Annotated in this window: 49 protein-coding genes and 1 tRNA gene (1 of these 50 only partly in view); 34 read left to right on the top strand and 16 right to left on the bottom strand. The window is 44.4% G+C overall.

Features of this window, described 5'->3' with window-relative positions:
* Positions 1–79: 79 nt before the first annotated feature.
* The 8 genes from rlmN to der all read left to right on the top strand — a co-directional run bounded on the left by rlmN (position 80) and on the right by der (position 8,959).
* On the top strand, positions 80–1,216 hold the full coding sequence (rlmN, locus tag KFK88_RS07100) for a 23S rRNA (adenine(2503)-C(2))-methyltransferase RlmN (protein ID WP_223578127.1): 1,137 nt from the start codon (positions 80–82) through the stop codon (positions 1,214–1,216).
* 41 nt (positions 1,217–1,257) lie between these two features.
* Positions 1,258–2,049 (top strand): type IV pilus biogenesis/stability protein PilW, encoded by a 792-nt coding sequence (pilW, locus tag KFK88_RS07095; protein WP_223578125.1) that lies wholly within the window; start codon positions 1,258–1,260, stop codon positions 2,047–2,049.
* 3 nt (positions 2,050–2,052) lie between these two features.
* Positions 2,053–3,048 carry a RodZ domain-containing protein gene (locus KFK88_RS07090; protein WP_223578123.1) on the top strand — a complete coding sequence of 332 codons (996 nt, stop codon included), beginning with the start codon at positions 2,053–2,055 and terminating at the stop codon, positions 3,046–3,048.
* A gap of 81 nt (positions 3,049–3,129) precedes the next feature.
* Complete coding sequence (ispG, locus tag KFK88_RS07085; RefSeq protein ID WP_223578121.1) at positions 3,130–4,272, top strand: flavodoxin-dependent (E)-4-hydroxy-3-methylbut-2-enyl-diphosphate synthase; 1,143 nt, start codon at positions 3,130–3,132, stop codon at positions 4,270–4,272.
* 129 nt (positions 4,273–4,401) lie between these two features.
* Positions 4,402–5,670: a histidine--tRNA ligase gene (hisS, locus tag KFK88_RS07080; RefSeq protein ID WP_223578120.1), complete on the top strand. Its 1,269-nt coding sequence runs from the start codon at positions 4,402–4,404 to the stop codon at positions 5,668–5,670.
* 24 nt (positions 5,671–5,694) lie between these two features.
* A complete protein-coding gene (locus KFK88_RS07075; protein ID WP_223578119.1) occupies positions 5,695–6,327 on the top strand; it encodes a YfgM family protein in 633 nt (210 codons plus the stop codon).
* Between the two features lie 47 nt (positions 6,328–6,374).
* On the top strand, positions 6,375–7,538 hold the full coding sequence (gene bamB / locus KFK88_RS07070; protein WP_223578118.1) for an outer membrane protein assembly factor BamB: 1,164 nt from the start codon (positions 6,375–6,377) through the stop codon (positions 7,536–7,538).
* Positions 7,539–7,543: 5 nt separating this feature from the next.
* Positions 7,544–8,959 carry a ribosome biogenesis GTPase Der gene (der, locus tag KFK88_RS07065; RefSeq protein ID WP_223578117.1) on the top strand — a complete coding sequence of 472 codons (1,416 nt, stop codon included), beginning with the start codon at positions 7,544–7,546 and terminating at the stop codon, positions 8,957–8,959.
* 25 nt (positions 8,960–8,984) lie between these two features.
* Here der and xseA read toward each other — a convergent pair whose 3' ends face one another.
* Entirely contained in the window at positions 8,985–10,334 is a 1,350-nt protein-coding gene (gene xseA / locus KFK88_RS07060) for an exodeoxyribonuclease VII large subunit (protein ID WP_223578116.1), read from the bottom strand.
* A 114-nt stretch (positions 10,335–10,448) separates the two neighbouring features.
* On the opposite strand from xseA, the gene guaB reads away from it, so the two are divergent.
* From guaB to KFK88_RS07040, 4 genes are all read left to right on the top strand, one after another.
* On the top strand, positions 10,449–11,909 hold the full coding sequence (gene guaB / locus KFK88_RS07055) for an IMP dehydrogenase (RefSeq protein ID WP_223578115.1): 1,461 nt from the start codon (positions 10,449–10,451) through the stop codon (positions 11,907–11,909).
* Between the two features lie 248 nt (positions 11,910–12,157).
* Positions 12,158–13,735: a glutamine-hydrolyzing GMP synthase gene (gene guaA, locus KFK88_RS07050; protein ID WP_223578114.1), complete on the top strand. Its 1,578-nt coding sequence runs from the start codon at positions 12,158–12,160 to the stop codon at positions 13,733–13,735.
* A gap of 242 nt (positions 13,736–13,977) precedes the next feature.
* The gene (tadA, locus tag KFK88_RS07045; RefSeq protein ID WP_223578112.1) at positions 13,978–14,457 is read left to right on the top strand and encodes a tRNA adenosine(34) deaminase TadA; all 480 of its coding nucleotides are present in this window, start codon (positions 13,978–13,980) and stop codon (positions 14,455–14,457) included.
* Between the two features lie 229 nt (positions 14,458–14,686).
* Positions 14,687–17,245 (top strand): bifunctional aspartate kinase/diaminopimelate decarboxylase, encoded by a 2,559-nt coding sequence (locus KFK88_RS07040; RefSeq protein WP_223578111.1) that lies wholly within the window; start codon positions 14,687–14,689, stop codon positions 17,243–17,245.
* 49 nt (positions 17,246–17,294) lie between these two features.
* Here the strand turns inward: KFK88_RS07040 and KFK88_RS07035 are convergent, their stop codons facing one another.
* From KFK88_RS07035 to KFK88_RS07010, 6 genes are all read right to left on the bottom strand, one after another.
* The gene (locus KFK88_RS07035) at positions 17,295–17,660 is read right to left on the bottom strand and encodes a hypothetical protein (protein ID WP_223578110.1); all 366 of its coding nucleotides are present in this window, start codon (positions 17,658–17,660) and stop codon (positions 17,295–17,297) included.
* Between the two features lie 39 nt (positions 17,661–17,699).
* Positions 17,700–20,483, bottom strand: coding sequence for a valine--tRNA ligase (locus tag KFK88_RS07030; protein WP_223578109.1), 2,784 nt, complete (start codon positions 20,481–20,483; stop codon positions 17,700–17,702).
* Between the two features lie 182 nt (positions 20,484–20,665).
* On the bottom strand, positions 20,666–21,217 hold the full coding sequence (locus tag KFK88_RS07025; RefSeq protein ID WP_223578108.1) for a class I SAM-dependent methyltransferase: 552 nt from the start codon (positions 21,215–21,217) through the stop codon (positions 20,666–20,668).
* A gap of 91 nt (positions 21,218–21,308) precedes the next feature.
* On the bottom strand, positions 21,309–22,199 hold the full coding sequence (locus tag KFK88_RS07020; protein ID WP_223578107.1) for a DUF6498-containing protein: 891 nt from the start codon (positions 22,197–22,199) through the stop codon (positions 21,309–21,311).
* A gap of 17 nt (positions 22,200–22,216) precedes the next feature.
* Positions 22,217–22,657 carry a DNA polymerase III subunit chi gene (locus KFK88_RS07015; protein WP_223578106.1) on the bottom strand — a complete coding sequence of 147 codons (441 nt, stop codon included), beginning with the start codon at positions 22,655–22,657 and terminating at the stop codon, positions 22,217–22,219.
* A 9-nt stretch (positions 22,658–22,666) separates the two neighbouring features.
* Positions 22,667–24,157: a leucyl aminopeptidase gene (locus KFK88_RS07010; protein ID WP_223578104.1), complete on the bottom strand. Its 1,491-nt coding sequence runs from the start codon at positions 24,155–24,157 to the stop codon at positions 22,667–22,669.
* A gap of 122 nt (positions 24,158–24,279) precedes the next feature.
* Between KFK88_RS07010 and lptF the strand changes: the two genes are divergently transcribed.
* Together lptF and lptG are read left to right on the top strand one after the other, a co-directional pair.
* The gene (gene lptF / locus KFK88_RS07005; RefSeq protein WP_223578102.1) at positions 24,280–25,389 is read left to right on the top strand and encodes an LPS export ABC transporter permease LptF; all 1,110 of its coding nucleotides are present in this window, start codon (positions 24,280–24,282) and stop codon (positions 25,387–25,389) included.
* The gene (lptG, locus tag KFK88_RS07000; RefSeq protein ID WP_223578100.1) at positions 25,386–26,507 is read left to right on the top strand and encodes an LPS export ABC transporter permease LptG; all 1,122 of its coding nucleotides are present in this window, start codon (positions 25,386–25,388) and stop codon (positions 26,505–26,507) included. The genes lptF and lptG overlap by 4 nt, the downstream gene beginning before the upstream one ends.
* 71 nt (positions 26,508–26,578) lie before the next feature.
* On the opposite strand, the gene KFK88_RS06995 is transcribed toward lptG, so the two are convergent.
* A complete protein-coding gene (locus tag KFK88_RS06995; RefSeq protein ID WP_223578098.1) occupies positions 26,579–27,052 on the bottom strand; it encodes an RDD family protein in 474 nt (157 codons plus the stop codon).
* A gap of 156 nt (positions 27,053–27,208) precedes the next feature.
* Here KFK88_RS06995 and KFK88_RS06990 point away from each other — a divergent pair, with 156 nt between their 5' ends.
* The 8 genes from KFK88_RS06990 (at position 27,209) to KFK88_RS06955 (ending at position 36,242) form a co-directional block, all read left to right on the top strand.
* A complete protein-coding gene (locus KFK88_RS06990; RefSeq protein ID WP_223578096.1) occupies positions 27,209–28,990 on the top strand; it encodes a DUF885 domain-containing protein in 1,782 nt (593 codons plus the stop codon).
* Between the two features lie 195 nt (positions 28,991–29,185).
* Positions 29,186–29,653 (top strand): hypothetical protein, encoded by a 468-nt coding sequence (locus KFK88_RS06985; protein ID WP_223578094.1) that lies wholly within the window; start codon positions 29,186–29,188, stop codon positions 29,651–29,653.
* A gap of 4 nt (positions 29,654–29,657) precedes the next feature.
* Complete coding sequence (locus KFK88_RS06980; protein ID WP_223578092.1) at positions 29,658–29,882, top strand: helix-turn-helix transcriptional regulator; 225 nt, start codon at positions 29,658–29,660, stop codon at positions 29,880–29,882.
* Positions 29,883–30,101: 219 nt separating this feature from the next.
* A tRNA-Leu gene (locus tag KFK88_RS06975) sits at positions 30,102–30,188 on the top strand.
* 439 nt (positions 30,189–30,627) lie between these two features.
* Positions 30,628–31,482 carry a lipase family protein gene (locus tag KFK88_RS06970; protein WP_223578090.1) on the top strand — a complete coding sequence of 285 codons (855 nt, stop codon included), beginning with the start codon at positions 30,628–30,630 and terminating at the stop codon, positions 31,480–31,482.
* Positions 31,483–31,491: 9 nt separating this feature from the next.
* Positions 31,492–32,694 carry a DUF4785 domain-containing protein gene (locus KFK88_RS06965; protein ID WP_223578088.1) on the top strand — a complete coding sequence of 401 codons (1,203 nt, stop codon included), beginning with the start codon at positions 31,492–31,494 and terminating at the stop codon, positions 32,692–32,694.
* A 264-nt stretch (positions 32,695–32,958) separates the two neighbouring features.
* Positions 32,959–33,240, top strand: coding sequence for a hypothetical protein (locus KFK88_RS06960; RefSeq protein ID WP_223578086.1), 282 nt, complete (start codon positions 32,959–32,961; stop codon positions 33,238–33,240).
* The gene (locus KFK88_RS06955; RefSeq protein WP_223578084.1) at positions 33,237–36,242 is read left to right on the top strand and encodes an immune inhibitor A domain-containing protein; all 3,006 of its coding nucleotides are present in this window, start codon (positions 33,237–33,239) and stop codon (positions 36,240–36,242) included. The genes KFK88_RS06960 and KFK88_RS06955 overlap by 4 nt, the downstream gene beginning before the upstream one ends.
* A 66-nt stretch (positions 36,243–36,308) precedes the next feature.
* Here KFK88_RS06955 and KFK88_RS06950 read toward each other — a convergent pair whose 3' ends face one another.
* Genes KFK88_RS06950 through ccsA form a run of 3 tightly spaced genes read right to left on the bottom strand, consistent with a single transcriptional unit; the run spans position 36,309 to position 40,902 of the window.
* The gene (locus tag KFK88_RS06950) at positions 36,309–38,795 is read right to left on the bottom strand and encodes an efflux RND transporter permease subunit (RefSeq protein ID WP_223578082.1); all 2,487 of its coding nucleotides are present in this window, start codon (positions 38,793–38,795) and stop codon (positions 36,309–36,311) included.
* 8 nt (positions 38,796–38,803) lie between these two features.
* Entirely contained in the window at positions 38,804–40,087 is a 1,284-nt protein-coding gene (locus tag KFK88_RS06945; RefSeq protein WP_223578080.1) for an HlyC/CorC family transporter, read from the bottom strand.
* 20 nt (positions 40,088–40,107) lie between these two features.
* Positions 40,108–40,902: a cytochrome c biogenesis protein CcsA gene (ccsA, locus tag KFK88_RS06940; protein ID WP_223578078.1), complete on the bottom strand. Its 795-nt coding sequence runs from the start codon at positions 40,900–40,902 to the stop codon at positions 40,108–40,110.
* Between the two features lie 283 nt (positions 40,903–41,185).
* Here ccsA and ffh point away from each other — a divergent pair, with 283 nt between their 5' ends.
* Both ffh and KFK88_RS06930 read left to right on the top strand, forming a co-directional pair.
* Positions 41,186–42,586, top strand: a complete 1,401-nt coding sequence (gene ffh / locus KFK88_RS06935; protein WP_223578076.1) for a signal recognition particle protein — start codon at positions 41,186–41,188, stop codon at positions 42,584–42,586.
* A 65-nt stretch (positions 42,587–42,651) separates the two neighbouring features.
* Positions 42,652–43,050 carry a hypothetical protein gene (locus tag KFK88_RS06930; RefSeq protein ID WP_223578074.1) on the top strand — a complete coding sequence of 133 codons (399 nt, stop codon included), beginning with the start codon at positions 42,652–42,654 and terminating at the stop codon, positions 43,048–43,050.
* Between the two features lie 68 nt (positions 43,051–43,118).
* Here the strand turns inward: KFK88_RS06930 and KFK88_RS06925 are convergent, their stop codons facing one another.
* Positions 43,119–43,790 (bottom strand): SEL1-like repeat protein, encoded by a 672-nt coding sequence (locus KFK88_RS06925; RefSeq protein ID WP_223578072.1) that lies wholly within the window; start codon positions 43,788–43,790, stop codon positions 43,119–43,121.
* Between the two features lie 344 nt (positions 43,791–44,134).
* On the opposite strand from KFK88_RS06925, the gene rpsP reads away from it, so the two are divergent.
* The 6 genes from rpsP (at position 44,135) to KFK88_RS06895 (ending at position 48,379) form a co-directional block, all read left to right on the top strand.
* Positions 44,135–44,380 (top strand): 30S ribosomal protein S16, encoded by a 246-nt coding sequence (gene rpsP / locus KFK88_RS06920; protein ID WP_223578071.1) that lies wholly within the window; start codon positions 44,135–44,137, stop codon positions 44,378–44,380.
* A 28-nt stretch (positions 44,381–44,408) separates the two neighbouring features.
* Positions 44,409–44,924, top strand: coding sequence for a ribosome maturation factor RimM (rimM, locus tag KFK88_RS06915; protein WP_223578070.1), 516 nt, complete (start codon positions 44,409–44,411; stop codon positions 44,922–44,924).
* Positions 44,925–44,943: 19 nt separating this feature from the next.
* Positions 44,944–45,720 carry a tRNA (guanosine(37)-N1)-methyltransferase TrmD gene (gene trmD, locus KFK88_RS06910; RefSeq protein WP_223578809.1) on the top strand — a complete coding sequence of 259 codons (777 nt, stop codon included), beginning with the start codon at positions 44,944–44,946 and terminating at the stop codon, positions 45,718–45,720.
* A gap of 55 nt (positions 45,721–45,775) precedes the next feature.
* Positions 45,776–46,132, top strand: coding sequence for a 50S ribosomal protein L19 (gene rplS, locus KFK88_RS06905; RefSeq protein WP_223578069.1), 357 nt, complete (start codon positions 45,776–45,778; stop codon positions 46,130–46,132).
* Positions 46,133–46,318: 186 nt separating this feature from the next.
* Positions 46,319–47,200 (top strand): site-specific tyrosine recombinase XerD, encoded by an 882-nt coding sequence (gene xerD / locus KFK88_RS06900; protein WP_317851550.1) that lies wholly within the window; start codon positions 46,319–46,321, stop codon positions 47,198–47,200.
* A gap of 129 nt (positions 47,201–47,329) precedes the next feature.
* A complete protein-coding gene (locus tag KFK88_RS06895) occupies positions 47,330–48,379 on the top strand; it encodes a thioredoxin fold domain-containing protein (RefSeq protein WP_223578067.1) in 1,050 nt (349 codons plus the stop codon).
* Between the two features lie 25 nt (positions 48,380–48,404).
* On the opposite strand, the gene KFK88_RS06890 is transcribed toward KFK88_RS06895, so the two are convergent.
* Positions 48,405–48,773 (bottom strand): Mth938-like domain-containing protein, encoded by a 369-nt coding sequence (locus KFK88_RS06890; RefSeq protein WP_223578066.1) that lies wholly within the window; start codon positions 48,771–48,773, stop codon positions 48,405–48,407.
* Positions 48,774–48,850: 77 nt separating this feature from the next.
* Between KFK88_RS06890 and recJ the strand changes: the two genes are divergently transcribed.
* The gene (gene recJ / locus KFK88_RS06885; protein ID WP_223578065.1) at positions 48,851–50,563 is read left to right on the top strand and encodes a single-stranded-DNA-specific exonuclease RecJ; all 1,713 of its coding nucleotides are present in this window, start codon (positions 48,851–48,853) and stop codon (positions 50,561–50,563) included.
* A 21-nt stretch (positions 50,564–50,584) separates the two neighbouring features.
* Here the strand turns inward: recJ and KFK88_RS06880 are convergent, their stop codons facing one another.
* Positions 50,585–51,004 carry a hypothetical protein gene (locus tag KFK88_RS06880; RefSeq protein ID WP_223578063.1) on the bottom strand — a complete coding sequence of 140 codons (420 nt, stop codon included), beginning with the start codon at positions 51,002–51,004 and terminating at the stop codon, positions 50,585–50,587.
* A gap of 288 nt (positions 51,005–51,292) precedes the next feature.
* Here KFK88_RS06880 and KFK88_RS06875 point away from each other — a divergent pair, with 288 nt between their 5' ends.
* Positions 51,293–52,087 carry a mechanosensitive ion channel family protein gene (locus KFK88_RS06875; RefSeq protein WP_345252438.1) on the top strand — a complete coding sequence of 265 codons (795 nt, stop codon included), beginning with the start codon at positions 51,293–51,295 and terminating at the stop codon, positions 52,085–52,087.
* A gap of 202 nt (positions 52,088–52,289) precedes the next feature.
* Entirely contained in the window at positions 52,290–53,639 is a 1,350-nt protein-coding gene (gene mtaB, locus KFK88_RS06870) for a tRNA (N(6)-L-threonylcarbamoyladenosine(37)-C(2))-methylthiotransferase MtaB (RefSeq protein WP_223578059.1), read from the top strand.
* Here mtaB and barA read toward each other — a convergent pair whose 3' ends face one another.
* The gene (gene barA / locus KFK88_RS06865) at positions 53,640–56,483 is read right to left on the bottom strand and encodes a two-component sensor histidine kinase BarA (RefSeq protein ID WP_223578057.1); all 2,844 of its coding nucleotides are present in this window, start codon (positions 56,481–56,483) and stop codon (positions 53,640–53,642) included. It abuts the gene before it with no gap.
* On the bottom strand, positions 56,480–57,493 hold the full coding sequence (locus tag KFK88_RS06860; RefSeq protein ID WP_223578055.1) for an ABC transporter substrate-binding protein: 1,014 nt from the start codon (positions 57,491–57,493) through the stop codon (positions 56,480–56,482). Before KFK88_RS06860 ends, barA begins: the two co-directional genes overlap by 4 nt.
* Before the next feature lie 167 nt (positions 57,494–57,660).
* Here KFK88_RS06860 and KFK88_RS06855 point away from each other — a divergent pair, with 167 nt between their 5' ends.
* Positions 57,661–57,671: the start of a 3'-5' exonuclease gene (locus KFK88_RS06855; protein ID WP_223578054.1), read on the top strand. The gene runs 763 nt beyond the window's last position; 11 of the gene's 774 nt are visible here — the first part of the coding sequence; its start codon is at positions 57,661–57,663; its stop codon lies beyond the right edge, outside the window.

Raw genomic sequence — 57,671 nt, 5'->3', positions numbered from 1 at the left:
AGGTAGTTGAGTACTTTGAACACTTTTTTAACACAGTTATAGCGAAACAGGTGATTTTAATCGCAAAAAGGTAATCATAATGAGTAATCCTCAACCGGTTAACGAAAAAACCAACCTACTCAACCTGACGCGCGATGAAATGGTCGAGTTCTTTGTGGAACTTGGTGAAAAGCCATTTCGTGCTCAACAGGTCATGAAGTGGATTCATCAGTTTGGCGTCGATAATTTCGATGAGATGACCAATATCAGTAAGGCGTGTCGCCAGAAGTTAGATGACGTAGCTGTGATTGAAGGCCCTGAGGTGCTAAGCGTTCAAGAGTCGAGCGACGGCACCATCAAGTGGGCGCTTAAGATTCCAGGCGGGCAAGCCATCGAAACCGTGTTTATTCCCGAGCGTCACCGCGGGACTTTGTGTGTATCTTCGCAGGTTGGCTGTGCGCTTGAGTGCAGTTTCTGTTCGACAGGATACCAAGGGTTTAACCGTAATTTGACCACGGCAGAAATTATTGGTCAGGTTTGGCATGCGGCGCGTTATCTGAATGGTAAACACAAAAGCGATGATCGCGCTGTCACGAATGTGGTAATGATGGGCATGGGTGAACCATTGGCCAATTACCAACCTGTGATTAATGCCATGGGCTTAATGCTGGATGATTTTGCTTATGGGCTATCAAAGCGTCGTGTGACTTTGAGTACCTCGGGTATGGTGCCGCAATTGGATCGCATGGGCGATGATATTGATGTGGCGCTGGCGATTTCGTTACACGCACCTAACGATGAATTGCGTGATGTTTTGGTGCCAATCAATAAGAAATATCCGATTAAAGAATTTATGGCGAGCGTGCACCGTTACATGGAAAAGTCCAACGCCGCGCGTAAGGTGACGGTAGAGTATGTCATGCTGAAAGATGTTAACGACAGCATAGAACATGCGAAACAGTTAGCTAAGCTATTGAAAAATACGCCCTGTAAGATTAATCTAATTCCGTTCAACCCATTTCCACAGACGCATTACGAAACGTCTACACCGAAAGCGATTGATGCTTTTAGTGATTATTTACATAGAAATGGTTTTGTCGTGGTGGTCAGACGTACACGTGGTGATGACATTGATGCAGCGTGTGGGCAGTTAGCGGGTAAGATTAATGATAAAACTAAACGTCAGCAAAGACGTACTCAGTTTTCTGGAGATATTGACGTCAGAGCGCTGGTGTAAGAGGCTGATATTATAACGATTATTAAAACAGGTAGGTATTCATGAAGTATATGTACTGGATTGTGCTCGGAGCGGCTGTATTGGTTTCAGGTTGTCAAACCACGACTCGAACGACGACAAAAGCTGCGACGAATGATCGCATTGAGGTATCAGACGGAAAATATGATGCGACTAAAGCCGCACAATCTAGGCTAGCGCTTGGGCTTAAATACATCGAAGCTGGCTACATGGAGCGGGCAAAGCAAAATCTCGTCAAAGCTTATGAGCATAAACCTGACTTGCCTGACGTTTTGTACGGGTTAGGTTATTATTATCAAGCCGTTTATGAGTTCGACAAAGCGGACAGATACTACAAAATGGCGCTTGATGAAGCGCCAAATAATCCAGACTACCTCAATGCTTATGGCGCATTTTTATGTGACTCAAAAAAAGAGCATGCAAAGGGTGTTGATTACTTTTTAAAAGCCATCTCTAAACCTGATTATACTTCTGTTGGAGAAACTTACGAAAACGCGGGCTTTTGCAGTTTAGATGCGAAGCAGGTCACACAAGCAGAAGAATATTTTGAAAAAGCACTCACTCTTAATCCAAATTTAACCAAGTCATTGTATGGTTTAGCTGGCGTACATTATCAAAAAAGTAATTTCAGACGTGCCGCAGACTATTTATACCGTTTTGAAGGGCGTACCAAGCCAACAGCAGACTCGTTGCTATTAGGGTATAAGGTTGCTAGCGCAACAGGGCATAAGGGCAATATGCAAAGCTATGGTGAAAAACTGATGCAGTTATACCCAAACTCTAGGCAGGCGACTGAATACCTAAATATTCGATAACTTATGACTGAAAAAACTGAGCAGCAGCCACAGGAACATGACTTTGGCCCTGGGGCGTTATTAAAACAAAAGCGCGAACAGCAAGGCCTTTCACTGGAAGAGGTTTCTACACGTTTAAAACTGACCATTCCTGTGTTGAAAAAGATTGAGGCTGATGATTATGAAGGTGATCTACCGGTAACGTTTTACCGCGGTTACCTAAAAAATTACGCCGAGCTGCTCGAGCTGGATGATGTTGATATTGGTGCGAATTTCCGAGACTTTTGCGGAAGAAATAACTTATTCAGTTCCCCGCCACCAAGGCTACAAGGCTTAGAGCTAGATAAACCCATGGGCTCTAATAATTGGCTGTTTAAAGCTGTAACAACGTTAATTATATTAATACTGCTTTTCGCAATTTATTACGTCGTAGTAGAAAAAGAGCTTTGGAAAAAGTTTGTGTCTGATAGTTCTGAAGAGCAAGTTCAAAATATCGATGGTCTACCTATCGCTGAGCAAAACAGCAGTCAGATAGAGATTGGTAGCTCAGAGGCGGGTAGCTCATCACAAGAGACTACATCGGATGAAGGTTCTTCAGAAGACGAGCCGAGCGAGTTACTGTTAAATGATGCTTCTAACAGCGGTGATGCCGATGACTCATTGGAACCATCTGCCACAAGCGGTGAAATTAACCTAGGTGAGAGCGACTCTTCAGAGTCTGAAAGTGTTAGTATTGAGCAGTCTAACAATAGTCCTCAACCGCAAGTGACATCTGGTGGCAGCATCTCACTTAGTTTTACTGGTGACTGCTGGGTTCGAGTCCAAGATGCTAGTGGAAAAGTATTGGCGCTCGGTATCAAGTCTGCAGGAACCAACTTGCAACTTTCAGGGCAAGCCCCATATAACTTGACGTTAGGTAAGGCTTCAGCGGTACAATTAACCTATAATGGTAGCGCGATAGATTTATCAGGGTATTCGGACGAGCGTGCGGCCAAATTGACCCTTGGTGATAATTCTTAAGCGCGATAGACCACCTTAACCTATTTGCTTATAAATAAATGCTTTAAGCCATTTTGGTATGGCAAGTGAGAATTCTGTAGTATGAACAACCCTTCTTGGATTAAGCGACGTAAATCCCGTCAAATTATGGTTGGTAATGTACCTGTCGGTGGCGATGCGCCGATCGCGGTTCAAAGCATGACCAATACCGATACCTGTGATGTCGAAGCCACCGTGCAACAAATACAAGCGCTAGCGAATACTGGCGCAGATATCGTCAGGGTTTCGGTGCCAACGATGAAGGCCGCGGAAGCTTTCAAAGAGAGCAAAAAACAATCGCCAGTACCTCTTGTAGCGGATATTCACTTTGATTATCGAATTGCCCTAAAGGTCGCAGAGTACGGCGTGGATTGCTTGCGTATTAACCCAGGTAATATTGGCGCTGAAGAGCGTGTCAAAGCGGTTGTCGATGCGGCAAAAGCGCGCAATATCCCAATTCGTATTGGTGTGAATGCAGGCTCTCTTGAGAAAGACTTGCAGGAAAAGTACGGTGAGCCAACACCAGAAGCGTTGGTTGAATCGGCTTATCGCCACATTGATATTCTGGAACGTCATAATTTTAAAGATTACAAGATCAGCTTAAAAGCGTCAGATGTTTACATGACGGTTGCGGCTTATCGAATCTTAGCTAAAGAAATTGACAACCCGTTGCATTTGGGAATTACTGAAGCTGGTAGCTTCCGCTCAGGTACGGTTAAATCTTCCGTAGGGCTGGGGATGCTCCTTGCTGAAGGTATTGGCGATACCATTCGTATTTCGTTGGCCGCAGACCCTGTTGAAGAAGTTAAGGTCGGTTACGATATCCTAAAAAGTTTAGGGTTGCGTCAGCGTGGCATTAACTTGATTGCTTGTCCGTCTTGCTCACGCCAACAGTTTGACGTGATTAAAACGGTTAATGAGCTTGAGGAGCGTTTAGAAGACATCAATGAGCACCTTGATGTGGCGGTGATTGGCTGTGTGGTCAATGGCCCAGGAGAGGCAAAAGAAGTCTCTGTGGGGCTAACAGGCGGATTCAAGAAAAGCATGCTGTATGAAGGTGGTGAAAAGAGCCATAAAGTGCCTAACGAGGACTTGGTCGACGAGCTTGAGGCTCGTATTCGAGCTCAGATTGCCGCTAACTTAGCGCAGAAAAATGAAAAAGCAAAGGGCGCTGAGCAGTTACCTATCGAAGAAGTTAAGTCCTGATTCAGTACAAGAGCGGGCATTAACCTTATAATTTCTGAAAATTAGGCGAAAAAACTACTGTTTTTCGCCAAATTCGCTATAATTTCGCACTTTCACAAAAAATTTCACTTGAACGAATCGGGATTGATTTTGGCGCAAAAAATTCAAGCAATTCGCGGCATGAATGACATATTGCCGGAACAGACTCCATATTGGCACAAATTGGAAGCGATCTTGCGTCGTTTGATGGATAGTTATGGCTATTCAGAAATTCGAATGCCTATCGTAGAGAAAACTCAACTGTTTAAGCGAGCGGTTGGCGAAGTGACTGATATTGTTGAAAAAGAGATGTACACGTTTGAGGACCGAAACGGTGATAGCTTAAGCTTGCGACCAGAAGGAACGGCTAGCTGTGTTCGTGCGGGTATTGAGCATGGTTTGTTATATAACCAAGAGCAGCGCTTGTGGTATATGGGGCCGATGTTTCGGCATGAACGCCCGCAAAAAGGACGTTATCGCCAGTTTCATCAGCTTGGTGTTGAGACCTTTGGAATCGCCACAGCGGATGTTGATGCTGAATTGATCTTGATGACTGCTCGCTTGTGGAAAGCGTTAGGACTTGCAGATTCGGTTCGTTTAGAAATCAACTCTTTAGGTTCAAATGAAGCTCGTGCGGCTTATCGGGATAAGTTGGTTGCGTTTTTAGAGCCGATAAAAGACCAATTGGATGAGGATAGTCAGCGTCGCCTGACGACAAATCCACTGCGTATTCTCGATAGTAAGAACCCAGAAGTCCAAGCGTTGGTTAAGGACGCGCCAAAATTGTCTGAGAACTTGGACGCAGAGTCAGAAGAGCATTTTAAGCAGTTGTGCAACATATTAGATGCTAATGGCATTGAGTATGAAATTAATACCAATCTTGTTCGTGGCTTGGATTATTACAATCGCACAGTATTTGAATGGATTACTGACAAGCTTGGCGCACAGGGCACGATTTGTGCTGGTGGGCGTTACGATGGTTTAACCGAGCAGCTCGGCGGCCACGCGACCACAGCAAGTGGTTTTGCGATGGGCATTGAGCGGATTGTTGCTTTGATGGAAGAATTGGCGCCTATCGAAACAGTGTTGGCTGATGTGTATATGGTGGCCTTGGGCGAAGCGGCAGGAATTAATGCCATTCAATTGGCGGAAAGGTTGCGTGATCAATTGCCAGAGTTACGAGTTCGCAATAATTTTGGCGGCGGCAACTTTAAAAAACAATTTAAGCGAGCGGATAAAAGTGGTGCAAGCATTGCTTTAGTGCTTGGCGAACAAGAGGTGCAAGAGCAGACAATAGGTGTTAAGTTCTTGCGTGAACAAAAAGATCAATTGCAGTTGTCTCAGTCAGACTTGGTCGAGCAGCTGAAATCTTTAATTTAACAGTAAAGAGTTAGGAGACCAGAGATGGCTCAGTATGAAACAGAAGAACAACAGGTCGAGGCGATAAAAACCTTTTGGAAAGAAAACGGTAAAGCCATTATTTTGGGGGCTGTTATCGGTTTTGGTGGTATTTTCGGTTGGGATTACTACAAAGATTATAAAGTTGAGCAAGCAGAAACGGCTTCTGCTCGTTACGCTGAAGCGGTTGATACCATTATCGCCGGCAGTGAAGAGCAAAGTCAGTTTGCAGAGAAAGCGGAGGCGTTAAAGAAAGACTTCGCTAAGACAAGCTATGCGGCTTTGGCAGCGATGAAGCTAGCTGAAATTGAGGTGTCTAAAGATAATTTAGATGGCGCTATGGAACAATTACGCTGGGTTGTTGACCAAGGTAATAAGACCTTCGCTCCAGTAGTGCAGATTCGTTTAGCGCGAATTTTGTTGGCACAAGAGCAATACGACGCTGCTATTAACCAGGCTGACTCAGTTAAAACAGACGCTTACAAATCAAGCGCACTGTTGGTTAAAGGTGAAGCTCAATTGGCTAAAGGTGATCGCGAAGCTGCAAAGAATACTTTTATTGAAGCACGTGACGCATCAAGTACAGCGCCGCATCCTTTGTTGGCTCTGCGTTTATCTGAGTTTGGGGTCGAGCAATAATTATTAAAACATCGTGATAGCGAACCGTATTCACAACAGGATAATCTATGACATTAAACGTTAAATCGAAATTATTAACATCATTAGCAGCTTGCGCACTGTTAGTGGCTTGCTCTGACGAAATCGTTAACGAGCCGACAGAACTTGAGGATGTCGAGTCTCAGTTTGAGATTGATGTTCGTTGGTCTGAATCTATTGGTGTAGGTGCAGATGAAAAGTTTAATGGCTTAACTCCTGCAGTTTGGAATGACTATATTATCACTGCTGACGTTGAGGGCTTAGTGACTGCTTTTGACCGTGAGTCAGGTGATATTGTTTGGGAAGTTGAGCTTAACGAGCCGCTATCAGGTGGTATCAGCGCAAACGCTGGTTTAATTGCAATAGGCTCTAAGAAAGCTCGTGTGATCGTTTTAAACGTTGAAGATGGCTCTGAGGTTTGGCGAGCGGATGTCTCGAGCGAAGTGTTAGCTAAGCCTGCTATTGAAGCGACAAAAGTTGTTGTGCGCACTGCGGATGGCCGAATTTTTGCGCTAGACAGTAATGATGGTGAGCAAGAGTGGTTTTATGATCGCGTAATCCCGAACCTCACCATTCGAGGCACTTCGGCACCCTTAGCTGTTGATGGTGCAGTATTAACAGGATTCGCGAATGGTAAACTAGCCGCTTTTAACCTTGAGACAGGTGATCTGTTGTGGGAACAACGAGTATCCTCACCAAGAGGCAGTTCTGACATTTCGAGAATTGTTGATGTTGATACGACTCCGGTAGTGTACGGCAGCACGCTTTATGGAGCAGGCTACAATGGTTATGCCATTGCGATGGATCTGAGTAATGGACGTTATTTGTGGCGCGAAGAGTTATCAACAGTAAAGGATCTGTTTGTAGATACCTTACGAGTTTATGCAGTGACGACGGATGGTTCTGTGGTGGCGATTAATCGCACGACGGGTGATATTGCTTGGAAGCAAGAAGGTTTGAAGTACCGTAGCCCAACAGCAGCGGCTGCATTAGGCGATAACCTTGTTATTGGTGACTTTGAAGGTTACGTTCATTTTCTAGATAAGTCGACAGGTGACTTTGTAGCACGTGATCACTTAGATGATTACGGTTTTGCGCATAAACCAATCGTTACTGATAATGAAGTGATCTTAACCAGCCGTTTTGGTTTTATGTATGTCTTCAACAAAGTTGAAGAAGATTCTGAAGAGTAATTTTTATGCTTCCTGTTATCGCGCTCGTTGGTCGTCCCAACGTCGGCAAATCTACGTTATTCAATCGACTGACCAAGTCGCGCGATGCCCTTGTAGCTAACCTTCCTGGCTTGACTCGTGATCGTCAATACGGTCAGGCCAAATTAAAAGGTCAACCATTCATCGTCGTTGATACCGGTGGTATCGCTGGCGATGAAGAAGGTATTGATGATTTGATGGCTAAGCAATCGCTGCAAGCGGTTGATGAAGCCGACATCGTCATCTTCATGGTTGATGCTCGTACCGGGATGACTGCTGCCGATGAATATGTCGCAGAGCAGTTACGACGTCAACAAAAGCCAGTTCTTCTAGTGGTTAATAAAATTGATGGTGTTCACGCGGATGCCGCATTAGCCGAGTATTATAGCTTTGGTTATAGCGATATCTTAGGGATTGCAGCTGAGCATGGTCGAGGTGTTTCAACGCTTATCGATAATGTGTTAGACAGTCTTAAATTAGAGCCAGTCAACGAAGAAGAGCAGACCATTGAAGAGCTACAGGCGCGTGGTTTAAAACTGGCTGTCGTAGGGCGTCCAAATGTCGGCAAATCAACTCTGATTAACCGCTTCTTAGGCGAAGAGCGAGTGGTGGTATTTGATATGCCGGGTACCACGCGCGATAGTATTTATATTGAGATGGAGCGCCGCGGTAAGCCATACACATTAATCGATACGGCTGGTGTGCGTCGCCGAGGTAAAGTTAAAGAAGCTGTTGAAAAGTTTTCGGTCCTCAAGACTCTCCAAGCGATAGGCGATGCTAACGTTGTGGTGATGGTGATGGACGCGCGTGAGCCAATTACCGATCAAGATCTGAGTTTAATCAGCCACGTTATCGACGCTGGTCGCTCTATGGTCATTGCCATTAATAAGTGGGATGGTATGACCGAGGAGCAGCGAGAGGACGTCAAACTCGAAATAGATCGACGTTTAGGTTTTGTTGACTTCGCACGAGTACACTTCATTTCTGCGTTGCATGGTTCGAATGTTGGGCACCTGTGGGATTCTGTTGATGAAGCGTGGCAAAGTGCGTTAATTGAGATGACGTCATCAAAATTAACACGCCTACTGGAAGAGGCTTATGAACGTCATCAGCCGCCAGCAATTAAAGGCCGCCGAATTAAACTACGCTATGCTCACCCAGGTGGTCATAATCCGCCGATTATTGTGATCCATGGTAAGCAGGTCAGTAAGCTTCAGGAAAGTTACAAACGTTATTTAATTAACTTCTTCCGCAAAAAGTTGAATCTCATTGGAACGCCAATTCGTCTTGAGACGAAAGAAGGTGACAATCCCTTTGCGGATAAAACCAATAAAAGTCGCGAGCTGTCACGTCGCCAACGCTTGAAGAAGAAGCGAGCCATTAAAAAGTTCGGCAAAAGATAAAACGATCCACTTCAGAAGTAAGCCTTTACTCAGGCTTACTTCTTAGTTCCCCATCAGCAAACCGTGTCACAATAGTCTTAGCCTTTTTCGCAGCTTTGACGGTTTTCAATGCCTTTCCAGACACATCTGTAGTAATCGTATAGCCTCTATCAAGCGTAGCTAACGGGCTGATATCATTGAGTTTTTGTGCTGTTAGTGCAAAGTGTTGTTGTGATGAGTTTAGCTGTTGTTTCATGGCATGCTGTAGCTGCTTTTGCCAAGATAAAAGCCGTTGCTTTGTTTGCTCTAGATGTTTCGCCGGCTTATAGGATTGCAGACGGGATTGATAGGAGCTTAAAGTTTGCTTCCTGTTTTCTAGGTAGCGCTTCTTGGAACTATGAAGTTGCTTTATAAGCTGACTCAAGTCTTTCTGGCTTTGCGTTAATTGTTGCTTGGGGTGTACTATCCTAGCCGTGAGCTTATCCAGTGTTGCCTGCTGGATTTGTAACTTATGCTGAAACTCAGCGATTAGGCGGCGTTCTAATGCCTGAAACTTATGGATAATATCAGCACGATTGGGAACCAAAAGCTCAGCTGCGGCAGATGGTGTTGGTGCTCTCAGATCGGCCACCAAGTCGCTAATTGATGTATCTATTTCGTGACCAACTGCTGACACCACAGGAATCGTGCTATTGCGAATCTCTCGGGCTAACTTTTCACCGTTGAAACACCACATATCCTCGAGTGAGCCACCCCCACGTGTGACCAACAAGACATCACATTCAGCACGTTGGTTAGCGATACGGAGTTGTTCAATCAGAGTTTTAGCCGCTTTGTCACCCTGCACCTGAGTCGGATAAATGATGACAGGAACCTGAGGCATGCGTCGCTTCAGGACAGTTAACACATCGCGTATAGCAGCGCCTGTAGGTGAGGTGATAATACCGATTTTGTTCGGTAGTGTCGGAATAGGGCGCTTTAGCTCTTGGTCAAATAGCCCCTCATTACTAAGCTTTTCCTTAAGACGATTGAAAGCAACTTGTAGCGCACCTTCGCCCGCAGGCTCCATGTATTCGCCAATAAGCTGTAAATCCCCGCGTGGCTCATACAAACTAATCTTGGCCCGCATCAGTACTTGTTGGCCATCTTCGGGGGTGAAGCGCACGCTGCGGTTACGGTTTTTAAACATGGCGCAGCGAAGTTGTGAATCGGCGTCTTTGAGTGTGAAGTACCAATGCCCAGAGCGAGGCGTGGCGAGATTGGAAATTTCACCAGTAATCCAAATTTGACCGATTTCGCTCTCGAGTTGACGGCGTACGTTGAGTGCTAACTCGGTGACGCTGTATACCTTGCGCTGCTCAGTAGGTTCTTGCGGTTGTAAAATTGGTTGTATCATGCTGCAAATCGCTTGAAATAGTTATTTACCTTGATGGTGCAGGCACGTTATAATAACGCGCTTCATCTAGTCAGCGCCTGTCGTGCTGACGCTAAATAATACGTGGTACACCCTATGCGCATTATAGAGGAAGCTCTAACCTTTGACGATGTTTTATTAGTACCGGGGCATTCGACTGTCCTTCCAGCTGATGCTGATCTGCGTACTAAAATTACCCGTGAGTTCGCTCTAAATATTCCACTTGTTTCCGCTGCGATGGATACTGTAACAGAATCAAGTCTTGCTATTGCGTTGGCGCAAGAAGGTGGGATGGGCTTCATTCACAAGAACATGTCTATCGAGCAACAAGCCGAGCATGTTCGCCGCGTGAAAAAATTCGAAAGCGGTATCGTTAGCGATCCAATCACTGTAACTCCTGATACGACTATTGGTCAGCTGAAGCAAATGACTCAGCAACATGGTATTTCGGGCATGCCGGTGGTTGAAGGCGATCAGCTAGTAGGTATCGTGACTAATCGTGATATTCGTTTTGAAACGCGCGATGGTCAGCCTGTATCGTCAGTGATGACGCCAAAAGAGCGTTTGGTCACTGTTCAGGAAGGCGCAAGCCAAGAAGAAATCTTGGACAAGTTACACACCAATCGTATCGAAAAACTTTTAGTGGTTGATGATAACTTTAACCTAAAAGGTTTAATTACAGTAAAAGATATCAATAACGCCGAAACTAAGCCTAACGCTTGCAAAGACCGTTATGGTCATCTGCGTGTTGGTGCAGCTGTTGGTACGGGTCCTGAAACACCGGATCGCGTGTCAGCAATCGTCGAAGCTGGTGTGGATATTATTCTAGTTGATACATCTCACGGACACTCGCAAGGCGTTTTAGACCGTGTTAAGTGGGTTAAAGAAAACTATCCAGACAAACAGGTTATCGGCGGTAACGTTGCTACAGGCGCAGGCGCTCGTGCCTTAGTTGATGCTGGTGCTGATGGCGTTAAAGTGGGGATCGGCCCTGGCTCGATTTGTACAACACGTATCGTCACCGGTGTTGGTGTTCCGCAAATCTCTGCTATCTCAAGCGTAGCGAAAGAGCTGGAAGGCTCTGGCGTACCGTTTATTGCTGACGGTGGTATCCGCTTCTCTGGTGACATGTGTAAAGCATTAGCCGCAGGCGCTTACAGCGTCATGGTGGGTTCAATGCTTGCGGGTACTGAAGAAGCACCGGGCGAAGTTGAGTTGTACCAAGGTCGTTCTTATAAGTCGTACCGTGGTATGGGCTCGTTAGGTGCCATGTCGCAAAAGAACAGTTCTGCGGACCGTTACTTCCAAAGCTCTAATGCTGCGGATAAATTGGTTCCAGAAGGTATTGAAGGTCGTGTTCCTTATAAAGGCTACATGACAAGTATTGTGCACCAAATGATGGGTGGCTTGCGTTCAAGCATGGGCTTAACTGGCTGCAAAACCATCGAAGACGTTCGCACTAAAGCGCAGTTTGTTCGAGTAACGAATGCGGGTATGAGCGAGAGTCATGTGCATGATGTGTCGATTACGAAAGAGGCACCAAACTATCGAGTATAGCTGGTTAAAATACTTAATCTCTTTGTTAAATAAAATTGAGTTTTTGCTCATTTGTCATAAACAAACTCCGCAAACTCAATTTTATTTGCCTCGACCTTAAGCATTTTACCTCAGCTATAAGATTTAACGACCTTTGGTTGTAACAAGACGGATAAACGAAGCCGCAGAAATTTGACTGCGGCTTTTTGATTTTTTAAGTGATGCGCGAACAGGCGTATTACGGTTAGCTAACCTAGAAAGGTAAGAAGATGCAAACAGATATTCATGATCATCGTATATTGATTTTGGACTTTGGTTCTCAGTACACACAGCTGATTGCGCGCCGTGTTCGTGAAATTGGTGTTTACTGTGAGTTGGTGCCTTTCGATGTTAGTGACGATGACATTCGTGAGTTTAACCCTCAGGGTATTATTCTATCAGGTGGTCCTGAGTCAGTATCCGGCGAAGGTACGCCTCGTGCTCCTGAGTTAGTGTTTGAGCTTGGTGTTCCTGTTCTCGGTATTTGCTACGGAATGCAAACCATGGCGTATCAGTTTGGTGGTAAAGTCGGTGGCTCTGAAAAACGTGAATTTGGCTACGCTGAAGTTTTTATCAATACACCAAATGATCTTCTCGACGGTATTGAAGATCGATTCAATACAGAAGGTAAAGCATTACTCGACGTATGGATGAGCCATGGTGACAAGGTGATCGAGGTGCCTGAAAGCTTCGAAGTAATCGCTTCAAGCGAGAATGCACCAATCGCAGCGATGGCGCATAAAGAGAAACCTTTCTACGGCATTCAATTCCACGCAGAAGTCACTCACACCAAGCAAGGCGGTCGTATGTTAGAACGCTTTGTGACTGAAATTTGTGGCTGTGAACGTTTATGGACAGCTGAAAACATCATCGAAGATGCCATTGAGCAGATTAAAGAACAGGTTGGCGACGAAGAAGTTGTCTTAGGGCTATCTGGTGGTGTCGATTCCTCAGTAACAGCGATGCTTTTACACCGTGCGATTGGTGATAAGTTGACCTGTGTTTTCGTTGATAACGGGTTACTCCGTTTGAACGAAGCTGACCAAGTGATGGCTATGTTTGGTGATAATTTTGGCCTAAATATTATCCGCATTGATGCAGAAGATCGCTTCTTGAGCGAGTTGAAAGGTGTCGATGAGCCAGAAGCAAAGCGTAAAATCATTGGTAAAGTGTTCGTTGATATTTTCGATGAAGAGTCTAAAAAATTAACCAATGCAAAATGGTTAGCGCAAGGTACGATCTACCCTGACGTGATTGAATCTGCGGGTGCCAAAACCGGTAAGGCTCACGTCATCAAGTCGCACCATAACGTCGGTGGCTTGCCAGAAACGATGGAGCTTAAGCTTGTTGAACCTTTGCGTGAGTTGTTTAAAGATGAAGTGCGTAAAATTGGCTTAGAACTAGGCTTACCATACGACATGCTATACCGTCACCCATTCCCAGGGCCAGGCTTAGGCGTTCGTATCTTAGGTGAAGTCAAAAAAGAGTACGCTGACTTATTACGTCGTGCGGACGCGATTTTTATCGAAGAACTATACAAGCATGACTTGTACCATAAAACTAGCCAGTCGTTTACCGTATTCCTGCCTGTACGCTCTGTAGGCGTAATGGGCGATGGCCGTAAATATGATTATGTCGTAGCACTTCGTGCGGTAGAAACGATCGACTTTATGACCGCTCGTTGGGCACATCTTCCTTATGAGTTCTTAGAGCATGTGTCAGGACGTATTATTAATGAAGTCGATGGGATTTCGCGAGTTACATATGATATTTCGTCGAAGCCGCCAGCTACTATCGAATGGGAGTAATTAGCGGAATAAACATATCCTTTTCACTTTTTGCGGTGTTGGAAACTTGCTCAATCAGTCATGTACCATGTGTACACTCCTTCTTTGCGCGAGTTTCCGCCTAGCATAAATCGAAAAACTTAATGTTTCTTCTCGCTAATGGAGCTTTTTGAATAAATACTTTACTCGTCTTATGCCAAAAAGCTCAAATATTACAGAATATAGGATGGGTTAGCGAGTAGCGTAACCCATCACTTTAAATCATGACTAATTTCACCGAACAAGATCTCCAATACATGCAGCGGGCCTTTGAGTTAGCGGAAGTCGCTAAGGAGAAAGGGGAAGTGCCTGTGGGTGCTGTTTTGGTGAAGGGCGGTGAGGTCATTGGTGAAGGCTTTAATCAGCCAATATTAAACAACGATCCGACAGCTCATGCCGAAGTCGTGGCTTTACGGCAGGCGGGTTCTAAGATTGAAAACTACCGCCTTGTTGATACGACCCTCTATGTAACGCTAGAACCCTGCGCCATGTGTGCTATGGCTTTAGTGCATGCAAGGGTTGGGCGAGTGGTTTATGCGACTGAAGATCCGCGTACCGGTGCTGGTGGCAGCGTGCTAAATATTCTTCAGCACGAGTCTTTTAACCATCATTGTGTGGTAGAGTCTGGCTTAATGAAGGAGTCGTGCTCAGCGCAACTAAAAGCTTTCTTTAAGGCCAAACGCGATAACAAGCGCAATAAATAACTAAAATATATTTGACAAAGTGTCGATTTTTACTATATTCAACATCATGAAAATACAATTTATCGTTAAAAAACACAGCAAAAAGGCACTTAAAAAACGTGTCCTGTTCTGCTGTGGGTGACTTAAACGATAAATTTAACGAATATCAAAACCCGCACTGGACAACCTTTGCGGGTTTTTTTATGCCTATTTACAGTTAAAACAAAAGTACCTATTGAGGAAAAAGAGGATGACAACGAACGATTCATGGCATTTGCTTAAATTTGGGGGAACCAGCGTTTCCACTCGACAAAACTGGGACAATATTGCGAGTATCATTAAGCGAAAACGTGCCAAAGGGAAAAAAGCCTTTGTTGTTCATTCGGCAGTAAGCACCATTTCAAATCGCCTAGAAGCGTTAATCAATTTGGCACAACAGGGAGAGTACCACTCTGCTTATAAAGAATTGGTCGATATACACCAACACTTGCTGGCTGAGATGGAGCTGCCTAGCGACCTGCTGGCAGAGCGTTACAGTTACTTGAAGCGTTTAATTGACGGTATCCATTTGCTGGGGGAAGTCAGTGACCGTGTTCGTGCTTTAGTCATGTCACAAGGTGAGTTGTGGTCGACAACCATTGGCCAAACCTACTTGAATAGGCTTTTTGATGAAGACGTAAGCTGGCTTGATGCGCGTGAGTATTTATATGCTCGCGAAACTCGTAATATGGATTATCTTTGTGCCAGTTGCCATTTTGAGCGTGATGAACATTTATTAAACGATGTGAGTGATACATCGATTGTTATCACACAAGGCTTTATTGCCAATACCAGTGATGATGAAACCGTACTGTTAGGGCGTGGTGGTTCTGATACCTCTGCTGCTTATTTTGCGGCTAAGGTAGAGGCAGAACGTTTAGAAATATGGACTGATGTGCCCGGTATCTTTACTGCTAATCCTAATCAAGTAGCGAGTGCTCGACTCTTAAAACAGCTTAATTACGAAGAAGCCCAAGAGATGGCGTCAGCTGGTGCAAAAGTTTTGCACCCCCGTGCTATCCGTCCTGCACAGATCAGTCAGATCCCAGTGTATATTCGCTCGACTATTGATCCTGAGATCGATGGGACTGTGATTAGCAGTATTGAAAATAGCTGGGGTATGGTCAAGGCGATTACTGCAAAGGAGCGTATTACCTTGATATCAATGGAAAGTCAGGGGATGTGGCAGCAGGCGGGCTTCTTGGCAGATATCTTTGCTATCTTTAAACAACACAATGTGTCTGTGGATTTAGTATCAACGTCAGAGACTAATATCACGGTAAGCCTAGATAGCTTAACCCAAGTGGTCAATGAAAAGCAGTTGAAGGGCCTAGTTCAGGAGTTATCCGAAATGTGTCGCGTCAACGTGATGCATAACTGTTCTGCAGTGTCTATCGTGGGTAAAAATGTGCGTGCCATTTTACATAAGATTGCACCTGCTTTTTCAATTTTTGAGACCTATAAAGTTTACTTGTTGTCGCAAGCCGCTTCGGATCTGAACTTAACTTTTGTGATTGATGATGAGCATAGTAGTAAAGTTATTTCAGCTCTGCATGAGCTATTGATCACGAATAATCCCAACAGCGAAATGTTAGGCCCTACAGCTAAAGAGTTGAAGCAAACAGAGTCTGATTCGCAGAGCAGAAAGTGGTGGCAAGACAGGAAAGGCACGATTGAAATGTGCTTAGCCGAACGGGATAGTGCCTACATCTATCACTTGGACTCTGTGCGTCAGAACATACAGAATCTGCAAAGTATCAGTGCGATTGACCGTGTGTTTTTTGCGGTAAAGTCAAACAACAATCAAGATGTTTTACAAACGGCCTATGATGCTGGTGTTGGTTTCGAGACAGTGTCGAGTGGTGAGGTAAATCATATTCTGAATTTATTCCCAAGTATTGATAAAAGCAGAATATTTTTTACTCCGAACTTTGCGGATAAGCGAGAGTACGATGAAATACTGCAAAAAGGGATTCGCCTGACGCTAGACAGTACATACCCATTAAAACATTGGCCTGAAATTTTTGATGGCAAAGAAATTTTCTTACGTGTCGATCCTAATATTGGCAAAGGGCATCATGAAAATGTGCGTACTGCTGGCGCCACATCAAAGTTTGGAATACCGATCTATGAGTTAGAAGATTTACAGCCTATTATCAACAAGCATAATATCAAAGTTGTCGGTCTTCATGCCCATGCGGGGAGTGGAATCTTAACTAATGAACACTGGGCTGAGCATGCTCGCTTATTGGCTGAAACGGCGGCTATGTTCCCCGGTGTTAAGTATCTGAATCTGGGTGGTGGCTTTGGTATTAAAGAACGTTCCCAACAGACTGAGTTGACCATGAGTCAGATTGATCACAGCTTACTGGAAGTTAAAGCCGAGTATCCGCAGTATGCGTTATGGATTGAGCCAGGACGTTATATATCGGCCAATACTGGTGTACTCGTTTCAAAAGTCACCCAAGTAAAGCAGAAACAAAACTATTATTATGTCGGTCTGAATACAGGCATGAACTCGCTAATGCGGCCAGCGCTTTATGGGTCTTTCCACAATATCGTAAACTTGACTCGACTCGATGCCGAAAAAGAGCATTTAGCGACTGTTGTGGGACCTATTTGCGAAAGCACCGATAAGTTAGGTGTCGAAATTCCTTTCCCTGAAACACAGGAAGGGGATTTGATATTGATCGAAAATGCCGGTGCTTACGGGCGTGTTATGGCGACTCAATACAATATGCGCCAGCCAGCAGAAGAGGTCTGTATATAAGCTTCCACCTCAAATAATAAGGGCCGTTAAGGCCCTTGTTTATTAATAGCTACTTTGTCGGCAAAATCTGATAGTTCACTTTTATCTTCGAAGCTTGTTCACTTAACCCCTTCCACATTAGGCAGTAGGTTTGCTTGATTGGCGCTTCAAAGGTTCTATCGATTGAGCTTAACGTTTGTGGCTCGATGGGGTAGGAGACTTTTTCACCTTCGTGAAAGTGAAGGTTAAACTCAACTTCATGGTTGGAAGAAAACTCAAATTTCAAATGTTGCCCAGCATCCATCTCTGGGCAAATTTCACCGATCTCATTCTGGTGAGTGGTAACGAGGGTAAAGTGCTTGTTGGTTAAGCTATCAGCCGATACAGCCATGGAACCAGCTAAAAACAGTAAACTACTCATTGCTAACGTTTTCATTATACCCTCGCTTTCGTTTTTGTTTATGTTGTTAAGTTATTATAGTGCCTTCAACTGTTGACGTTGCTCCTCGATCTTTTTCAACGTTGACTCAACTTCAGCCAATTTTGCTTTTTCTTTTTCGACGACAGCTTCTGGCGCCTTATCAGTAAAGTTTGGATTATTTAGCTTGCCAGAGATGCGTTGTAAATCCTTTTCCAACTTTTCGGCTTCTTTATCCAATCGAGCAAGTTCTTGCTCAAGGTCAATCAAACCAGCCATAGGGATTAAGATTTCCATGTTGCCAGCAAGTGCCGTCGCGGACATAGGCGCTTCTTCACCTGGCTCTAGCCACTGTATAGTTTCCAGTTTTGCCAGCTTTGATAAGAAGGTTTTATTGCCCTCAAGGCGTTCTTTGTCACTGTCAGAACCATTTCTAAATAACACGTCAAGAGGTTTGCCAGGAGCAATGTTCATCTCACCGCGGATATTGCGTACGCCAACGATGACTTTCTTGAGCCATTCAATGTCTTGTTCGGCGTTAGGATCAATCAGTGCTTCATCAGCCTGTGGGAAGTCTTGTAGCATGATGCTTGGACGTCCTTCAGAGCGTGTGCCTGCCAGTGGTGAAACTTTCTGCCAGATTTCTTCAGTGATAAATGGCATGAACGGGTGCAATAAGCGCATCAGCGATTCAAGCACAGAAACCAAGGTATGGCGTGTGCCGCGCTTCGCAGCATCAGAATATTCATCGCTGTAAAGCACGGGCTTTGACAGCTCTAAGTACCAGTCGCAATAAGTGTTCCAAGTAAATTCATATAGAGCGTTTGAAGCCAAGTCGAAGCGGTATGTGTTGACGGCTTTTTCAAATTCGGTGATGGTTTTTTGTAGCTCACTTTTGATCCAGCGATCAGCCAAGCTAAATTCCATATCACCACCGTCTAGACCTGTATCTTGGTCTTCGGTGTTCATCAGCACATAACGCGCTGCGTTCCAAATCTTGTTACAGAAGTTGCGATAACCCTCTACACGATTCAAATCGAAGTTAATGTCGCGTGAGGTTGATGCCATAGCGCAGAAGGTAAAGCGCATGGCGTCAGTACCATAAGCTTCAATGCCTTCAGGGAATTGCTTGCGCGTACGTTTAGCAATCTTTTCAGCCGCCTTCGGATTCATCATGCCAGTGGTACGTTTTTCGACTAAGGCTTCTAGTTCAATACCGTCAATAATATCGATGGGGTCTAAAACATTACCTTTCGACTTAGACATTTTCTGACCCTGCTCGTCACGAATCAGGCCAGTGATATAGATCTCTTTGAACGGAATTTTGCCTGTGAACTTTAAGCCCATCATGATCATTCTGGCAACCCAGAAGAAGATGATGTCGAAACCAGTAACAAGTACGCTTGTTGGTAAGAAGGTTTCTAACTCAGGTGTTTCTTCTGGCCAGCCAAGAGTAGCAAAAGGCCAAAGCGCTGAGGAGAACCATGTGTCGAGCACGTCTTCATCACGGCGCAGTTCAATATCGCCTAAGTTATATTTTTCACGCACTTCTTCTTCAGTGCGACCAACGTAAACATCGCCTTTGTTGTCGTACCAAGCTGGAATTTGATGCCCCCACCATAGTTGACGGCTGATACACCAATCCTGAATGTTTTCCATCCAGTGGTAGTAAGTGTTTGACCAGTTTTCAGGCACAAATTTAATATCACCGTCTTTAACCGCTTTTAGCGCTGGCTCTGCCAACGGAGCGATTTTAACGTACCACTGAGGAGTCAAGTATGGCTCAATGACTACGCCACTGCGATCACCGCGAGGCACTTTAAGTTTGTGTGGCTCAATCTTTTCCATTAAACCTAAAGCTTCGAAATCTTCGACGATCTTTTTACGTGCATCATAACGGTCTAAGCCACGATAGGCTTCAGGCGCGTTATCGTTAATATGAGCCGTCGGCGTTAGAATATTGATCATTTCTAGATCATGACGCTGACCCATTTCGTAGTCGTTGAAGTCGTGAGCAGGTGTGATTTTTACACAACCACTACCAAAGTCCTTTTCAACATAATCATCTGCAATGATTGGGATTTGACGACCTGTGAGCGGCAAGTCGATGGTTTTGCCGATCAAGTCTTGGTAACGTTCGTCTTCAGGGTGCACCGCGACTGCACTGTCGCCGAGCATGGTTTCTGGGCGAGTGGTAGCGATAATCACGTGACCTGAGCCATCGCTAAGCGGGTAGCGCATATGCCACATGTGACCGTTTTCTTCGTGTGACTCGACTTCTAGATCTGAAACTGCAGTCAGTAATTTTGGGTCCCAGTTAACCAGTCTATCGCCGCGATAGATTAACCCTTCGTCATACAGCTGAACGAAAGTTTCTAGAACCGCTTCCGATAAGTCGTCATCCATGGTGAATGCTTCGCGTGACCAGTCACACGAGTCGCCCATGCGGCGCATTTGTTGTGTGATGGTGCCACCAGACTGTTCTTTCCATTCCCAAATACGATCAACAAACGCCTCGCGACCTAAGTCATGGCGGCTTTTACCTTCACGATCGAGTAAACGCTCAACCACCATTTGTGTCGCGATACCTGCGTGATCCGAGCCTGGCTGCCATAGCGTATTTTCACCTTTCATGCGGTGATAGCGGGTTAGGGCATCCATGATGGTGTGCTGGAAAGCGTGTCCCATGTGTAAGCTACCCGTGACGTTTGGCGGAGGAATCATAATGCAGTAACTGTCATCATTGCCTTTGGCGCCGCCTTTTGGTGAGAAATAGTCGTTATCTTCCCACTTTTTGTAGGTTTCTTGCTCGATTGCTTGCGGGTTGTATGCTTTTTCCATGGTTTTATCGTGGTTTATGCAGTTTCTGTAACAAAGCCTTGAATTATAACGCTTGTGAGGGAGATATCTATATTTGAAGGCGATTTATTCAAAGAAAGGTCGCTGCAGTCTCGACGATTCTTTGAATAAAATGGAGATTTTAATTGAGTGGTAATCTTAACTGGTTGATAAATAAAGAATTACTAGGTTTCTTTTTCCGCGTCCTTGACGCCTGTATAAACAAACGAAGGCGGGAGATTTAACGGAACCCAGTTCATCTTTAAGTGTGGGAAGTATTCTTTGATCAGCGCTTTGTCGCTTAGCCAGTACTGATACTGTAAAAACAGACCATTCGGCTTTAAAACTGAGCGAATATGCGTCAGCAGCTCGTGTTTCATCTCTAGCGGGAAAAGCGCTAGCGGTAAGCATGAGACCAGGCAATCAACGCTATCTATTGCAAAGTCTTGCACGATATCGAGCGCCGAGCTGTGTTTGAGCGTGAATTGCGGGTGCTCAATCTTTTGCAGTAAAGGAAGTAGTTCTTCCGAAATTTCGTAAGCTGTAAGGTGCGCCTGTTGAGGCATGTACTTAAGGAGTTCGCGTGTGATGATTCCATCACCGGCACCGAGCTCAATCACGGTTTTAGCATCCGAAGGGATTTGCTTAGCTAAATTTCGTGCTAAGAATTTAGAACTGCGGGCAATGCTGCCTGTGCTTTTTAGGTTTTTTAATGCGTAGCTCGTGAAGCCCTTCATGCTAATCCAATCACCAAGGTTTGTTGTAGTGTGTCGTTTTTATGACGTTATTTCCATAAGAAATATCACTGTTGACCAAATATTACAAACTTTAGGTCGGCTTTATTTCTTTTGGTTCTATCGAGGCTGCTGATTGTCGCTCTTCTTCGATGCGTTCTGCAAGGACTTCTTGATAAAGTGCCCAATGTTTTTTGGGTAGGAACCAGCGAACCCATTTTGAATACTTTTTGTAGATGTCAGAATTAACCATCTCTTCAATGCTATCAAACTGGTGGGTTTGGCCGTTGATTTTAATTTCTGGCTTCGCTAACTGCTGGCGAATTTTATCTCTCGCCTCGTCATCACTGAGGTTCTTGTCCAGCCCTGCTAATTTCTTTTGCGCAAACTTAGGAGGTTTTAGGTCAAAAAAGACTTTAAGTGCGATCATCACTAGTGCCACGCCCAGAGTGTTATCAAGTGTCATGGCGATAAACCCACCAAAGATAATGGCGATGTGCAATACGATAATTCGTTTATAGGGTTTGAACATTTCCTCTGGTATTGAATCAATGTTCTTTTCTCGGTACGCAATGATGAATTCCGCGAGGTGTGCAATAAACATGGCTACTAGGGTCAGCTGTATACCCTGATTCGATAGCATGTGTTCCACGACATAGAGCAGGCTACCATCGGTAGCAGAGCTGCCACTAAGGAGCTGATCTTCAAAGAAGCTTGCCACGAACATACCGTGCCCGTAGGTAAAAAAACCATAGTGCAAACAGAAGAAGCCTGCAGTGAAAAGGCCACCGATAGCGAATAATGCAGAGTTATCTGGGCGTATGGTCATGCGGCAAACAGTAAATAGACCAATGATGATATTTTCAAACCAATAAAGGAAGATAACGTCGAAAGCACTCCAGTAACCAAGGAGCACACCGACCAAAGGCGCGATATTGCTTAGTGCTAAAGCAATACGACCTTTAGTGATATGTTCAAATGTCATGCTTGCTTCTGACGCACTTAATACTTTTTGTGGTCGAGCGGATAGCCACGTCCGCGATAAAATTTATAGCGTTCACGCGCGGCTTCTTTTTCAGCGTCTTCATTCGGCACAATTTCGAAGCATTTGAGGAAGTAACTGAAAAAAGGTTGTACTTCACCGCTTAAATTAATCAGGCAGTCATGTTGCTCTTCAGGTGGTTTTTGCTCAGAGGTGGCGTAGCCAATTTGCACAGGCGGTGGGCGGTTTGGGCCTTCGCCGACAATGTTGTGGGGTACAAAGTCATCAAGTTCTTGAGTCCAAAGCCACTCATCAACGGCATGAGCCTGTTCTTGATCTTTGGCGTGGATATACACCTTTCGACCTTGTTTGTATAAACTTTGCACACACTTACCAATCAGGCGCAGATAAGCTTCTGCGCCTGATTGACTTTCCAGTAAGTGAAAACCTACTTGGGTCATGATTTAACCTTATTTAGCACGGTTAATCACGATTTGTGATAATAGTGGTACTGGACGTCCAGTAGCGCCTTTTTCCGCGCCTGACTTCCATGCAGTACCTGCGATATCGATATGAGCCCAACGGTACTTCTTGGTGAACTTCGATAAGAAGCAGCCCGCAGTAATACTTCCTGCTGGCATGCCACCAAGGTTAGTAAAGTCAGCAACATTACTCTTAAGTTGCTCGTGGTACTCATCCCAAATCGGTAAACGCCATACGCGATCAGTCGCCATTTCACTGGCTGTTTCTATTTCGTTCGCTAAAGCATTGTTGTTGCTCATCACGCCCGACGCTTCGTGGCCTAATGCAACGATAACGGCTCCAGTCAGTGTCGCGACATCAATGACAATCTCAGGATCGTATTTATCAATATAGGTTAATGCGTCACACAGCACTAAACGGCCTTCGGCATCCGTGTTTAAAATTTCGATGGTTTGACCGGATAATGATGTCACCACGTCGCCTGGACGGCTAGCTTTTCCGCTTGGCATGTTTTCAGCAGCGGCAACCACGCCGATAACATTGATTGGCAGGCCCATTTCAGCAACCGACTTGATTAAGCCAAATACTGAAGCTGCGCCACCCATATCGAATTTCATTTCGTCCATCTTGGCGCCAGGCTTCAACGAAATACCGCCTGTATCAAAGGTAATACCTTTGCCTACGAAAACCAGCGGCTTATCGCCTTTATTTCCGCCGTTGTATTCCATGCAGATCAGTTTTCCCGGCTCATCAGAACCTTGTGATACTGATACAAAGGCACCAGCGCCCATTTCTTTAAGTTCTGACTCATCAAGAATGTTTGTCGTGATGCTTGAGTACTCTTTGGCTAACTCTTCAGCGCGGCCAGCTAAATAACGAGGGTTACAAATGTTGCCTGGCATGTTCGCCAAGTCACGAGTCAGCGCTTGGCCCGCAGCAATAGAGCAAGCGTGCTTGATAGCTTTTTCACCTTCAGGAAGGTCTGCTCGAGACTCGATGAACAAAGTCATTTTTCGCAGGGGGCGACGAGCTTCTGACTTTTCACTTTTAAGTTGGTCAAAGACATACAAACTATCGTTCGCAGCTTCCACAGCGAAACGCACTTTAGAGTAAAGCTCCTGTCCTTTGACATTTAATAACGGTAGTGAATTAATCGCGTCAGTTGCGCCTGTTTCATTGAGTAGCTTGATCACTTTACCGCAAATCTTTTTGTATTTGATAGCATCGAACTCACGCTCTTTACCGCAGCCAACAAGTAATACGCGGTCACAACTGGTTCCTGGAACGCTGTGCAGTAACAAAGTTTGTCCAAACTTACCTTCCATATCACCACGCTTCACGATCGAGTTCACATAGCCTTCGCTGATGTCGTCGATTTGCTGCGCTGGAGCAGATAGTTTTCGATTTTCGAAAACACCTACGATTAAGCAACCTGTTTTTTGTTTTTCTGGGCTACCACTCTTTACAAAGAATTCCATAGATCACCTGCAAATTGTTAATTTTCGTTTATAATGCCGATATTGGCATAAACCGTGCCCCATAGTTTAACTGATATTGCCATAAATACCAGTTTCGGGCAGTCAACTGATTAAGAATACACTTGATATTAAGTCGATATTTAAACCGCGAAGTTTTCACCAGCACGCTAGCAATTTTGGGCGTACTGTTCGCTATTTTTATCAGCCAGCGAATCGTTAAATACTTAGCGCAAGCTGCTTCTGGAGACATCACCGGCACCATGGTGTGGCAGATGGTTTTACTCTATTCGCCTGTTCTACTCGGATTCTTATTGCCGTTGGCTTTCTTCTTAGGATGTTTATTAGCCTTCAGTCGCTTGTATGTTGATAGTGAAATGGCAGTCTTGCGCTCTGTTGGCGTAAGTGAACGAAAATTAATCAGTTTATTGCTCCCTATCGCAGTGATTGTTGCTTTAATCGGCGGCGCCGTTGCTTTGTGGCTTGCGCCAGTGGCTAATGAAACGACTTATCAGATCCGTGACGAGCACGCGAGCAAATTAGAACTGAGCATGCTCGAGCCTGGGCGCTTCCAAATTTTTCAAGAAGGAGAGGGTGTGGTCTACGCTGACTCTTCTGAAAGCTCTAGCCATTTAGGTAATTTTTTCTTAGCGGAACTTCCAGCTGAAAACAGCCCTTACACGCGTATTATTTCTGCTAAGTCTGCGGAGCGTTATTACGACGAGGCATTGGACAAAAACTTTCTACAGTTGAACGATGGTTTTGTTTACGAACTGGATTCAGACAAAAGGGTTCGCAAGATTACTGAGTTCGAACATTATTACGCCCGTCTTGAAGCCGAGCGCTCGATCGTGTCGCGCCGTAAAATTTCTGCCACGCCAACCGTAGACCTAATTCAAGCGGGTGATGGGCAGAGTTGGGCTGAGTTGCACTGGCGTTTAGCGGTGCCTTTGTCGGTACCTTTCTTGTTGTTTTTGGCCATTCCTTTGAGCCGTGTCCGTCCACGTGAGGGAAAATTTGCCAAGATGCTACCTGCGTTGATGGTCTACATCGGTTACATCATCTTAATTGTGGTGTTCAGGAAGTGGGTTGAAGCTGAGAAAATCCCCGGCTGGTTAGGCTTTATTCCAATCTATGTGGTGATGGGGCTTCTTGCGGCACGATTGCTTTATGCTCATGGTCGCGCCAATACGAAAAATACAGGGACACCTTCAGTTGGAGGCGATGGCGCATGAATATCCTAAGGTTTTATATCGGCAAAACGATTTTAGCCACTTCGTTGATGACGCTATTCACCTTGGCGATTATCCGTGTTTTATTCGCTTTGATTGACGAAAGTGGTGACTTTGATAAAGGAACTTACGCCTTTATTGATGGTTTGTCCTACTCATTGCTTTTGTCGCCGCAGTATATTTATGAATTTTTCCCCATGGCCATCTTGATTGGTTCGATTGCTGGCTTGGGTGTGTTGGCATCAAGAAGTGAGCTAACGGTGATGCGAGCTGCGGGGAAAACGACCTGGCAAATCATTGGTGCTGCTTTGTCTTATGGCTTGATACTCATCGCTTTCTCGGTGTTTCTAGGCGAATATGTGGCGCCTAAGACCACGTTAATGGCTGAAAACTTACGTAACCGCGCCTTATACGGCGAGCAGTTTGTCGACAGTAATCAAGGCTTGTGGCTTAAAGATGGCGCCAATATGGTCCACGTAGGCGAGGTAATGGGAAGTTCGCGATTAAGTGATGTTACTGTCTATGAGTTTAATCGCGAGAATGAGCTGACGACAATGATACATGCTCAGTCCGCTGAGTTAGTTAGAGGAGCATGGCAGCTCAATCAAGGTATCGTGACACAGCTCGGCTCTGATGGCGCCGAGGCTGAATCTAATGAGAGTATTACTGATGGCTCGATTCAGCGCTTCAACCGTGTCGAACGTTTACCCTTTACACAGCAGGCTTGGGATACGGACATTAGCCTTGATAACTTATCTGCGCTGAGTATTGAACCAGAAAATATGAATATCCTGAACCTGTATCAGTACCGTAGCTACCTTGAGAATAATGGTCTCGAAACCAAAAACTATGATCTGGCGTTTTGGCAAAAGATTTTCCAGCCAATCAGTACCGCGGTTATGATTATTTTGGCAGCGTCGTTTATTTTCGGCCCGATGCGAAGTGTTTCGATGGGGGCAAGAGTCTTAGTCGGTGTTTTAACCGGCATGGTCTACTTCTTCGCGGTTCGATCCTTTGGCCCTGTGAGTTTAGTGGCTGGAGTCCCCGCGTTTTTAGGAGCATTAATGCCACCGCTTATATTTGCAGTGGCAGCTTGGTATCTGCTGAGAAGGGCGGGGTAGGCTTAACCCTGAGACTAACTTTTCAGAGGTATATTCGGTGCGAGCCCTCTGACTTCTATTGCGTTGAGAAACTATTTCTTCTTTTCTTTTTCTGGCAAAGCAACGACACGCGTTTTGGTTAGCATATCGTGCCAACCAAGGCGTTTCTTTGTAAAGGGACTCATTAGCATGCCAATGCCTAAGACCGAAATAATGGCTCTAAACAGCGCTGGCCCAAAGGTCACCGGTTTGCCGTCGTCTTGTACCACCATAATTTTCCAAGCGCTCATGCCGACGGTTTGGCCATAGCGAACGTGTGAGCCCACAAAGTACAGCAATAATAATAGCGTTGGGAACAGTGAGTAGACTTGGTAGGTCATGGTGTCTTGCCAGCCGGTTTCTGCGCTCATGTCATTGACCCCGAGCATCCAGCGAATCAGTGGGAACGTGAATAACCCCCACAAAAACCAGATTGCGACGCTGATTAAAATATCATACAACCAAGCGCCCAGTTTTTTGGTAATTGGTGCTGGAGAGGTAATAAGTGATTGTGCGTTTTGAGCCATGCTAGGTTAAGTGCTGTGTAAAACTGGCGCTAGTCTAGCAAAGTCGGGCCTTTGAGACTAGTTGAAACATTCTTTTACAGCATTTGTAGCGCTTGGCTTTCATAGGTTAGTTTTTCCTGATATAAAAGGTGAATTCTTTTGGTGTTGGGAAAGACAATGAATATTACTAAAAAACTCATAATTTCAGGTGCTTTACTGGCGAGTAGCGTTTCGGCAGTAGCGGGCGAAGATTACAGCCAGTGGTTGAACGAATTCTTTGAAGATGTACAAGAATATCGTATGTCGCAAAATCCAGTTTGGGCTGCGCGTCAGGGCGATGAGTCAGCAAAAGGCAAGTTACGCGATGTCAGTCCGCAAGCTTATCAGCGTCGTAAAGCAAAGCTGTTAGAGTTAATTAACGAACTGGAAAGCATTAAACGTGAAAATCTGCTAGCTGACGAGCAAATCAGCTACGACATGATGATGACTCAGCTCAAGCAAGATGTTGCTGAAATCGATTTTAAAACTTATGAAATGCCGTTAACGTCAGAGTATGGCTTTCATGCGCAAACAACCAATCTCGCGAATAGTTTTCGCTTTAGAACAACGCAAGACTACAGAGATTATCTGGAGCTATTAAAGGCTATCCCTACCTTCTTTGAGCAAAATGTCTCGAATATGCGCGCTGGGATGAAGCGTGGCTTTACTGTAACAAAAGCTGTATTAGATGGTTACTCAGACAGTATCAAGGTCTATATTAAAGACGATGCGACTGAAACCGTATGGTACCGTCCTTTGAAGTCATTTCCTGAGACGATAAGTAAGGAAGATCAAGAAGCTTTACAGAAAGAAGCTGCAGACATTATTAGCGCCACCGTAGTACCTCAATATCAAGCTTACCTGACTTTCTTTGAAAAAGAGTATTTGCCTGCGGCAAAAGAGACGATTGCTGCGACTGACTACCCTGATGGCGAAGCTTTCTACCAAAACCAGATTAAGTTATACACGACGCTGGACTTAACGCCTGATGAGATCCATGAGATTGGCTTGAGTGAGGTGGCAAGAATTCGCAAAGAGATGGAGCAGGTGATTGAAGCAACAGGATTTGAGGGCTCATTCGAGGAGTTCTTGCATTTCCTAAGAACTGACGAGCAGTTCTATGCCAAAACACCCGAAGAGCTTTTAAAAGAAGCGGCGTATATGTCGAAGAAGATGGATCACCAGTTGCCGAAGTTCTTTGGGAAATTACCGCGCCAACCCTACGGGGTGGTGCCGGTACCAGCGGAAATCGCTCCGAAGTACACAACGGGACGCTATTCAGGAGCGCCAATCGATAGCACCAGAGCAGGCGAGTATTGGGTGAATACGTATGCCTTAGAAAAACGCCCACTGTACAACTTGGAAGCCTTAACGTTGCATGAAGCGGTTCCTGGCCATCACCTTCAAACGGCGTTGGCACAAGAGTTAACGCACTTACCCAAGTTTCGTCAGAACACTTATATTTCTGCGTTTGGTGAAGGCTGGGGACTCTATAGCGAAAAACTTGGGCTAGAGGCGGGATTTTATAAGGACCCATACAGTAACTTTGGCCGCTTGACGTATGAGATGTGGCGTGCCATGCGCTTGGTGGTCGATACTGGCATGCATGCAAAAGGTTGGAGCAGAGAAAAGGCCATAGACATGATGGCGAGTAACACGGCTTTATCCACCCACAACGTTCGTACTGAAATCGATCGTTATATTAGCTGGCCAGCGCAAGCACTGTCATACAAACTGGGCGAATTAAAAATATTAGAGCTTCGTGAAAAAGCTGAACAAGAGCTTGGCGAACATTTCGATATTCGTAAGTTTCATGATGCAGTATTAGCGAATGGATCGATCCCATTGAGCGTACTGGAAGATCAAATTAACCAGTTTATTGAAGAAGAGAAAAGCGCCTTGCAGGAAAAAAGCCCATAATTTCAATGTATTGCTAATACATTCGTTAGAAACCAAGCCCGATCTTAGAATCGGGCTTTTTTTATATTCATTAGAAAGACTTGGCTTGTGGAGCAAAGATATCATAATGGCACCTAAGGGTTTCAAAAAGGGTTGTTAGATTGTCTTTTTGATACTCTTGAATTTATAGGGTTTGATACAACTAAGGAGTAAGAAATGAGTCATAATTGCGCAGAAACTGTGGATAGGGTTCAGACAGGTGTTGCCCGAGGAATGCTGGTATGCGGTATTACCTATTTGTTTTTATTGTGGGAAACACTGACCGATAAAGGACGTTTAAACGAAATTTTGGACTTTATAGCAATTATCGGTTCTGGGCTAACCGTGATTGTAACGTTTGTCTCTTTATGGCCAGTTATTAAGCAAAAATTAACCGGTAAGGTTGTTGTAAAGAATGAGCCTGAGAGCTTTGTTTCAGGCGCCATGTTAGCGAGTTTTAAAAATGGTTGGATAGCATTAACTTTAACCATTGTTGTTCTACTGGGTTTGTCTAAGTTTCTAGATGGTTTGGCGTTACCGTTAAAATTTTATTTCGTGTTACTGTTTGCGGTTGCCGTGCTGTCAGCTAGCGTGAGCTTCTTTTGGTTGACGCGAGAAGATGATTTAGAAGGCTTGGAGGAGTAGTGCAATGCACCCCGAACTGGATAACCGCATTCGAGTTTTTCGAGCGGAACATAGGATGAGCCAAAGCGACTTGGCCGAGGCGATTGGCGTGTCGAGAAAAACTATCAGCACGATTGAAGTAGGAAAATTCGTTCCCTCAACCATCATAGCGCTGAAAATAGCTGCATATTTTAATACAGCAGTGGAAGAGGTCTTTAGTTTAATTAAGGAAGATGAAGAAACGGCTTAAAAAGGGCTTTGCGAGTATTGCAAAAACAGTCTATTGGTTTATAATGCCTCGCACTTTTGAGGAGTAAGTCTACAGACTCAAAAGTGCTGAAATTTAAAATGCCAGAGTGGTGAAATTGGTAGACGACTGACGGAGTCAGGAGTGCCACTCGGTGCACAGGGTGCAGCGCGGAGCGTTGCTAGTATTCAAGGTTAGCTTGGAGCTAGGATTAAAATTAATGCCAGAGTGGTGAAATTGGTAGACACAGGGGATTCAAAATCCCCCGCCTTCACGGGTGTGGCGGTTCGAGTCCGCCCTCTGGTACCATCTCCTTCAGAAGTCTATTGAAATCTTTTTAAGTACTTTTATCGATTCGTTTCGCTTTCCGCTGAATTATTTGTGTTAACTAGATCACACTTAAGCTTTAAAGCTGGTTGTACCAGAGGTATAGCCATCCAAAAATATCATCAATTCCTTTCGTAATGAGTCAGATTTAACTTAAAAATCAAGGCGCCTGTTTAAATACGCAGTGTCGTTTTAATTGTTTGTTTTAATAAAATGATTTTATTAAACAAAAACAATGGCATACGAATGTTTGTTTGTTTGTTTTTCTCTTAGTTTTCACCTTTCTAGTTTTAAACTAGTGTTTTTTACACTAAGAATTATTGATGATATAAGTTTATTCGGCTTAGTTATTCTAATGAATGATGAGGCTGAAAACACATCAATATAACAAACACACAAATAACACCGATGGGGGTAGTCGATGTTTAGAAAAGTCTTGCTGCTGATCGCAGCTCTCACCTTTGCTGGGCTTAGTCACGCTAATACTGGCGTAGCGTTTGTCCATGGTACGGGCAGTCAAAGTGATGCTTACAACGATTATTGGACAGGTAGCTTTGTTCAATCCGTTGTAAGCGGGCTGCCAAACTCTAGCAATTACACAGTGATAAATTGTGATTTCACTCAATACATGTGGACGTCAGGTGCTGCTGGTTGTTTAGCGGGCCAATTGACAACTTTTATTAACCAGAAGAATATCACGAGCTTAACGCTTATTACTCACTCTAATGGCGGTAATGTCGCACGTTGGATTATGTCGAACCCAACTTGGGATAGCCGTTATCCGAATATTATCAACCGTATTGATGAAGTCATTGCTTTGGCACCGTCGAGTGCCGGAACACCACTGGCTGATGCTGTGATTGACGGTAACGTCTTTGAATCGGCTTTAGGGTGGTTACTAGGTTACAAGAATGATGCGGTACGTATGCAACAAGAGGCGTGGATGGCAAGTTACAACGCGAATTGGTTATATGGCACCTCCGGACGTCCAGCGCTGCCTAAACCTTTCAGAAGCGTTGTTGGTACTGATGTTGAGTCTGCTATCTGGGATGGTGACAGTTACTGTGGCGGATATTCACAGAATGTTGGCTTGGAGTTTACGCAAAACTGGCTAGATAGTTGCTCAGACGGCTTTTTGAATTGCAGCTCGCAAAATGCAGCGGGTTCGGTTTGGTTCTATGACACCAGCAAAACGTATGGTGATGAGCCTTTAAGTCATGCGCAAAGCAGACGTAAGTGCTTTGGACTTGATGTATTTTTACGCAACCGAATTTAAGGAGCTATCATGAAACATATACTATTAACTTCAATGATTCTTTCACTGAGTACAGTTTCGGTGGCTAATGATACTGCTAGCTCAAAATCACAAATAGGCAATTCCTACACAGGGAATCCTGCTGATAGCGCACCGGCTCAACCCGACAGCCAGCGCGAAATGAAGCCGGTGAGTTACAGCTTCCCGATCAATGATATCAACCAACTCGACTTTTCCCAGAAGCAGGCTCATGTCCAAAGTCGTCAATATATGTTGGATGTAAGTGGTGCACAGTTAAAGTCTGGCATTGCGCTAAACACATCGGCGAAAGGGGCACTCGTTAGAATCTCAGCGTTTGATGGTAAAAGCGCGGTTGAGCCGCAGCAGTTATCGCTTAAAACCCCAAAAGGGCAAGTTCTTAAACAGGGTAAAGCATTTGACACATTAGTCAGTAGCAGTGCGATGCAAAAAAATGGCATGGGCTTTCAGCAAGGCACGACAGGCTTTAAACTGGACGATACTTTAGGTGCTGGGCGTTTTACTCTGAAAGCAGACAAGGGCATCGCTAGCCATGCTAAGTATCGAATTAATGTGTTCGAAAAGAACAGTGATACTGAAATGCACCTGACTGCGAATAAGAGTAATTACCTAAGCGGTGAAGTCTTAAAAGTAGATGCTCGTGTCTTTAACCAGGGAAAGGCTGAACATATTGTTAGCATTAAAGGCCGACTAGTATCTCCAACAGGCAAAACGTTCGATATCGACTTTAATCAATCTAAGGACGGGTATTCAGTTGCAAAGCCATTGGATATGTCGGCGCATTCCGTTCCAGGCGCTTTATGGGAGTTGCATACCGAAGCACAGCTAAAAGTCGATGGGCAGTTAATTCAGCGAAACGGGCAGTTGCCTTTCGCATTCGCACAACAAACAGCCAAAGTCTCTTCAAGCCCTGTGATTACAGGACAAAAGCAGAGTCCGGTCGCTGCAATTCCGGTTAATGCGAAAACTGATGGTCGTTATGAGGTGCGTGCAGTGCTTTACGGTACTGACCAAAGTGGTGCATTAAAACCCGTTATGGTAACCCACAGTGCGGCTAATTTAGCGGCGGGAGAGGGTGCTATTTACATGAAGTTCGACCCTGAGCTGATACATCAGTCAGGTGTAAGCGCTCCATATACTTTGAAGCAGTTACAACTGCGAGATCAAGGTCAAATGGCTGTTATGAGCCACTGATGCTGTATCGATAATATACAATTATAATAAAAAGAGAGAGGTTGTATAACCTCTCTTTTTTTTGTGCTTAATATTCAATAAGTTATAGGGTTTTAGTGAGAAAGAATTCAGTATCTTAATAATCAAAACTAAAAAAACGATTAACTGTACTAATTATGTACAATTTAGCAAAATGTTACAAAGTGTTTCAGCGGCATTAACTGCTTGCAGATATGACTTGTATCGATTGAAATACTCGACTAATAAAAAAACTACCCTGATCTAATGACCAACAAATACTTACCGTTCATTGGCCTGATGCTCCTGGCTTCATGCGCGAACAAAGGCACAGAACCTACTAACGATAGCGTTACCAATGACCCCATCCAGCCTGTTTGTAGTGCTCCTCCAGCACCACAAAACATTTGGAAACTTGAGCCTATGTTAAAAGAAAAAGGGCTCATTACTGAGGACATGACCCATTCTGAAAAAGAGCAGGTCATTCGTGACTATATTAATAAGAAAAATGCTACTTATATTAATTGTGTAAAAGGAACTAAGAAATGAAGATAAAGCTTCTTGCTGGCTTGTTGGCTGCAGCAATAATACCCAGTGTAAATGCAGCTGCACTGGAAAGTGGTGCTCAAGTAAGCCCAAAAGATCCTGCGCTTGTTAACCATGAGCGGATCATTTATTGGCTAGAAAAGCGTGGAGAGCTTGATGCTAACGCTACAGACTCGCAGCGCGAGGCGGCCTTAGCGACTTATTTAAAAGGCGTCCGCTCCAACAATGTAGCGTTACCCAAAATTGAACAAGCTCGCCTGCAACGTCAGCAAACTTCGTATCTTAAAGGGGAGAGCAAAAGCCATAAGCGTACTGATGAAAAAACAGTTAAAGTCCTTGCGGTATTGATTGATTTCCCAGATTTAAAGCATAATGCGCATGGTTTAACTTCAGGTGATACGGATATGTACTACAGCTCTTATCCTGTGTCCCACTATCAAGATTTAATGTTCTCTACCACGGGCTTTACAGGGCCGAGTGGTCAAAACTTCACATCTGGTTATCAGTATTATCAAAATGAGTCGGGCGGCACTTTTAATTTCACAGGTCAAACTTTTGGCTGGGTCACAGCAGATAATAATGCAAAGCATTATGGGCAAAACGATCCGGACAGCAATGATAACGATAAAAATGTACCTGCTTTAATTAAAGAGGCTGTGACTAAAGCTGTCGCCGCGAATAGTATTAATCTTGCAGATTATGACATTGAAGACCCTTATGACCTAGATGGTGATGGTAATGTCGATGAAGCGGACGGAATGATCGATCACGTTATGGTTTATCATTCGAGCATCGGCGAGGAAGCCGGCGGTGGTAATTTAGGTGAGGATGCTATTTGGTCGCATCGTTTCTTTGTTGACACCAACACAAATGGTTATACCATTCCAGGCACAGGGAAGAAGCTGTTTGGCTATACTATTCAATCCATCGATGCCGCCACAGGTGTTGTCGTTCATGAATTTGGTCATGACTTAGGTGTACCTGATGAATATGACATTGCTGGCTCTGCAGTGGGCTCACCAGTGGGATACTGGTCAGTGATGGCTGGCGGTAGTTGGGCAGGTGAGGTTGCTGGTACTCAGCCAACAGGCTTCAGTCCTTACGCTCGTGCCTATTTCCAGTCTGTCTATGGCGGCGATTGGATAGATGAGCAAACCGTTGATTTTAAAGCGATGGCAACAGGCTCACAAAATTTTGATTTAGTTGAAGCTGTAAATCATAACGGCTTAAACCAAATCAGAATTGATATGCCTAAGCCGTTAGTCGACTTTGCGCCACCATACTCTGGCTCATATCAGTATTACTCAGACGAAGGACATTATCTAAACAACGCCCTATCTTTTGATGTCAATATTCCGGCATCTGGCAACAGTGTATTGAGCATGAAGGCCCGATGGGATATTGAAGTTGACTATGATTATGCGCAGGTACTTGTTAACGGAAACCCTATCGCAGGTAACCACACAAAAGTAAATAACCAATACCATAGTGGCGTCACTCACTTCATTACTGGAGAATCAAAAACTATTTCTGGTGCTGAAGGAGCATTAGGGTGGCTAGATTTAACGTTTGATTTATCAGCATATGCGGGTCAGTCGGTGACAGTAGAGATTAAGTACGTTACTGACCCTGCTGTTGGTGGTTACGGTCTCGTCATTGATGATTTGGTTCTGAATAATGGTTCCGATATCTTTACCGATGGCGCTGAAACTGAAGGCAGTTTGACTTTAAATGGCTTCCTCAGAGTGAGCGATAAAACTGATGGTAAAGCACAACATTACTGGGTCCAATTACGCAGTGAGAATGGTCAAGATGAAGGTTTGAAAAGGACTGTTTACACCCCAGGCGTATTAGTTTGGTTTGCCGATGAAGCATACTCTGATAACAAAGTTGAAGAGCATCCTGGACATGGCTTCTTGGGTGTAGTTGATGCTGATCAGAACCCAATAAAACGTAATGGCTCGATAGCAAGCTCTAGCTTACAGGTGATAGACGCGGCCTTTGGTTTGTATAACCAAAAAAGCTACAGTGGAGACTCACATTTATCATCAACGGCAACATTTGATGATAGTTTAGATTACTCTCTACCACAGCAGCCAGAGTCAGGCTTAGTATTACCAACTCACGGTCTATCAATCGAGGTTACTGCGCAGGCTACTAATAGCAGTACCGCTACGGTTAAAATTTCGAAGGCGACGCCTGCCTTAACAGCTGATTTTGGATTTGATATCGACTACAAGCAAGTAGCGTTTAGCAATAACACTAAAGGTGGTGATGCTAATTATACGTATGCATGGGACTTTGGTGATGGTTCTGCTGTTTCGGTTGACGCAAATCCAACGCACACTTACGCTCAAAGCGGTGTTTACACGGTCACTCTAACCGTTACTGACGGCGAAGCGACAGTCGACAGCAAGTCGAAGTCAGTCAGTATTGCTGATGAGTTACAGGCCGAGATTGTGTCTTCAGTCAATGGTGCAAAAGTTTCAGTATCAGGTAATGCTGTTGGTGGTTCACCTGACTATACCTACTCTTGGGATTTTGGTGATGGCGCGACCAGTAGTAACCGTTCAGGAGAGCATACCTATGCCCTGACTGGCGAATATACGATTACCCTAAGTGTTACCAGCAGTGATAAACAAGCAGTTGAAGTGTCTAAAGTTGTTCAAGTCGTCGCTGCGCTTAATGCTTCGATGAACACTTCAGCGAATGGATTAAAAGTTAACTTCACGTCTAATGTTGGTGGTGGTGATGGGAACTATAGCTACTCATGGAACTTTGGCGATGGCTCCAGTGCTACAGGCGCTAACCCAAGCCATACATATGCTTCAGCGGGTAGTTACGATGTTGCCTTTACTGTCGCAGACAGCACTGGTGTTGAAGTAACGGTGAACAAAACCATCTCTGTTGCAGAGAAGTCCTCAGGCGGCGGCGGTGGTGGTAGCGGCAATATCTTATTGCTGATGCTGCTTGCTGCAGGCTTAGTACTTCGTCGTAAAAGCTAACTCAAAACAATAGCAACAAAAAAGCCGCGATTATCGCGGCTTTTTTGTACTTAACATAATGGGTTACTATTTTTTTGCTTTCAGAGGTTTCATTGTTATAAGCATCAAAGGTAATAAGGTTAAATTCAAGAACAGAGCCACTGCCATCGCTAATCCTGTTAACAGACCAAAGTAAATCGAAGGAATAAACTCAGACAAGGCTAAGATTGCAAAACCAAAAATTACGGTCACGCCGGTGTAGTAAATAGCTTTACCAATACTGCCATGACAACGCTTCATGGTTTCTAAGTAGTTATGATCCTTCTGGAACTCGGCCCTAAAGCGATGCACATAGTGAATTGAGTTATCAACCGCGATTCCTATGACAATGGCAGCAATGGTGATTGTCATCATATCCATCGGTACACCCATCCAACCCATAATCCCTAGAACTAGTGCCGCAGACAGTGCATTAGGAATGGTCGCGAGTATAGCCAACACCACAGAGCGAAAAAGGACAATAAACATTAACAAAATGGCTAGGTATACGGCACCGATAGTCTTGATTTGTGAGTCAAACAAGCTCTCAAGCATATTGTTGTAGAGAACAAGCATCCCCGTGAAGTGGACTCTATCCTGAGAAATACCGGCTTCTTCAACAATGTAATCGTTGATATTGTTGATCAGTTCGGCACGCTTAAGGTCATGGTTTGTCTCTTGAACACGAATATTGATACGGATTTGACTGCCGTCTTCGGATAAGTACGGGTCCATTAGCACTGAGCGGACTTCTTCAGGAGTTTTTTGATGGACTAGGCTTAAAGTCAGCTCGTCAGGGTATTCCCCACCATTCATCTTCTCAAGTACTTTCGAGTATGTCGCAATAGATTGAACTTTTCCTGTAACATCTAGACCATCAATGTAGTCATGGATTTGCTCAACCTGATTAAGTTTAGCTCCAGTGAACCAGTAACCTGCATCATAAATGCCACTATCAAAGTCGTCGCCAAATTCATCTTCAAACTCATCATCAGCAACCAACGAACTTTCTTCACCCTTGTCTATTACGATATCTAACGGTGTGGTGCCCCCAAGCTTTTGATCGATGACAGTCATACCTTGGTAGATCTCAGTGCTGGGTTTAAAATAATCAATGAATCGGTTCTCAACTTTTAGTTGAGTAATCCCGTAAGCACTAAAGGCAATAATTGCGACTGTGGCAACGAAAATTACAGCTTTAAAATTCACCGTAAAATTATAAATCCAGTGCGTAATTTTATAAGTAATACTGGTTCCACTGGTATGTGTATCCTGCTTCAGCAACTGAATAAAGCTAGGGAATATCACAAAAGTGACAACAAAGCCTAGCACGATACCTATCGTCATAATCCAGCCAAAATCGATTACAGGTCTGATGCCGCTAATCAGTAATGATATAAAGGCTACTACGGTTGTAAGCGCAGTATAAAAGCATGGCCAGAACATGGTTTTTAAAGTGGTAGATACTCTCAGTTCTTGGCTTGATTCAGGCGCTGAAGAAATAAAATCGCGGTAATACACAGCGAGATGGACATTCAGCGCCAAGATTACAATCAGTAGAATCGAAGGGAAGTTAGAAGAGATGACGGTTATGCGCCAATCTAAAAAGCTTAATAACCCTGCCAACATGACAACGGTAACAATGCATGAGAACAGTGGCAGTACGACCCAACGAGCTTTGCCAAAGAATACAAATAATGCCAGCATGATGAATAACATGATGCCGATACCAAAAACTGTAATGTCGTGTTGGATAAAGGTCAGCATGTCATTTGTGATCATGGAAATACCGCCAAGATGCATCGTGGCTATGCCGCGGTAGTCCTCCATGATGGTTCTTACTTCAGCAATAATGTTACTGGTGCGATCGGAAACTTTTTTGCTGTAGCTATCAAAGTCTGCTTCAAGGCGTTCGAGTTTAGCTTGCTCTTCTGCAGAGAGTTCTTTCTTGGTTGCCCGAGCACGTAGTTCATCTCTTGCGCTCAGCAGAGAAAAATATTCTTCGTCACGTTCAAAGTTTATTTGAACAGCGCTGGTTGTACCGTCTTCACCAACCAGTAAGTTTTTATAGATCGGACTCGACGTGAACTCTTGTAAGGCTTCTTCTCGGTTGATATCAGGACTTTCTAAGGTAGGGATTTCGTCACCAAGAGCGTCGGTGTCAAGAGTTAAGCCTTCGAGTAGCGGGACATTTAAAATGCTGTTAATGCCGGAAACAGTTTGAACCTTGTTAAGTTCAGAGGTTAATGATTTGAGCCCTTCAATCGATTCATCACTCATCAGCCCCTTGTTGGGCTGCCACGTGATGATCAAGAAATCATCAGAGCCATACTTTTCATTAACCTGCCGGTAGTATTCAAGTGATTGGTCGTTCTCAAGTACTAATGACTCGCCAGATGCATCGAGTCTAAACTTGTAGAGCTGGCTTGCCGCTAACACTGTCAACAATATAACAACGACAAGGCTCGCTAAAGGGTGGTCGAGAATGATTTTTTTATAAAGCTTAAAGAAAATACTTTCTTTCTGTTGGGTCATTATCAGTCCTAGTCCTGGTCATCGTTAGGTGGTGCGTATAAATGCGGCATCGCACGTACGCTCTTAACGATGTTATCTTTTATTTGCAAAATTTCCATTGGGTAACCATAAAGCCGTAAACAGGTTCCCGACTGTGGGATAGTTTCTAAGTATTCTGTAATTAATCCGTTGAGAGTTTTAGGGCCTTCGGTAGGAAGTTCCCATTCCAGTGTTTTATTGAGGTCGCGAACGGTAACCGTGGCGTCTATCAAATAGGCGTTGTCACCATCCTTTTGGATGTCACGATTAATACTAGACATTTCAGTAGTAAAGTCACCCACGATTTCTTCTAGAATATCGTCTAAGGTCACCAATCCTTCAATATCACCGTACTCATCGACGACAAGGCCAATCCGATCACGTTTCCGCTGGAACTTCATCAGTTGCGTATGTAGAGGCGTACCTTCTGGCACATAATAAATCGGATCCAAGTGATCCAATATCCCCTCCGGCGAGTTCGACTCCATTTCGAGAACTCGACCAAAATTTCTGGCATGTAAAAAACCCTCAACGCTATCGATTTCGCCGCGAAACACGAGTAGACGTGTGTGAATGCTGTTTCGGATCTGCTCAAGGATATAGTCCATATCATCATTTAAGTCGATACCAATGATTTCGTTTCTCGGTACCATAATGTCATCAACAGTGACCGTTTCAAGATCCAGAATGCTCAGCAACATTTTTTGGTGACGACGGGGAATCATTGTTCCAGCTTCATTAACGACGGTTCGCAGCTCTTCCTGACTTAAGTGATCGTCAGTGTCTGAGCTTGAGTTAACGCCGAACAGCTTTAATAAACCGTTGGCTAAAAAACTAATGAGCTTAATTGCGGGGTGGAAAATTGTGGAAAGAACTTTCAGCGTTGGAGCCGCGAAAAAGGAGATTTTCTCAGGATTTAAGGCTGCTAATGTCTTTGGCGTCACTTCTGCAAAAATCAAAATCACAACAGTGAGCATTAATGTCGCAGCAAAAATACCGCCTTCGCCCCAAAATCGAATCGCAATCACAGTTGCAATAGCAGAGGCAAGAATATTGACAATATTATTGCCTAGCAAAATAAGACCTAATAATTTATCGGGACGCTTTAGCATGTCGTAAACTCGTTTGGCACTTTTATCACCACTTCGTGCGCGGTGCTTTAAGCGGTAACGGTTGAGCGACATCATGCCTGTTTCTGAGCTAGAGAAAAAAGCTGAAAGTAGTATTAATAAGCCCAGTATTAAGAATAAGGTTCCCGTTGACAGCTGTTCCAAAAATTAACTCCGTATTGTTCTTATAAAATGTACTGGATAACCAGTTTAGTGCCAATGAAGCCTATACTTAAAATAACAAAAGCGATGATGCAGAATCTCGCGAATCGAATACCGCTTAATTTAGAGCTCTTATAACCGATGTAAAATGTACAGAAGCTGAACCAAGCTAATAAAGATAAAATGATTTTATGAAGTGGTTGGGCTTTGATGACTGATTCAGGCAAGCCAAAGCCAAGACCGAAAGCCACTCCGAGGCTAATGATCCCCGACAACACTAACGTTGATAAAAAACGCTCCATTTCCAGTAGCGGTGGCAAAAGAGGGTGGATACTCGATGGTTTATGACGCAGTTTACCATGGAGAACTAATACGAGAGCGCTCTGCAGACTGGCTGCTAGTAGCAGGCTAAAGCCGATAATTGAAAGCCATACATGCAGTATGCCTAGGCCGTTATTACTGAAGTTCACAATATTGGGCTCTTCAGGAATGATGGATAGCCAGTTAATAACCCCAGCTATAATAGCCGTGTACAGCATCAGGTGTGGTGTTTGTTTGCTAAAGCGGTAAACGGCGACCAAAAGCACTAAAATCAGAGTGATCAGTGAAATCAAATTTAACAGTGATAAGTTTTGACCTGAATCACTGCTTTTATCAATTAGTAGATAAACTGTAAATAGGTGCAGTGTCGCAGGAATAAGCGGTAACCATTTGCCCCACTCAGGAACCTGTTGTTTAGGGTTTTTGATTCGACGCACCAAAAACAGCGCTAGGCCGAGATAGGCGAGTCCAGTTAAAATTTGAAAAATCAGTGTCACGTTATTGTAAATAGTTCTCAGTCAATTCTAATGGCTATTTTAGAGGAAAACCACGCGTTAACAAGCGGAACATAGTGGGGAAGGGTTAAAATGGTGTGACAAAGCCAGTTTGTGGAGCTTGGTCTTGCTCACTAGCCTTTGATATCGTGCATTTCTGGGTTGATTAAGTATAATTGGACCATATTTTTATACATAATCGAATTTGACGTTAGCTTTAAGTAACTAGCCTAAGACTATTATAATAATTTGAGCTAACTGAAATCATACGAGTGAGTTATAGCGAATGTTTGATAATTTAAGTGATCGCCTCTCTGGAGCCCTTAAAAGTTTAGCGGGCAAAGGCAAAATCAGCGAAGACAACATCAAGGAAACTTTGCGTGAAGTGCGCATGGCGTTACTTGAGGCCGACGTGGCGTTACCTGTTGTTAAAGAGTTTATTGGCGCAGTCAAAGAGCGTGCAGTAGGTACTGAGGTCGGTAAAGCCCTCGATCCTGGACAGGCGTTTATTAAAGTCGTTAACGACGAGCTTGTTAAGGCGATGGGTGCGGAGAATGATGCACTAGAATTAGGCGCTAAACCGCCGGTTGTGATTTTATTAGCGGGTTTGCAGGGTGCAGGTAAAACCACCAGTGCTGGTAAATTATCGCACTTATTGATTAATCGTGAGAAAAAATCGGTGATGGTGGCGAGTGCTGACGTTTATCGACCAGCTGCGATTAAACAGCTTGAAACCGTTGCTGGTGAAGTCGGCGCGACTTTCTTCCCGAGTACAACAGAGCAAAAGCCTGTCGATATTGCGAAAGACGCAATTGAAGAAGCCCGCAAGCAATTTATGGACGTCATCATCATTGATACCGCGGGTCGACTGGCGGTTGACGAAGCGATGATGGCTGAAATTAGTGAATTACAACAAGCGGTGTCGCCGACAGAAACATTGTTTGTTGTCGACTCTATGACGGGTCAGGATGCTGCGAATACCGCGAAAGCTTTCAATGATGCTTTAGACTTAACCGGTGTTATCTTAACCAAAGCCGATGGTGATGCGCGTGGTGGTGCGGCGTTATCGATTCGTCAGATTACTGGGAAGCCTATTAAGTTTATCGGTATGGGCGAAAAGCTGGATCAATTAGAACCATTCCACCCAGAGCGTGTTGCTTCTCGAATTTTGGGCATGGGCGATGTATTAAGCCTTATCGAGGAAGTTGAGCGTAAGGTCGATAAGAAAAAAGCTGAGAAAGTCGCCAAAAAAATCATGAAAGGGAAGGGTTTTGACCTTCATGATTTCCGTGAACAACTATTACAGATGTCGAATATGGGCGGTATGGCTGGTTTAATGGATAAATTGCCGGGTATGGGCCAAATCCCAGAAGCGGCAAAACAAAAAGTGATGAACGATAAGTCGACTGGCCGTATGGTTGCGATGATCAATTCAATGACACCGAAAGAGCGTGCGAGACCAGAGCTTATCAAAGGCTCGCGTAAAAAGCGTATTGCTAACGGTTCAGGTACGCAAATTCAAGATGTTAACCGTCTTTTAAAGCAGTTCAATCAGATGCAAAAGATGATGAAAAAGATGAAAGGCAAGGGTGGCATGATGAAAATGATGCGTGGAATGCAGGGTATGATGCCGCCTGGTGGCGGAGGCGGTGGAATGGGAGGTATGCCTCCTTTTGGCCGAAAATAGGTTGTACTTAGATGCATATTCGTTAGAATCGGGCGACTTGAACTTATCATTTTTTGGAGAATTCTATGAAATTACTTGGATTATTAGCTGGTAGTGCATTATTGGCTATGTCTGTTACTGCTCAAGCTGAAGAAACAGCAGCAACTGATAACGCAAAAGCGCAGCAAGCTGCTGGTATGGAAGCGATGATGATGCAGATGATGAAGCAACAAATGCAGAAGGCTTGCCAAGATAAAGAAATGTTGTCGTGTATGGAAGTGACTCAAGCTGAATGTAGCGAAATGATGGATGGTGTTCTGAACAAATGTATGGCACCAAACTTCAGCAAACTAATGGCTGCACAAGGTATGAGCCAAGAAGAGCGCGATGCATTGAATGCTGAAATGGAAAACTGTGCTAATGGTGTTTCACAAGAACACGGCATTGATCCTGAAAAAGCTAAGAGCTGCTCTCCAAAGCAATAAAGCAATCTAACTGATTGAATTTAAAGCGGTTAAGGCTAAGCCTTAGCCGCTTTTTTATAAGTAAGCCCCTACTCATTTTCATCGGAAATTGTGACGTTACCAGTCCTTTCTTCGAGCTCAGTCACATAGTCTTTCAACAGGTTGAAATCATGCTTCATCCTTTTCAAATTTTCAGGCTGAATCTTTGCAACAAACTCAAGGCAAGACTCTAATGCAGACTTTGTTAGCGTCATTGGATCACAAGAAACCCTGATACGACGGCAAGCTGTGACGTTACCCCTAAGGCGGCTTCCAGTGCATTTTGGCATTTCATTTCTTAGGTGACGTAAGTAACGCTTTGCTACAGCCATATTACTGTATTTACTGTAAATATCTGATGAAACGCTTAAGACTTCATCTTCATTTGGGTCTGTAATGAGGTTAGACACTTTTTCAAAATGCGCTTTCAGCACCCCGTTATTGCCTTCTTTAGCGACTTTAGCCCATGCGTACGCCTTTGGTACATTGGGCTCACCAACTAGCCCCTGGAGTTCGATGACGGACAAAATGTACTGAGCGTATTTATCCCCAGCGCTAGCAAGGTCAAGGTAGATGGCTTGAGCTTCGGAATATTGGCCTTCATTAAAATACTTGGCTGCTTGAGCAATATCTTGGTCTTTGATGAGATAAGGAGTACTTTGCTTAGCTGTAACGGCCATAGAGGCCACTAAGAATACAATCATCACTAATGGTTTAATCATTATTGTCCTTAATTTTCTACGTTCTAAGGAATTAAGACGGATTAACAGCAAAATCCGTGTCAAATAAAAACAAAGTTTTTAAAACAAAGAGTTAGAGCTAAGTGGCCGAGTGGAATCAGGCGTTTTTTATACTCATCTGTCCCTGTTATAATAGCATGACTTTGCTTTATAGCATTATCGGGCTTACAAGTAGCCTGTAATATACGGATTTATTAGTAAAAACCGTTTCCAAATGGGTGCGATTTCATGTAAAATTCGCGCTCTTAAAAATTTGTAAGCCTCGGAAGCGCCTTATGAAGGGGGCTTTGGGGTGTTTTGTATTTAATATTAGAGGATTTAAACGTATGGTTAGCATCCGTTTAGCACGTGGTGGTTCTAAAAAGCGTCCTTTTTACCACTTAGTAGTTGCTGATATTCGCGCACGTCGCGATGGTCGTTTCATTGAGCGCGTTGGTTTCTTTAACCCTGTTGCTCGTGGTAACGAAGAGCGTCTACGTGTGGACACTGATCGTGTTCAACACTGGATCGGTGAAGGCGCACAAATGACTGGCCGCGTTGCAGCGCTAGTTAAAGAAGCTGCGGCTGAGTAAGTTACTGAATAGTTAAGAATTACTATTAATGTCTGAAGCTTTTGAGCCACTTATTGTTGGCAAGTTAAATGGGGCTTACGGCATCAAGGGCTGGGTGAAAGTGTACTCTTTTACATCGCCTAAAGAGAACATTCTTAACTACAAACCGTGGTATTTGAAACAAAACGGTCAATGGCAGGAAGTTACTGTCTTGAGCGGTCGCGAGCAAGGAAAGACCTTGGTCGCTCAGCTTGAGGGTTGCGACGATCGGAATTTGGCTGAAAGTTACCACGGGGTTGAAATTGCGATTTCAAAATCGCAGCTGCCGAGTCTGGGCGATGGTGAGTTTTACTGGCGAGATCTGATTGGATTAAACGTCGTAAATCAAGCTGGTGAACAGTTGGGGCAGATTAAAAAACTGATGGAAACTGGTGCTAATGATGTGTTGGTGGTGAAGCAGCCCAAAGGTGGCGAACTACTAATTCCATATGTACCAGAGTATAGCGTTATTAACGTAGACTTGAATGCGGGCGAAATGCTCGTTGATTGGGAGTCTGACTATTAGCACTGATGTAAAAGCGTTGATGAACATCCAAGTCATCAGCCTTTTCCCGCAAATGTTCGATACGATTTGCGAACAAGGTGTTGTTGGTCGTGCGGTGAAACAAGGTAAGGTCCATGTTGGGGTGACTAACCCAAGAGACTTTACTCAAGACAAGCACCGTACCGTTGATGATAGGCCTTATGGCGGTGGACCTGGCATGTTGATGATGACGGCTCCATTAACAGAAGCTATTCGTTATGCTGAAAGTGTTATGGCTATTGATGCCGATACTGCAAGTGAAGAGTCACAGCCTGTATATAAGGTGTACTTATCACCGCAAGGTAAAACACTAAACCATCAGCTAGTAAAAGAATTAGCACAAAAGCAAAACCTGCTTTTAGTTGCTGGCCGCTACGAAGGGATTGATGAGCGTGTGATTGAGTCTGAAATAGACTTAGAAATATCGCTCGGAGATTTTGTTTTAAGCGGTGGGGAAATTGCAGCTATGGCTGTAATGGACTCGGTTGTAAGAACCTTGCCGGGAGTGTTGGGCCACCAAGATTCTGCAGAGCAAGATTCGTTTGCGGACGGTTTATTGGATCATCCGCACTATACAAGACCTGAGGTTTACGAGGGTCGACAGGTCCCGCCCATATTGCTAACTGGCGACCACGAACGTATTCGTCGCTGGAGGCTGAAGCAATCTCTGGGGAGAACCTGGCTAAGACGCAAGGATTTGTTAGAGCACGTCGAACTTAACGATGAGCAACAACAACTCTTGCAAGAATTTATTGAAGAGAACGGTTTAAAGCCATAACTCTTCTTATCGATTAATTTTGACAGAGCAAACGCTCAAATGAGGAGCAACAGCCATGAGTAACATCATCCAACAGCTAGAAGCTGAACAAATGAATAAAGAAGTGCCAGAATTTGGCGCTGGTGACACTGTAATTGTCCAAGTTAAAGTAAAAGAAGGCGATCGTGAGCGTCTACAGGCGTTTGAAGGCGTTGTTATCGCCAAGCGTAACCGCGGCTTAAACTCTGCTTTTACTGTTCGTAAAATTTCTTCTGGTGTTGGCGTTGAGCGTACATTCCAAACTTACAGCCCACTAGTTGATAGCATTAACATCAAGCGTCGTGGTGATGTTCGTAAAGCGAAAATCTACTACTTGCGTGAGCGTAGCGGTAAGTCTGCTCGTATTAAAGAAAGACTTGACGTTAAAAAGTAAGCGTTACTTTTATAACGTGATAAAAAAGCAGCCTTTGGGCTGCTTTTTTTGTGGTCAAAACAAAAGTGAGGGCGTAATCCTACTTTTGTTTGAGCAGGGCATAAGGTAATCTTAACTCAATATCATTACCGGTAGTGAACCTTGGTTGATAAGCGTCGAAAGAAAAGTAAAGCCACAGAACAAGATATTCAAGAGATTGAACTGTTTTGTGATCACATATGGATGGAGCAACGCTTATCGGATGCCACTTTATCCAGTTATCGAACAGATCTAAAACTATTTGCATCTTGGCTCAAGGAGCAAGGTCAGAGACTATTGTCGGTGGGTGAAGGGGATATTCAATCCTATTTAGCATGTCGCTTTCAGCAGCAATACAGCGGGCGTTCGACCGCTCGCTTACTATCATCGCTACGTAAATTTTATGGTTATCTGTGTCAGCAACATCGGCTAAAAGTCGATCCGACTCAGCAGATCGAGAACCCAAAAATACAACCTCCAGTTCCAAAGTCATTAAGTGAAAAAGACGTTGAGGCGTTGATCGAGCAACCTGATTTAGAGACTGCTTTGGGGTTACGGGATAGAGCCATGCTTGAGTTGTTATACAGCAGTGGTTTACGTATAACCGAGCTAATAAGTATTGAAGTGAACCAAATCGGGTTTGTGCAGGGGGTGATGCGGGTTATTGGCAAAGGGGATAAAGAACGTTTAGTGCCAATTGGTGAGGAAGCTTTGGCATCGGTTCAGCAATACCTAAAGCATGGTCGGGCCGAACTGGCTGGAAGCGATCCTAATGATTGGTTATTTTTGAGCACAAGAGGTTCTAGAATGACGCGACAAACATTTTGGTATCGTATCAAGCATTACGCGAAAACGGCTGGCATTAGGACACACTTGTCGCCCCATACCTTACGTCATGCCTTTGCTACTCATCTTTTAAACCATGGGGCCGATCTGAGGACGTTGCAAATGTTGCTGGGTCATAGTGACTTGTCGACAACCCAGATCTATACTTATGTTGCTCGAGAACGCTTAAAACAGATGCATTCTGAGCATCATCCACGTGGTTAAACCCATGTAAAGCTTTGTAAATCAACTAACTTGTGCCCATAAAACTTGGCTAGAATGATTTGGCGAGCAGTGGGAGCATATTCTTTAACTGCAAGTTTTCTGGAAACAAATTAAAGATGACAGGACATTATGATGAATAGTAAAAGCTTGGCTTTGTTCAGTTTGTTAAGTCTAGCGCTGGGAGTTACTGCGTGTGATAACGCTGCAAGTGATAATACTACCGACGAGAAGGTTCAGAAGATTAGCAATAAAGCTTCTGAAGAAGGAGCATTAAAGCCCTCTAGCAAAGTTTCTAAAGACGCTACTGAATCAGAAAAGACCAGTGCTAAAATCGAAAGCGCTAATCAGGAAACTGAAACAGTAGCTCAAGTAAAGCCTGTCAAAGAAACATCCAATCAAGCGCCAAGGGAAGAGAACGCTGGAGCATCTAAGCGTACAGATGTTAGAACTAAACCCCTACAGGATGTCACTGTTTTGGATAGTCAACAAATCTCGGATTTACTGAGAAACAAATTTCCATCGGCTAACATTCAGCACATAGCTCCTTCTGAAATTGATGGTTTGTATTCTTTTGTGCTTCAGGGAGACCTTTATTATATTTCTAACAATGGTAAATATCTGATTAAAGGTCAGGTGTTAGATATCTCTACACCAAAAGTTCGTAATTTATCATCGGAGCGTATGGCTGAGATTCAAAAGAAAGAGTCACCGATGAGAATGAAGGAAATCAATAGTCTTGATGAAAGCGACATGGTGGTATTTAAAGCCCCTAACGAGAAACATGTGATTACCATTTTCACTGATGTGGATTGTGGCTTCTGCCAAAAAATGCACCGTGAGCGTCAAAACTACTTAGACTTAGGCATTACACTTCGCTATTTAGCGTTCCCGCGAGCTGGGCTAGACTCGAAGTCAGCTGCAAAGTTAGAGGGTATTTGGTGTGCGGCCGACCAACAGACGGCCATGACTGAAGCGAAAATCCAAAATAAGTATCGCACAGGCAATTGCCAAACACCTTTTAAAGAGCATATGGCGCTAGTGCGCAAGTTTGGTCTCAATGGCACGCCGGGAATTATTCTAGAGAATGGAGACCTTATTGGTGGCTACTTGCCAGCTGAAGTTTTGAATCGTCGACTAACTGAACTTTCTTCAGAGCAAGAGAAAGTCGCCAACAGATAGAATGTAACTTCAGTAGTAGTGCCTACTAGGGGTATAAAATAGCTAAAACCCGTCGACCTTCGCTTGCTAGCACAGTGAAGGTTCGGCAGGCTGCCCCGGTCGACATTACTTCAAGTGGCGCTTTCATCATTTGCGCCTCCTCTAACAGTTCCCAGGAAAGTTGCTCAAGTTGGGGGCCTGTTCCTAACAACACGGCTTCATACTTTTCAATTTCGAGCATCTTTAAAGTATCAACGCTCATTTCATCAACGCTACTTGGCAGGTTTTCTTGAGATAGAGAGTTCAGGCTAACAACCAACGGTTTTGTGTACTCAGTATTGTTAACCTTAACCACGCCACTTGAATAGGAGCGGATAAGGTAGTCACCAGAGTTTTGATCGAGCGAAATATCCATACAAGAAACAACTTTGCACCAAAAGACTATTTGCAGTATAACGTTGAGCAACGAAAAGTGTAACCTCCCTGATTTATATGCCACTAAATATTCGCCGCCGAACTTCGGCCATTAAGCACGATCTGACGGATTCGAGTCTACTCAACCGAGTCTACTCCAACCGTGGAGTGGAAGGTGCTGAAGAGCTTGATTATCGTTTGTCAGCATTGGAGCCATATCACTCTCTCAAAGGTATTGATCAAGCAGTTGAACTGTTATGGCAGAGCTTAAGCGGCAATGAAAAGGTTTTGATCGTAGGCGATTTCGATGCTGACGGAGCGACCAGTAGCGCTCTAACGAAGCTGGTGTTGGAGCGACTGGGCATGCAGGTGGATTATCTAGTGCCTAATCGTTTTGAATACGGTTATGGCTTGTCTCCGGAGCTGGTTGAGGTCGCGAAAGACATGGCGCCCGATCTCATTATTACGGTAGATAATGGCATCTCAAGTATCGCCGGTGTCAAAGCCGCGAAAGATGCTGGCATAAAAGTATTGGTGACTGATCATCATTTGGCAGGGGACGAGTTACCAGCGGCTGATGCTATTGTGAACCCAAATCAACCGGGCGATACCTTTCCGAGTAAAAACTTGGCGGGTGTCGGGGTAGTGTTTTATGTTCTGTTAGCTTTCCGCGCTTTTCTTCGTGATAAGCATTGGTTTGAGAGCTCAAAAATTGAAGAGCTTAACCTTGCACGCTACCTTGATATCGTGGCTTTAGGAACTGTCGCTGATGTGGTGCCATTGGATAAGAACAACCGAATTTTAGTGCATTATGGTTTAAAGCTAATCAAAGCCATGAAGTGCCGCCCGGGGATTATTGAATTGCTTCGGATAGCGAAGCGCGATCCTGTAAAAATCAAGTCAACTGATTTGGGTTTTGCCGTAGGGCCAAGGCTAAACGCTGCTGGTCGCCTAGACGATATGGGGCTTGGAATTGAGTGTCTGCTGGCCGATGATAGCGGTAAAGCGGCTGAATTAGCTCAAATTCTTCATAGTCTGAATTCCGATAGGCAGCAAGTCGAGCAGGAAATGCAGGATGAGGCTTTGGCGCAGATCGAGTCAATGCCGTTGGAGAATATTGAGGGCGCTACGTCGTTATGTTTGTATGAGCCGCATTGGCACCAAGGGGTGGTCGGTTTGGTGGCTTCGCGTCTCAAAGATAAGACCTACCGACCGTGCATAGTATTTGCGAATGCTGATGATGATTTTATTAAAGGCTCTGGTAGATCAGTAAAAGAAGTACACATCCGTGATGCACTTGCGCTGGTGGATGCCAAGCACCCAGGTTTAATTGATAAGTTTGGTGGCCACGCTATGGCTGCGGGTTTGTCATTGCACAAAGATAACTTTGATGATTTTCAGCTCGCTTTCGAGCAAGCGGTTAGGCAAGTCCTCGGCGAAACTATTATGGAAGATGTCGTTGAAACCGATGGCTCCTTACTCCCTGAAGAGTATCAGCTATCAAGTGCCGAGTTACTAGTAGCCGCGGGCCCATTCGGACAAGGTTTTGCTGAACCTAGTTTTGACGATGAGTTCAATGTGCTTAATAAGCGAATTGTCGGCGAAAAACACCTAAAACTAACGTTGGAAAAAGAAGGGTGTGCAACACCGATTCCTGCGATTGCATTCAACGTTGATCCAGTGTTGTGGTCACAACCAATATCCCGCATTAAAGCAGTATTTAGGCCTGATATTAACGATTACTATCAAGCTGAGTTACAACTTATCATCAGTCATCTTGAGGCGCTTTAACGTATAACATTAACTCAAGGGTTATGACTGTTGCTCCTCGCGATCGGGTATTGCTGAGTTGCAGGCATCAGGATCGCCGCTCCAGTTGGTTTGAGTAACGATGCCTTGCTCGTTATAACCAACTTGAACAGTGCAATACACATCTTTTTTACCGCCAAAAAGAGTTGTTCCAATACTGCCGAAGAAGTTACCACCGAAACCGCCGACACCGATATTAAAAGAAGGACGGTTCTTTATTTCTCGAGTATTCCATTTGGCGTACTGCTTTCCATTAATTTCACGGTCTGCGCTTGGGACTCCCCATGTTTGGATGACCGTATCGATGTTGCTACCTTGCCAAGCTGATAATTTGGTATCAACTTCAGCAGGTTTGATACTGGCACAGCCTGTGGTTAATAGAGCTGCCAAGCTAGAAATGGTGAGAATCTTCAATGAAGTCATGAGCACTCCTTAAAATCCTGTGGATGAAATGTAATCAATCCTGCTAACAAACTAACAGATTAGACGTGTTTTGTCGTTAAAATTTGTAAAAGTAACTTCTTGATTTTAATCATACGCTTGTTACTCTGGGAACCAGTTAATAGAATACTCGCGTGATACATTTATCAACTACGGGGAACCATTATGTCTACGAATAAAGCGGCTGATGCTGCGAAAGAGTCAGCGGCACAGGCGGCTGACAGTTTCGGTATTAGCACAGACCAAATCTCTGGCTGGGCGGACTTGGCGATGGAGTATGCCATGATTTATTTGCCAAAGCTGGCGGTAGCTCTTGTGATTTTAATCGTTGGTTTGATCTTAATTAAGATCTTACTAGGGGCTATGAAAAAGTTATTTAAAGTCAAAAACTTTGATACCACGCTTGAGAACTTCTTGTTAAGTTTCACTGGGATTTTGTTGAAAGTGATTTTGGGTATCACGGTTATTAGCACTATGGGTGTTCAGATGACCACCTTTGTTGCCTTGTTAGGTGCTGCAGGTTTGGCTATCGGTATGGCGTTATCTGGAACACTGCAAAACTTTGCTGGCGGTGTCATGTTATTGATTTTCCGCCATTATAAAGTTGGTGACTGGGTTGAGATGCAAGGTTATTCGGGCACAGTAAAAGAAATCCAGATCTTTAATACAATTTTGAAAACACCTGATAATAAAACGATTATTATTCCAAACTCACCAATTTCTACTGATTCTTTAGTGAACTACAGTACAGAACCGAAGCGTCGCGTCGACTTCACTTTAGGCATTGGTTATGAAGATGACATTGACGCAGCGAAAAAGGTCATTCTTGACGTTATCTCAGCTGATGAGCGAGTCCACAAAGACCCTGCGCCATTTATTGCTGTGGCAGAGTTAGCGGATAGCTCGGTTAACTTCACATTGCGTGTGTGGGTTGATAGCGGTGATTACTGGGGTGTTTACTGGGACAACCTAGAAGCATTCAAGAAAGCTTTGGATGCGAATGGTATTTCGATCCCATTCCCTCAGCGAGACGTTCACTTACATCAGGTAGAACAGTCGTCGTAAGATATTGTTCTGTAAGCTACTGACAAAAAAGGCGCTTCCGCGCCTTTTTTGCATTTAGGAAGTATTTCCTGACTTTTTCTGGCAAAACAGGTGATTCCAGTGTTTATAATCTGTACAATTAGCGCCCGTTTTGGTTGTGCGTTTTTAGTGGTACACAATCAAAATATTCGCAACACCGTTCGATTTTAGAGATTAGAGAGCTATGCAAGTACATTTAAGCGCCTTAGGCTGTCGACTTAACGAAGCTGAATTACAAAACTGGGCGACGTCCTTCCAAAAAGTTGGTTACTCATTGGCATCAACACCAGAAACTGCAGATTTAATCGTGCTAAACACTTGTGCCGTAACAGCGGAAGCTGCTCGAAAATCTCGTCAAACCGTTCGTCGTTTTCACCGTACCAACCCTGAAGCTCGTATGGTGGTTACAGGGTGCTATGCATCGCTAGAGCCTGAAAAGCTTGAGCAAATCATGGGTGTTGATTTGGTCGTTGATAATTCAGACAAAGACGTACTGGTTGATAAAGTTAAAGAGGTTTTGGATATCCCGGTAATGCCAGAGTTTGCAACAGAACCTGGGGAAAGCGCTTTGTTCGCTCGAAACCGTGAGCGTGCCTTCATCAAAATACAGGATGGTTGCCGCTATCGCTGTACCTATTGCATTGTTACCGTGGCGCGCGGTGAAGAAAAAAGTCGCTCTATCGATGATTTGGTTGAAGAAGTGAATAATCTTCATGCGGAAGGTATCCAAGAAATCGTACTGGCTGGCGTTCATGTCGGTGGCTATGGCTCAGACATCGAGTCCAGTTTGTATGAGCTAGTGGAAAATATCTTGGAGCGCACGGAGATGCCGCGTATTCGCTTTGCCTCAGTTGAGCCTTGGGACTTGGGTGAAAACTTCTTTGAACTGTTTGCAAACCCAAGGTTGATGGCTCATATGCACCTGCCAATCCAAAGTGGTGCCGATAGTGTCTTGCGCCGCATGTCGCGCCGCTGTCGTACCGAAGACTTCCAGGACTTGGTCAATCAGGCACGAACTCAAGTACCAGGTTTTAATGTGACCACAGACGTTATTGTGGGGTTCCCAGGCGAAACGGACGAAGAGTTTGAGCAGACTATGGACTATATTCAGCAGGTCGGCTTCGGACACATTCATATCTTTACCTATTCCGATCGTGAAGGGACTAAAGCGGCACGTTTGCCAAATAAGATCAGTAAAGATGTCAAAAAAGAGCGCAGTAGACGCTTGCATGAGTTAGCGGCAAAATTAAAAGCACAAGAACTGGAAGCTCAGATAGGACAGACCGTTCCAATTTTATGGGAAAGTTCGAACCTCACCAATGAAGATGGCTCTAAGCGTTATCACGGTTATACACCAAATTATCACAAAGTTGCGGTGGATGTAGCGGCTGGTAAAAGCCCCGAACGACTGATCCTAGAGACAAAGCTTGTATCGGTTGATACTGAACAAGGTTGCTTAGTGGGTGATATCCTTGAAGATATTCCAGATGCTACAGAGCTTGAGTCGAAAGCGATTCAAATCACTCAGCTATAATCAATCTGCGGCAACCTCGTCAAGGTAGGGTTGGGCCGCTTCATTAATAGCTTTAAGCTCTACAATCAATTCGTTATGCAAATCTTCAAGCAGGTTATACTGCTGTTTCTTCAGTTTCGTTTCATATTGGTTACTGAGACTTTTCAGCCTTGGCGTCCCCACATAGCAACTGGCGCCGTGTAGCTTGTGAATGTGTTGCAGTAACTCATCAAAGTCTTGTGCTTGGTAGGCCGCATGAATGACGCGCCCTGTTTCATGGTTAGAGTCAACCATCATTTTCAGCATATCTCTGGCCAAGTCAGCTTTGCCATTCGCCAGCTTTAAACTCAACTCCCAATCCAGTGTTTCTTCTTGTCGTCCATCACTTGATTCAGACGTTTGTACTACCGTGTTCAGGGAGGCGTCTGCTTGGGTCCATTTCAGTAGAACATTAATCAGATCCTGCTCAGAAACAGGCTTAGTCATGTAATCATCCATGCCTGAGTCGAGAAGAATTTCGCGCTCATTAGCCATCGCATGCGCAGTTAAAGCAATCACTGGTGTACTTTGATTCGTGGCATTAGCTCGGATGGTCCTAGTGGCTTCAAGGCCATTCATTTCTGGCATTTGAATATCCATCAAAATAGCGTCGTACACTTTATCTTTACTTAGTGCGACAGCTTGCATACCACTTTCTGCAGTATCGACTTTAATTTTTAGATCTTTCAAAAGCGTTGTCACCAGTCGAAGGTTAGCTGGGTTGTCATCAACCGCTAAAACGTAACTGCCTTTGAGCTCTGTGGCGTCTGTGGTGTTAACAGGTGTTGGTATTTGCTTTTTCGACTTACGTCCTTTGTTAGAGCGGAGTAGTTCAATTAAGGAGTTATACAAAGCACGGTAGGTAATGGGCTTTTCCATGGCTCGCGACACGCCAAGCGTGGACAGGTGCTCAAGAAAGTCGACGTCACTAGATGTGCTGAACGTAATAACTGGGCATCCGAGCTGGTTATTCACTTTGTCACAAATATGTTCTATTCGCTGCATTCGGCGGCGGAAACGTTGGCCGCCAATGATTATTAGGTCGACGTTTTTACCGCTTTGAGCGTAAAGATCAACTTCAGTCATGAGATCGTCGATTTTCTCAAAACTGCGAACTTGCATTTGCCAGTCTTCCAGCATCTGGGTTAGCGACAGTCGGGTAGCAGGGTGAGGGTCGAAGACCAACACTGACTTCGCAGCCAAAAACTCGCCAGTTAACCCATCTTCCGGTAGCGACTCGGCACGCTCGCATTGCAGAGTAAACCAGAAGGTCGACCCTTCGCCTTCGTTACTCTCGACACCGATGGTGCCTCCCATCTTTTCAACCAGTGATTTTGATATGACTAGTCCGAGCCCGGTACCACCAAATTCGCGGGTGGTGCTACTATCAGCCTGACTAAAGGCTTTGAATAAATTGCTCTGCTGCTCTTTAGTTAAGCCAATACCCGAGTCCTTCACTTGAATCTTGAGTTTGAGTCCTTTTTTACCTTCGGACTCGACTTCTGCATAAAGTTCAACACTACCAGCTTTGGTGAATTTGACCGCGTTATTAAGAAGGTTGGTGATAATCTGCTTAATTCGGATTGGGTCACCGAGCAGGGCTTTCGGTACGTCTGAATAAATGAGTGATACCAGCTCAATACCTTTTTGTGAGGCATTCGGCCCCAAGATTTTGAACACATCGTCCACGCACTCGCGCAAGTCGAACGGGTAACGCTCAAAGGACATTTTGCCAGCTTCGATTTTGGAGTAATCCAAAATATCGTCGATGATAGACAGCAACCCTGATGCAGAGCGTTTAATGTCGAACAGGAAGTCTTTCTGCTTATTATTTAACTCGGTCTTGAGTAGAAGATCGGTAAAGCCAATAACACCGTTCATTGGTGTACGAATTTCGTGGCTCATGTTGGCCAGGAACTCGGTTTTAATGCGACTGGCTTCGACTGCTTGGCGACGTGCAATATCCAATTCCAGGTTGTTCACTTCAAGCGTTTCAAGCGTTTCGCGCAAATCCTCGGTCGCTTGGTCGACGGCTTGCTGCATTTCTTCCTGATTGTGCTCCATACTCTCAGCCATCAGGTTGATACCATCTTGCAGTGTTTTTAGCTCAGCGCTGGCATCCGAACTGATTCGCGTATCAAGCTTACCATCTTTAATTTTATCGACGCCTTTAGCCATGCTGACGATAGGCTCTGTCACGCTGCTCGACATGCGTCTTGCTAAAAAGCCACCTATAAGTAGGCCAATGAGACTAATGATAATGGTAGTAATAATCGTGCTGTAACGACTCAGCAGCGAAAAGTCTTGGGACATTAAAACAGCAACATACCCTAAAACCTCGGTATTGCTTTTAACGTTTGTGCGCCACGACTCATGGTCTTCTGGGAACTTCGATAAAATAGGCGCGTGAAAAACGACGCCTTCATCTAGATGCTCTACGTGAGCATAACGCATCAAGCTGCTCTGAGCACCAATTTGTGTCAGATCATGAGGGCTTTGGATGCTCATTTTTGATAAGTACTCTGCTGCGCCCACAGAGGTTAAGATTCGATTGTTTTGATCGTAGATGGCAACGGCTAATAGTTCTTTATCGTTGTCGCGCGCAGCTTGCGCCATTTCTTGAAGCGTGGAGTTGTCGAGTGTAATGATGCCGTATTCACTGGCGAGTGCGAGGTGGGTGGCGATGGTTTTGCCCCTCGACATTAGTGAGTCTTCGCTATCCTGAATGTGGTTGTTGATGAAAAAGAAACCCAACAAGAGACAGACTAACAGCGTAGGCGTCAATGCCAGAGTTAAAATTCGTCGACTAATTCCCCAGTTTTTCATGGTGTTTTTTGTTTCCCATTACCCATTGCACTTTGTATGAAGTCCAAAGTTTCTACTTTTTGCATCAAACCACCGACCGTCAAGTCATCGTAACCTAAGAGACGCGCGATTTTTCGGTTAATTGCAATCGCAAACTTATCAGGATACTGGTAGGGCTGCGTCAATGAACCTTCCGCTAAGGCGTGATAAAGGTTCGCCGCTTGAACCCCCATGTCATACGGCTGGGTAAACAATGTTAGCATTGCTCCTTCTTTTAGTACACTTTCTGAGTGCGCTATAACAATTATCCGTTCGCGATAAGCATTGACCATAATTGACTTTCTGACCTTTCCGGGCCGGAAAACACAGTCGCTTTCAAGAATAATCACAGAACAACATAAACTGAGTTGGCGCATCGCGTCGCGCCCGTTTAGTTTCGGCTCGACCATGACTGGGCTGTAGGAGAGGTCATAAAATGCCGCTAACTCTTCAAACTCTTGGATATTGTGTTTCGTTTGTGGCGAGATAAAGCTGCCGACTTGAGCTTGATAGACATTCAAGCTTTTGGCCAATTGTACAAACCGCTCGGTGGGTTGAGAGTGGCTGATGGCGTAAATGCTCGCTTTGGGAGATTTCCTAAGTTTCTCAAACTGACTTTTGTTGATCATAAGCGCTAGAACTGGCGTGTTTAGATCTAGCTGTTCGATTTTTTTGAGTGATTTATTGCCGATGACGATTATCAAATCTGGGGTGTTGCTTTCGAGTAATTCCTGCCAGTTGTTTTGTCGTTGCCAAAATATCAGCTGTTCCTCAAGCTTCAAGCTGTACTGGTCGGCCAAGGTTTGCCGAAAAGAATACACCAGCTCGCGTTCTTGAGTCGTGGAAAAAGCACTTAAAATATTAACTTTTACTGTTTCAGGCTCAGGTTCATGCTCGGCGAATGCGGTTAATGGCGTCAATAATAACACCATTAACAATAAAAGAGCGCCAATCAGTTGAGTGATCTGGAAAAGGTTTCGTGCCTCAGGCAAGTGTGAATTCTCCAAGCTTTTTGGTGACAAAATCGTTATACTACGGGGTCTTTTGTAGCCTAATCTACCTTGCCTAAATACTCGTGGCAAGGATGAGTTTAAAGGATTTCGGCGTACATAATAAATAAATCGAAACATTGAAGAGATGGTGGTGAGATAGCAGCTGTATGAATTTATT

Origin of the sequence: Kangiella taiwanensis (genome assembly GCF_020005165.1) — a bacterium.
Taxonomy (GTDB): domain Bacteria; phylum Pseudomonadota; class Gammaproteobacteria; order Enterobacterales; family Kangiellaceae; genus Kangiella; species Kangiella taiwanensis.
The sequence above is the reverse complement of the archived record's forward strand: the minus strand, read 5'-3'. Positions and strand labels throughout refer to the sequence as shown.

Bases quoted from the DNA above. Each gene is read 5' to 3' on its own strand.
- KFK88_RS07030 (WP_223578109.1), bottom strand. From the start codon at position 20,483: ATGGAAAAAGCATACAACCCGCAAGCAATCGAGCAAGAAACCTACAAA.
- KFK88_RS07015 (WP_223578106.1), bottom strand. From the start codon at position 22,657: ATGACCCAAGTAGGTTTTCACTTACTGGAAAGTCAATCAGGCGCAGAA.
- KFK88_RS07010 (WP_223578104.1), bottom strand. From the start codon at position 24,157: ATGGAATTCTTTGTAAAGAGTGGTAGCCCAGAAAAACAAAAAACAGGT.
- KFK88_RS06995 (WP_223578098.1), bottom strand. From the start codon at position 27,052: ATGGCTCAAAACGCACAATCACTTATTACCTCTCCAGCACCAATTACC.
- KFK88_RS06930 (WP_223578074.1), top strand. From the start codon at position 42,652: ATGAAATTACTTGGATTATTAGCTGGTAGTGCATTATTGGCTATGTCT.
- der (WP_223578117.1), top strand. From the start codon at position 7,544: ATGCTTCCTGTTATCGCGCTCGTTGGTCGTCCCAACGTCGGCAAATCT.
- KFK88_RS06980 (WP_223578092.1), top strand. From the start codon at position 29,658: ATGCACCCCGAACTGGATAACCGCATTCGAGTTTTTCGAGCGGAACAT.
- rpsP (WP_223578071.1), top strand. From the start codon at position 44,135: ATGGTTAGCATCCGTTTAGCACGTGGTGGTTCTAAAAAGCGTCCTTTT.
- KFK88_RS06925 (WP_223578072.1), bottom strand. From the start codon at position 43,790: ATGATTAAACCATTAGTGATGATTGTATTCTTAGTGGCCTCTATGGCC.
- KFK88_RS06970 (WP_223578090.1), top strand. From the start codon at position 30,628: ATGTTTAGAAAAGTCTTGCTGCTGATCGCAGCTCTCACCTTTGCTGGG.
- KFK88_RS06965 (WP_223578088.1), top strand. From the start codon at position 31,492: ATGAAACATATACTATTAACTTCAATGATTCTTTCACTGAGTACAGTT.
- KFK88_RS06990 (WP_223578096.1), top strand. From the start codon at position 27,209: ATGAATATTACTAAAAAACTCATAATTTCAGGTGCTTTACTGGCGAGT.
- lptG (WP_223578100.1), top strand. From the start codon at position 25,386: ATGAATATCCTAAGGTTTTATATCGGCAAAACGATTTTAGCCACTTCG.
- KFK88_RS07075 (WP_223578119.1), top strand. From the start codon at position 5,695: ATGGCTCAGTATGAAACAGAAGAACAACAGGTCGAGGCGATAAAAACC.
- KFK88_RS07040 (WP_223578111.1), top strand. From the start codon at position 14,687: ATGACAACGAACGATTCATGGCATTTGCTTAAATTTGGGGGAACCAGC.
- guaB (WP_223578115.1), top strand. From the start codon at position 10,449: ATGCGCATTATAGAGGAAGCTCTAACCTTTGACGATGTTTTATTAGTA.
- KFK88_RS06950 (WP_223578082.1), bottom strand. From the start codon at position 38,795: ATGACCCAACAGAAAGAAAGTATTTTCTTTAAGCTTTATAAAAAAATC.
- mtaB (WP_223578059.1), top strand. From the start codon at position 52,290: ATGCAAGTACATTTAAGCGCCTTAGGCTGTCGACTTAACGAAGCTGAA.
- KFK88_RS07090 (WP_223578123.1), top strand. From the start codon at position 2,053: ATGACTGAAAAAACTGAGCAGCAGCCACAGGAACATGACTTTGGCCCT.
- KFK88_RS06895 (WP_223578067.1), top strand. From the start codon at position 47,330: ATGATGAATAGTAAAAGCTTGGCTTTGTTCAGTTTGTTAAGTCTAGCG.
- rlmN (WP_223578127.1), top strand. From the start codon at position 80: ATGAGTAATCCTCAACCGGTTAACGAAAAAACCAACCTACTCAACCTG.
- ispG (WP_223578121.1), top strand. From the start codon at position 3,130: ATGAACAACCCTTCTTGGATTAAGCGACGTAAATCCCGTCAAATTATG.
- pilW (WP_223578125.1), top strand. From the start codon at position 1,258: ATGAAGTATATGTACTGGATTGTGCTCGGAGCGGCTGTATTGGTTTCA.
- KFK88_RS07020 (WP_223578107.1), bottom strand. From the start codon at position 22,199: ATGACATTTGAACATATCACTAAAGGTCGTATTGCTTTAGCACTAAGC.
- guaA (WP_223578114.1), top strand. From the start codon at position 12,158: ATGCAAACAGATATTCATGATCATCGTATATTGATTTTGGACTTTGGT.
- barA (WP_223578057.1), bottom strand. From the start codon at position 56,483: ATGAAAAACTGGGGAATTAGTCGACGAATTTTAACTCTGGCATTGACG.
- KFK88_RS06955 (WP_223578084.1), top strand. From the start codon at position 33,237: ATGAAGATAAAGCTTCTTGCTGGCTTGTTGGCTGCAGCAATAATACCC.
- tadA (WP_223578112.1), top strand. From the start codon at position 13,978: ATGACTAATTTCACCGAACAAGATCTCCAATACATGCAGCGGGCCTTT.
- trmD (WP_223578809.1), top strand. From the start codon at position 44,944: ATGAACATCCAAGTCATCAGCCTTTTCCCGCAAATGTTCGATACGATT.
- rimM (WP_223578070.1), top strand. From the start codon at position 44,409: ATGTCTGAAGCTTTTGAGCCACTTATTGTTGGCAAGTTAAATGGGGCT.
- bamB (WP_223578118.1), top strand. From the start codon at position 6,375: ATGACATTAAACGTTAAATCGAAATTATTAACATCATTAGCAGCTTGC.
- KFK88_RS06960 (WP_223578086.1), top strand. From the start codon at position 32,959: ATGACCAACAAATACTTACCGTTCATTGGCCTGATGCTCCTGGCTTCA.
- xseA (WP_223578116.1), bottom strand. From the start codon at position 10,334: ATGATACAACCAATTTTACAACCGCAAGAACCTACTGAGCAGCGCAAG.
- KFK88_RS06875 (WP_345252438.1), top strand. From the start codon at position 51,293: ATGGAGTATGCCATGATTTATTTGCCAAAGCTGGCGGTAGCTCTTGTG.
- KFK88_RS07025 (WP_223578108.1), bottom strand. From the start codon at position 21,217: ATGAAGGGCTTCACGAGCTACGCATTAAAAAACCTAAAAAGCACAGGC.
- ffh (WP_223578076.1), top strand. From the start codon at position 41,186: ATGTTTGATAATTTAAGTGATCGCCTCTCTGGAGCCCTTAAAAGTTTA.
- rplS (WP_223578069.1), top strand. From the start codon at position 45,776: ATGAGTAACATCATCCAACAGCTAGAAGCTGAACAAATGAATAAAGAA.
- KFK88_RS06985 (WP_223578094.1), top strand. From the start codon at position 29,186: ATGAGTCATAATTGCGCAGAAACTGTGGATAGGGTTCAGACAGGTGTT.
- KFK88_RS06880 (WP_223578063.1), bottom strand. From the start codon at position 51,004: ATGACTTCATTGAAGATTCTCACCATTTCTAGCTTGGCAGCTCTATTA.
- KFK88_RS06890 (WP_223578066.1), bottom strand. From the start codon at position 48,773: ATGGATATTTCGCTCGATCAAAACTCTGGTGACTACCTTATCCGCTCC.
- recJ (WP_223578065.1), top strand. From the start codon at position 48,851: ATGCCACTAAATATTCGCCGCCGAACTTCGGCCATTAAGCACGATCTG.
- KFK88_RS07035 (WP_223578110.1), bottom strand. From the start codon at position 17,660: ATGAAAACGTTAGCAATGAGTAGTTTACTGTTTTTAGCTGGTTCCATG.